Annotated in this window: 53 protein-coding genes, 1 tRNA gene and 2 pseudogenes (1 of these 56 running past the window's edge); 22 read left to right on the top strand and 34 right to left on the bottom strand. The window is 71.0% G+C overall.

The window, feature by feature from the left end; translation table 11 throughout:
• On the top strand, positions 1-1,501 hold the 3' portion of the coding sequence (locus ACIA8N_RS31225) for an ABC transporter permease (RefSeq protein ID WP_365781821.1). The gene continues 74 nt to the left of window position 1, outside the view; 1,501 of the gene's 1,575 nt are visible here — the last part of the coding sequence; its start codon lies beyond the left edge, outside the window; it ends in the stop codon at positions 1,499-1,501.
• Between the two features lie 33 nt (positions 1,502-1,534).
• On the opposite strand, the gene ACIA8N_RS31220 is transcribed toward ACIA8N_RS31225, so the two are convergent.
• The 18 genes from ACIA8N_RS31220 to ACIA8N_RS31135 all read right to left on the bottom strand — a co-directional run bounded on the left by ACIA8N_RS31220 (position 1,535) and on the right by ACIA8N_RS31135 (position 19,223).
• Positions 1,535-2,731: a cytochrome P450 gene (locus ACIA8N_RS31220; RefSeq protein ID WP_365781819.1), complete on the bottom strand. Its 1,197-nt coding sequence runs from the start codon at positions 2,729-2,731 to the stop codon at positions 1,535-1,537.
• Between the two features lie 28 nt (positions 2,732-2,759).
• On the bottom strand, positions 2,760-3,425 hold the full coding sequence (locus tag ACIA8N_RS31215; RefSeq protein ID WP_365781817.1) for a response regulator transcription factor: 666 nt from the start codon (positions 3,423-3,425) through the stop codon (positions 2,760-2,762).
• The gene (locus ACIA8N_RS31210) at positions 3,422-4,789 is read right to left on the bottom strand and encodes a histidine kinase (RefSeq protein WP_365781815.1); all 1,368 of its coding nucleotides are present in this window, start codon (positions 4,787-4,789) and stop codon (positions 3,422-3,424) included. The genes ACIA8N_RS31215 and ACIA8N_RS31210 overlap by 4 nt, the downstream gene beginning before the upstream one ends.
• A 108-nt stretch (positions 4,790-4,897) precedes the next feature.
• Positions 4,898-5,767 (bottom strand): alpha/beta hydrolase, encoded by an 870-nt coding sequence (locus ACIA8N_RS31205; protein ID WP_365781813.1) that lies wholly within the window; start codon positions 5,765-5,767, stop codon positions 4,898-4,900.
• Between the two features lie 103 nt (positions 5,768-5,870).
• Positions 5,871-7,097: a kynureninase gene (gene kynU, locus ACIA8N_RS31200; RefSeq protein WP_365782023.1), complete on the bottom strand. Its 1,227-nt coding sequence runs from the start codon at positions 7,095-7,097 to the stop codon at positions 5,871-5,873.
• 49 nt (positions 7,098-7,146) lie between these two features.
• On the bottom strand, positions 7,147-7,989 hold the full coding sequence (locus ACIA8N_RS31195; RefSeq protein ID WP_365781811.1) for a tryptophan 2,3-dioxygenase: 843 nt from the start codon (positions 7,987-7,989) through the stop codon (positions 7,147-7,149).
• 124 nt (positions 7,990-8,113) lie between these two features.
• A complete protein-coding gene (locus ACIA8N_RS31190; protein ID WP_365781809.1) occupies positions 8,114-9,010 on the bottom strand; it encodes a DUF3152 domain-containing protein in 897 nt (298 codons plus the stop codon).
• 107 nt (positions 9,011-9,117) lie between these two features.
• Positions 9,118-9,531, bottom strand: a complete 414-nt coding sequence (locus ACIA8N_RS31185; RefSeq protein WP_030209858.1) for a DUF3151 domain-containing protein — start codon at positions 9,529-9,531, stop codon at positions 9,118-9,120.
• 15 nt (positions 9,532-9,546) lie between these two features.
• The gene (locus tag ACIA8N_RS31180; protein WP_365781806.1) at positions 9,547-11,013 is read right to left on the bottom strand and encodes an MFS transporter; all 1,467 of its coding nucleotides are present in this window, start codon (positions 11,011-11,013) and stop codon (positions 9,547-9,549) included.
• Positions 11,014-11,155: 142 nt separating this feature from the next.
• Positions 11,156-12,316: a MalY/PatB family protein gene (locus ACIA8N_RS31175; RefSeq protein WP_365781804.1), complete on the bottom strand. Its 1,161-nt coding sequence runs from the start codon at positions 12,314-12,316 to the stop codon at positions 11,156-11,158.
• A gap of 85 nt (positions 12,317-12,401) precedes the next feature.
• Positions 12,402-13,424 (bottom strand): class II fructose-bisphosphate aldolase, encoded by a 1,023-nt coding sequence (gene fbaA / locus ACIA8N_RS31170; RefSeq protein ID WP_030553166.1) that lies wholly within the window; start codon positions 13,422-13,424, stop codon positions 12,402-12,404.
• A 222-nt stretch (positions 13,425-13,646) separates the two neighbouring features.
• Positions 13,647-14,186, bottom strand: a complete 540-nt coding sequence (pyrE, locus tag ACIA8N_RS31165) for an orotate phosphoribosyltransferase (RefSeq protein ID WP_030209870.1) — start codon at positions 14,184-14,186, stop codon at positions 13,647-13,649.
• A 49-nt stretch (positions 14,187-14,235) separates the two neighbouring features.
• Entirely contained in the window at positions 14,236-15,021 is a 786-nt protein-coding gene (locus ACIA8N_RS31160; protein WP_365782021.1) for an aldose 1-epimerase, read from the bottom strand.
• 84 nt (positions 15,022-15,105) lie between these two features.
• On the bottom strand, positions 15,106-16,002 hold the full coding sequence (locus ACIA8N_RS31155) for an SRPBCC family protein (RefSeq protein WP_365781801.1): 897 nt from the start codon (positions 16,000-16,002) through the stop codon (positions 15,106-15,108).
• Between the two features lie 74 nt (positions 16,003-16,076).
• Positions 16,077-17,837 (bottom strand): spermidine synthase, encoded by a 1,761-nt coding sequence (locus ACIA8N_RS31150; protein WP_399416849.1) that lies wholly within the window; start codon positions 17,835-17,837, stop codon positions 16,077-16,079.
• Between the two features lie 96 nt (positions 17,838-17,933).
• Positions 17,934-18,452, bottom strand: a complete 519-nt coding sequence (locus ACIA8N_RS31145; protein WP_365781797.1) for a DUF2617 family protein — start codon at positions 18,450-18,452, stop codon at positions 17,934-17,936.
• 296 nt (positions 18,453-18,748) lie between these two features.
• On the bottom strand, positions 18,749-18,976 hold the full coding sequence (locus ACIA8N_RS31140; protein ID WP_365781795.1) for a hypothetical protein: 228 nt from the start codon (positions 18,974-18,976) through the stop codon (positions 18,749-18,751).
• A gap of 52 nt (positions 18,977-19,028) precedes the next feature.
• Entirely contained in the window at positions 19,029-19,223 is a 195-nt protein-coding gene (locus ACIA8N_RS31135; protein ID WP_365781793.1) for a hypothetical protein, read from the bottom strand.
• Positions 19,224-19,413: 190 nt separating this feature from the next.
• Between ACIA8N_RS31135 and ACIA8N_RS31130 the strand changes: the two genes are divergently transcribed.
• Entirely contained in the window at positions 19,414-20,607 is a 1,194-nt protein-coding gene (locus ACIA8N_RS31130) for a pyridoxal phosphate-dependent aminotransferase (protein ID WP_365781791.1), read from the top strand.
• Positions 20,608-20,686: 79 nt separating this feature from the next.
• Here the strand turns inward: ACIA8N_RS31130 and ACIA8N_RS31125 are convergent, their stop codons facing one another.
• A complete protein-coding gene (locus tag ACIA8N_RS31125) occupies positions 20,687-21,220 on the bottom strand; it encodes a YbjN domain-containing protein (protein ID WP_030209899.1) in 534 nt (177 codons plus the stop codon).
• Between the two features lie 125 nt (positions 21,221-21,345).
• A complete protein-coding gene (clpB, locus tag ACIA8N_RS31120) occupies positions 21,346-23,937 on the bottom strand; it encodes an ATP-dependent chaperone ClpB (protein ID WP_365781789.1) in 2,592 nt (863 codons plus the stop codon).
• Positions 23,938-24,060: 123 nt separating this feature from the next.
• Here clpB and ACIA8N_RS31115 point away from each other — a divergent pair, with 123 nt between their 5' ends.
• Positions 24,061-24,465 (top strand): pyridoxamine 5'-phosphate oxidase family protein, encoded by a 405-nt coding sequence (locus ACIA8N_RS31115; protein WP_030553183.1) that lies wholly within the window; start codon positions 24,061-24,063, stop codon positions 24,463-24,465.
• A gap of 126 nt (positions 24,466-24,591) precedes the next feature.
• Here the strand turns inward: ACIA8N_RS31115 and ACIA8N_RS31110 are convergent, their stop codons facing one another.
• Both ACIA8N_RS31110 and ACIA8N_RS31105 read right to left on the bottom strand, forming a co-directional pair.
• The gene (locus ACIA8N_RS31110; protein ID WP_030209904.1) at positions 24,592-24,909 is read right to left on the bottom strand and encodes a hypothetical protein; all 318 of its coding nucleotides are present in this window, start codon (positions 24,907-24,909) and stop codon (positions 24,592-24,594) included.
• Positions 24,910-24,917: 8 nt separating this feature from the next.
• Positions 24,918-25,160, bottom strand: a complete 243-nt coding sequence (locus tag ACIA8N_RS31105; protein WP_365781787.1) for a hypothetical protein — start codon at positions 25,158-25,160, stop codon at positions 24,918-24,920.
• Positions 25,161-25,296: 136 nt separating this feature from the next.
• Here ACIA8N_RS31105 and ACIA8N_RS31100 point away from each other — a divergent pair, with 136 nt between their 5' ends.
• Both ACIA8N_RS31100 and ACIA8N_RS31095 read left to right on the top strand, forming a co-directional pair.
• Entirely contained in the window at positions 25,297-26,283 is a 987-nt protein-coding gene (locus tag ACIA8N_RS31100) for a helix-turn-helix transcriptional regulator (RefSeq protein WP_365781785.1), read from the top strand.
• A gap of 10 nt (positions 26,284-26,293) precedes the next feature.
• On the top strand, positions 26,294-26,767 hold the full coding sequence (locus ACIA8N_RS31095) for a hypothetical protein (RefSeq protein ID WP_365781783.1): 474 nt from the start codon (positions 26,294-26,296) through the stop codon (positions 26,765-26,767).
• Between the two features lie 69 nt (positions 26,768-26,836).
• On the opposite strand, the gene ACIA8N_RS31090 is transcribed toward ACIA8N_RS31095, so the two are convergent.
• The 4 genes from ACIA8N_RS31090 to dnaK are packed head-to-tail and all read right to left on the bottom strand — an operon-like array spanning position 26,837 to position 31,008.
• Positions 26,837-27,280 carry a heat shock protein transcriptional repressor HspR gene (locus tag ACIA8N_RS31090; RefSeq protein ID WP_015034631.1) on the bottom strand — a complete coding sequence of 148 codons (444 nt, stop codon included), beginning with the start codon at positions 27,278-27,280 and terminating at the stop codon, positions 26,837-26,839.
• Between the two features lie 3 nt (positions 27,281-27,283).
• Entirely contained in the window at positions 27,284-28,468 is a 1,185-nt protein-coding gene (gene dnaJ / locus ACIA8N_RS31085) for a molecular chaperone DnaJ (protein WP_365781781.1), read from the bottom strand.
• A 30-nt stretch (positions 28,469-28,498) separates the two neighbouring features.
• Entirely contained in the window at positions 28,499-29,170 is a 672-nt protein-coding gene (grpE, locus tag ACIA8N_RS31080) for a nucleotide exchange factor GrpE (protein ID WP_365781779.1), read from the bottom strand.
• A complete protein-coding gene (gene dnaK / locus ACIA8N_RS31075) occupies positions 29,167-31,008 on the bottom strand; it encodes a molecular chaperone DnaK (RefSeq protein ID WP_365781777.1) in 1,842 nt (613 codons plus the stop codon). The genes grpE and dnaK overlap by 4 nt, the downstream gene beginning before the upstream one ends.
• A 202-nt stretch (positions 31,009-31,210) precedes the next feature.
• Here dnaK and ACIA8N_RS31070 point away from each other — a divergent pair, with 202 nt between their 5' ends.
• The 3 genes from ACIA8N_RS31070 to ACIA8N_RS31060 all read left to right on the top strand — a co-directional run bounded on the left by ACIA8N_RS31070 (position 31,211) and on the right by ACIA8N_RS31060 (position 35,118).
• The gene (locus ACIA8N_RS31070) at positions 31,211-31,690 is read left to right on the top strand and encodes a sugar transferase (protein WP_365781775.1); all 480 of its coding nucleotides are present in this window, start codon (positions 31,211-31,213) and stop codon (positions 31,688-31,690) included.
• A 107-nt stretch (positions 31,691-31,797) separates the two neighbouring features.
• Entirely contained in the window at positions 31,798-34,056 is a 2,259-nt protein-coding gene (locus tag ACIA8N_RS31065; RefSeq protein WP_365781773.1) for a (Fe-S)-binding protein, read from the top strand.
• 174 nt (positions 34,057-34,230) lie between these two features.
• Positions 34,231-35,118 carry a Yip1 family protein gene (locus ACIA8N_RS31060; protein WP_365781771.1) on the top strand — a complete coding sequence of 296 codons (888 nt, stop codon included), beginning with the start codon at positions 34,231-34,233 and terminating at the stop codon, positions 35,116-35,118.
• A 113-nt stretch (positions 35,119-35,231) separates the two neighbouring features.
• On the opposite strand, the gene ACIA8N_RS31055 is transcribed toward ACIA8N_RS31060, so the two are convergent.
• From ACIA8N_RS31055 to dcd, 5 genes are all read right to left on the bottom strand, one after another.
• Positions 35,232-35,957: a response regulator gene (locus ACIA8N_RS31055; RefSeq protein ID WP_365781769.1), complete on the bottom strand. Its 726-nt coding sequence runs from the start codon at positions 35,955-35,957 to the stop codon at positions 35,232-35,234.
• Positions 35,954-37,297: an ATP-binding protein gene (locus tag ACIA8N_RS31050; RefSeq protein ID WP_365781767.1), complete on the bottom strand. Its 1,344-nt coding sequence runs from the start codon at positions 37,295-37,297 to the stop codon at positions 35,954-35,956. The genes ACIA8N_RS31055 and ACIA8N_RS31050 overlap by 4 nt, the downstream gene beginning before the upstream one ends.
• Positions 37,298-37,433: 136 nt before the next feature.
• Positions 37,434-38,573: a M23 family metallopeptidase gene (locus ACIA8N_RS31045; protein ID WP_365781765.1), complete on the bottom strand. Its 1,140-nt coding sequence runs from the start codon at positions 38,571-38,573 to the stop codon at positions 37,434-37,436.
• Positions 38,574-39,204: 631 nt separating this feature from the next.
• The gene (locus ACIA8N_RS31040; protein ID WP_024755952.1) at positions 39,205-39,702 is read right to left on the bottom strand and encodes a phosphoribosyltransferase; all 498 of its coding nucleotides are present in this window, start codon (positions 39,700-39,702) and stop codon (positions 39,205-39,207) included.
• Positions 39,703-39,715: 13 nt separating this feature from the next.
• Positions 39,716-40,291, bottom strand: a complete 576-nt coding sequence (gene dcd / locus ACIA8N_RS31035) for a dCTP deaminase (protein WP_030209939.1) — start codon at positions 40,289-40,291, stop codon at positions 39,716-39,718.
• 406 nt (positions 40,292-40,697) lie between these two features.
• Between dcd and ACIA8N_RS31030 the strand changes: the two genes are divergently transcribed.
• From ACIA8N_RS31030 to ACIA8N_RS31005, 6 genes and pseudogenes are all read left to right on the top strand, one after another.
• Positions 40,698-40,768: transfer RNA gene (locus ACIA8N_RS31030), tRNA-Gly, on the top strand.
• Positions 40,769-40,920: 152 nt separating this feature from the next.
• The gene (locus tag ACIA8N_RS31025) at positions 40,921-41,361 is read left to right on the top strand and encodes a hypothetical protein (RefSeq protein ID WP_365781762.1); all 441 of its coding nucleotides are present in this window, start codon (positions 40,921-40,923) and stop codon (positions 41,359-41,361) included.
• Positions 41,358-42,749, top strand: coding sequence for a hypothetical protein (locus ACIA8N_RS31020; RefSeq protein ID WP_365781761.1), 1,392 nt, complete (start codon positions 41,358-41,360; stop codon positions 42,747-42,749). Before ACIA8N_RS31025 ends, ACIA8N_RS31020 begins: the two co-directional genes overlap by 4 nt.
• Positions 42,749-43,069 (top strand): hypothetical protein, encoded by a 321-nt coding sequence (locus tag ACIA8N_RS31015; protein WP_365781759.1) that lies wholly within the window; start codon positions 42,749-42,751, stop codon positions 43,067-43,069. The genes ACIA8N_RS31020 and ACIA8N_RS31015 overlap by 1 nt, the downstream gene beginning before the upstream one ends.
• 451 nt (positions 43,070-43,520) lie before the next feature.
• A complete protein-coding gene (locus ACIA8N_RS31010; protein ID WP_365781757.1) occupies positions 43,521-43,868 on the top strand; it encodes a transcriptional regulator in 348 nt (115 codons plus the stop codon).
• Positions 43,865-44,221, top strand: a pseudogene (locus ACIA8N_RS31005) (nucleotidyl transferase AbiEii/AbiGii toxin family protein); the annotation flags it as partial. The gene ACIA8N_RS31010 and the pseudogene ACIA8N_RS31005, both read left to right, overlap by 4 nt.
• Positions 44,222-44,633: 412 nt before the next feature.
• On the opposite strand, the gene ACIA8N_RS31000 reads toward ACIA8N_RS31005, so the two are convergent.
• Positions 44,634-45,209 carry a PIN domain-containing protein gene (locus ACIA8N_RS31000; RefSeq protein WP_365781755.1) on the bottom strand — a complete coding sequence of 192 codons (576 nt, stop codon included), beginning with the start codon at positions 45,207-45,209 and terminating at the stop codon, positions 44,634-44,636.
• A 41-nt stretch (positions 45,210-45,250) separates the two neighbouring features.
• Positions 45,251-45,700, bottom strand: a complete 450-nt coding sequence (locus ACIA8N_RS30995) for a helix-turn-helix domain-containing protein (protein ID WP_365781753.1) — start codon at positions 45,698-45,700, stop codon at positions 45,251-45,253.
• Positions 45,701-46,259: 559 nt separating this feature from the next.
• On the opposite strand from ACIA8N_RS30995, the gene ACIA8N_RS30990 reads away from it, so the two are divergent.
• From ACIA8N_RS30990 to ACIA8N_RS30970, 5 genes are all read left to right on the top strand, one after another.
• The gene (locus ACIA8N_RS30990) at positions 46,260-46,481 is read left to right on the top strand and encodes a hypothetical protein (protein WP_365781751.1); all 222 of its coding nucleotides are present in this window, start codon (positions 46,260-46,262) and stop codon (positions 46,479-46,481) included.
• 493 nt (positions 46,482-46,974) lie between these two features.
• Positions 46,975-47,409: a hypothetical protein gene (locus tag ACIA8N_RS30985; protein WP_365781749.1), complete on the top strand. Its 435-nt coding sequence runs from the start codon at positions 46,975-46,977 to the stop codon at positions 47,407-47,409.
• Entirely contained in the window at positions 47,406-48,053 is a 648-nt protein-coding gene (locus tag ACIA8N_RS30980; RefSeq protein ID WP_365782019.1) for a hypothetical protein, read from the top strand. Before ACIA8N_RS30985 ends, ACIA8N_RS30980 begins: the two co-directional genes overlap by 4 nt.
• Positions 48,054-48,056: 3 nt before the next feature.
• On the top strand, positions 48,057-52,817 hold the full coding sequence (locus tag ACIA8N_RS30975) for a putative T7SS-secreted protein (protein WP_365781747.1): 4,761 nt from the start codon (positions 48,057-48,059) through the stop codon (positions 52,815-52,817).
• A gap of 2 nt (positions 52,818-52,819) precedes the next feature.
• Positions 52,820-53,341, top strand: a complete 522-nt coding sequence (locus ACIA8N_RS30970; protein ID WP_365781745.1) for a hypothetical protein — start codon at positions 52,820-52,822, stop codon at positions 53,339-53,341.
• 54 nt (positions 53,342-53,395) lie between these two features.
• Here the strand turns inward: ACIA8N_RS30970 and ACIA8N_RS30965 are convergent, their stop codons facing one another.
• On the bottom strand, positions 53,396-54,082 hold the full coding sequence (locus ACIA8N_RS30965) for a DUF4386 domain-containing protein (protein ID WP_365781743.1): 687 nt from the start codon (positions 54,080-54,082) through the stop codon (positions 53,396-53,398).
• Positions 54,083-54,199: 117 nt separating this feature from the next.
• Here ACIA8N_RS30965 and ACIA8N_RS30960 point away from each other — a divergent pair, with 117 nt between their 5' ends.
• From ACIA8N_RS30960 to ACIA8N_RS30950, 3 genes and pseudogenes are all read left to right on the top strand, one after another.
• Positions 54,200-54,883, top strand: a complete 684-nt coding sequence (locus ACIA8N_RS30960; RefSeq protein ID WP_365781741.1) for a TetR/AcrR family transcriptional regulator C-terminal domain-containing protein — start codon at positions 54,200-54,202, stop codon at positions 54,881-54,883.
• Between the two features lie 268 nt (positions 54,884-55,151).
• A pseudogene (locus tag ACIA8N_RS30955) lies at positions 55,152-55,919 on the top strand (Tat pathway signal sequence domain protein); the annotation flags it as partial.
• The gene (locus ACIA8N_RS30950; protein ID WP_365782017.1) at positions 55,902-56,375 is read left to right on the top strand and encodes a discoidin domain-containing protein; all 474 of its coding nucleotides are present in this window, start codon (positions 55,902-55,904) and stop codon (positions 56,373-56,375) included. The pseudogene ACIA8N_RS30955 and the gene ACIA8N_RS30950, both read left to right, overlap by 18 nt.
• Positions 56,376-56,465: the final 90 nt, after the last annotated feature.

Raw genomic sequence — 56,465 nt, 5'->3', positions numbered from 1 at the left:
CCTCTGGGCGCTCGCCACCGGCGGCATGGTCGCGAGCGGCGCGAACTCCTTTGAGGGCCTGTACGACACGGCCGCCGCACGGGCCGGGGTCGCCGCCTCCATGACCGCCAACAGCTCGATGCGCGCCCTGTACGGGCCCGTCTTCGACGACTCCGTCGGCGGGCTCGTCGCCTGGCGGTTCGGCACCTTCGCCGCGGTCCTCGCCGCCGTCGCCAGTCTGATCGTGGTCGTCCGGCACACCCGCGAGGAGGAGGAGACGGGCCGCCAGGAGATGCTGTCCGCCGGCGCGGTCGGCCGCCGGGCCCCCCTCACCGCCGCCCTCCTCGCGGCGCTCGCCGTCAACTCCGCCGTCGCCCTCATCGTCACGGCGGGCCTCTCCGGCCAGGGCACGGCCGGGGCGCTCGCCCTCGGCCTGGCCATCGGCGGCACCGGCATGGTCTTCGCGACGACGGCCGCGCTCGCCGCCCAGCTGACGGAGAGCGCCCGCCTCGCCAAGGGCCTGACGGCCGCCGCCCTCGGCCTCGCCTTCGCCCTGCGGGCGGCGGGCGACTCGGGAACCGCCGACGGCTCGTCGCTCCTGACCTGGCTCTCCCCGATCGGCTGGGCCGAGAACGTCCGCGCCTACGCGGGCGAACGCTGGTGGGTGCTGCTCCTGACCGCCGGGGCGATCCTGGTGCAGACGGCGGCGGCGTACGCGCTGACAGCCCGCCGGGACGTGGGCGCGAGCTTCATCGCGACGCGACCCGGCCCGGCGGAGGGACGCCTCGGGTCGGCGGGGGCACTCGCCTGGCGGCTCCAGCGCGGCACGCTGCTCGGCTGGTCGCTGGGCTTCCTGCTCGGCGGGCTCGTCTTCGGCGGGATGGTCGAGGGCGCGGCGGACCTGGTCGGCGACAACGAGCAGGCCCGCGAGATCTTCGAACGCATGGGCGGCCAGAGCGCCCTCACGGACGCCTTCCTGGCCACGATGGTCTCCCTCTTCGGCATGATCGCGGCCCTCTTCGCGGTCGGCTCGGTGTTGCGGGCGCACGGCGAGGAGACGTCCGGCCGGGCGGAACCCCTCCTCGCGAACGCCCTGGGCCGGCTCCGCTGGGCGGCCGGCCACCTGGTGATCGCCTTCGGCGGCCCGGCCCTGATCCTGCTCCTCGCCGGCCTGGGTCTGACCCTCTCGTACGGCCACGATCCCGCACCGATCCTGGGCGCGTCCCTCGCCCAGCTCCCGGCGGTATGGAGCCTCGCGGGCCTGGCGGTCCTCCTCTGGGGCGCCGCCCCGAAAGCCGCGACCGCCGCGTGGGGCGTGGCGGGCCTCTGCCTGGCCCTCGGCTGGATCGGCCCGGCCCTGGACCTCCCCCAGACGGCCCTGAACCTCTCCCCCTTCGCCCACCTCCCGAAGCTCCCGGGCCCGGAGACGACGTGGCCTCCGATCCTGCTCCTGACCGCCGTGGCGGCGACTCTGACCGCAACGGGCCTGACGGCCCTACGCCGCCGCGACCTCCTGACCTGAGGCCCGCGCCTACAGGGCGGTACTCGGTGGCTCTCAGATCTCCACCAAAAGCTCCTCGAAGCCCCTGATCACGTACCCGGGCTTTCTTGTCGGCTCGGACGTGAGCTTCAGGGTTGGCGCCTGCCGCAGCAACTCGTCGAAGACGGCGGTCAGTTCCAGGCGGGCCAGCGGGGCGCCCAGGCAGTAGTGGATTCCCGCGCCGAAGCTGATGTGGGGGTTGTCGGCGCGGGTCAGGTCGAGGGTGTCGGCGGTGGGGCCGAAGCGGGCGGGGTCGCGGTTGGCCGAGCCGAAGAGGAGGGCGACCTCGGAGCCGCGCGGGAGGGTGACGCCGTCGAGTTCGATGTCGTCGAGGACCCAGCGCTCGAACATCTGGAGCGGGGTGTCGTAACGCAGAAGTTCTTCCACAGCTGTGGACAACTTTTCGGGATCCGGCCGGACGCCCTCCTTCAGGAGGGTCCACCAGCCGGTGACCGCCGTGTTCACGGTCGCCTCGTGGCCCGCGTTCAGGAGGAGTACACAGGTGGAGATCATCTCCTGTTCGGTCAGCTCCTCGACCGCGATCAGGGACGAGATGAGATCGTCCCCCGGTTCCCTGCGCCGGCGAGCGATCAGCTCCCTCAGGTAGTCCGAGAACTCGATCGACGCCTCCACCGCCCGCCGGGCCGTCGCCTCCGACGGGTTGAGCTCGAACATCCCGCAGATCGCCGCCGACCAGGGCCGTAGCCGCCCCCGCTCCTCGTCCTCCTCCGGCACGCCGAGCATCTCCGCGATCACCGCGACCGGCAGCGGCTCCGCGACCACGGCCTGGAGATCACCGCCGCCCGCCGCCACCAGGTCGCCGACGAGGCCGGCGGCGAGCCGCCGTACCGTCGGCGCCAGGTTCTCCACCGTCCTCGGCGTGAACGCCTTCGAGACGAGCCGCCGGATCCGCGCGTGGTCGGCCGCCTCCAGATCGAGCAGCCCGTGGTCGTTCAGCGTGTGGAAGGGCTCGTACGCGGCGGCCGGCGGCGTCTGCCCGAACTCCTCGTGCGTGAAGCGGTGGGTGTAGGTACGGCCGAGCCGCCGGTCCCGCAGGAGCGCCGACACGTCCTCGTAGTGCGGGATCAGCCACTGCCGGGTCGGCGCGAACCAGTGGGCGCGGCCGGTGGCACGCAGCTCGGCGTACGCGGGGTAGGGATCGGCGACGAACTCGGGGGACCAGGGGTCGAAGGCGGCGTCAACAGCGTCCATGGGCGGACGCTACCGCCCATGGAGGCCGTCAGCCGCCGACCCGCACCAGACCCGCCTCGTACGCGAACACCGCCGCCTGCGTCCGGTCCCGCAGCGCCAGTTTCACCAGGATCCGGCTCACATGGGTCTTGATCGTGGACTCGGCGACGACGAGGTGGTCGGCGATCTCCGCGTTCGAGAGGCCCTGGGCGATGAGGACGAGGACCTCCGTCTCCCGTTCCGTCAGCTCCCCGATCCGCGCCATCGCCGGCGGGCGGGGCGAGCCCGTCGGCGCCTTCGCGAACTCGGTGATCAGCCGCCGGGTGACGGTCGGCGCGAGCAGCGCCTCGCCCGCCGCGACCACCCGCACGCCCTCCGCGAGCTGCCGGGCCGAGGCGTCCTTCAGGAGGAAGCCGGAGGCCCCGGCGCGCAGCGCCTGGTACACGTACTCGTCCAGGTCGAACGTGGTCAGGACCAGCACCTTCGCGTCCGCGTCGGCGGCGACGATCTCCCGGGTGGCGTCGATGCCGTTCAGCTCGGGCATCCGGATGTCCATGAGGACCACGTCGGGGCGGAGGGCGGCGACCTGCGCGACGGCCTCGCGGCCGTTGACGGCCTCGCCGACGACCTCGATGTCCGGCATCGCGCCGAGCAGCACGGAGAAGCCCTCGCGGACCATCATCTGGTCGTCGACGATCAGCACCTTGATGCTCATTCCGCGCTCTCCTCACGGCCGTCGGAGTCCTCACGGCCGGCGGACTCCTCGCGGCCGGCGGACTCCTCGCGGCTGACGGGGATGAACGCCGCCACCTCGTAGCCGCCGTCGTCCGTCGTCTCGGCCGTCATGTCCCCGCCCAGCATCGACACCCGCTCCCGCATGCCGGTGATGCCGTGCCCCGCGCCGGGCGAGGGCTTCACGAGACCGCGCGCCGGGCCGTTGGCGATCCGCAGCCCGAGGCCGCCGAGGACATAGCTGACCTCGACCTTCGCCGCCGCGCCCGGCGCGTGCCGCAGCACGTTCGACAGGGCCTCCTGGACGATCCGGTACGCGGACAGCTCCACGCCCTGCGGCAGCTCCCGCACGGCGCCGGTCACCGTCTTCTCGACGACGAGCCCGGCCTCGGTGACGTTGCGGACGAGCGAGTCCAGGTCGCCGAGGGTCGGCTGCGGGGCGTCGGGCGCCTCGTAGTCCTCTGCCCGTACGACGCCGAGGATGCGGCGCAGCTCGGTCAGCGCGGCGACCGCGTTCTCCCGGATGGTGCGGAACGCCTGCTCCAGCTCCGGCGGCGGGTTCTCCACCCGGTACGGGGCGGCCTCCGCCTGGATGGCGACCACCGACATGTGGTGGGCGACGACGTCGTGCAGCTCACGGGCGATGGTGGTGCGCTCCTCCAGGACGGTCCGCTTGGAGATCTCCTGGGCGGTGACCGTCTGCTGCGCGGTGACCTCGCGGGTGGCCTGGCGGCGGATCTGGATCATGGAGACGGTGAGGAGGGAGAGGGCGGAGACGAACAGCAGGGGGACCGAGTCGGAGCCGTGTCCGACGCCGAGGAACATCTCGGCGAAGAGCGCGTAGGCGGCCGTTCCGGCCCACATCCATCCCGCGGTACGGGGCCCGGTGCGGGCGGCGACCACGGTGAGGACCACCACGTGGGCGGCGAACGCGTTCTGCGGCCAGGGCCAGCCGCCCCAGTAGCCGCCGACGAACGCCAGGAAGGGCGTCGAGCACAGCGAGGCCCAGTAGGCGAAGACCGGCCTGATCAGCGTGGCGAGCACGATGACGGCCGGCACGCAGGAGAAGACGAGCCCGAACGGCCCGACGGCACCGTCGATCCGATCGGTGCCCAGCAGGAAGACGATGAAGGCGAGGAAGAAGACGATCGCGTGCGGGAGCAGCCCCGCGTAGACGCGTATCCCCTTCGGCAGCCGCCGCACCGGCCCGCTGTTCACGTCCATGCGCGGCAGCGGCCGGTAGGCGAAGGCGTCGTGGAAGAGTTCCTGGCGCAGCCCCCCGAGGGCCACCTGCACCAGGCGGAACTCGGGGCTGCGGCTCGTCTCTGAGGACTGTGTCTGGGTCACCCGACCACGGTACGGGCGGCGGGGGGACCCGGGCGTCCGGCTCTGTGCGGATCCTTCCGCGTCCCTCTTGAGTACTAGGGTGTCCGACCCTGATCCGCCGGACAGGCCCTAGAAGGCCAGCTGGGTGATCTCCTCCGCCACCACCGCGCACGCGTCCGCCGACGGGTCGATCAGGGGGAAGTGGCCGATGCCTTCCAGGAGGGTCAGGCCGGGTTCCTCGCCCGCCTTCGCCGATGCTTCGGCGTAGGCCTCGGCGACGGTGTGCGGGACGACGACGTCCTCGCGGCCCTGGACGACGGTGGTGGCGATGCCGGTCGGGAGGAGGGCGGCCGGGTCGGCGTGGGCGGCCCGGGTCGCGTACTCGCTCTCGCCGCCGAGGAGTTCGGTCACCGCTCCGCCGCACACGCCGAGTTCGACCGCCGTCGCGAAGTGGGCAATCGGGGCGAGGGCGACGACCCCGCGCAGCGCGGGCGGGGCGGGGAGCCGCCAGGGGGAGCCGGCGGGGAGGACGTGCCGGGCGGCGGCCCACAGGGCGAGGTGGCCGCCGGCCGAGTGGCCGGTGAGCACGATCCGGCCGGTGTCGGCCTGCGGCAGGTGCGCCGCGGCCAGTTCCGGTACGGCGTCGAGCGCGGCGGCCACGTCGTCGAAGGTCTCCGGCCAGCGCCCGGCGACCGGGGCCGTACCACCCTGCCGGGGGATGTCGCTGCCGCGCCGGTACTCGACGTTCGCCACGGCGAAGCCCCGGCGGGCCAGGAAGTCCACGAACGGGGTGAGGTGGAGGCGGTCGTACGGTGCCCGCCAGGCGCCGCCGTGCAGGGCGACGACGAGCGGGACCCGGGTGCGGCCGTCGCGCGGGGCGTAGAAGTCGATCACCTGGTCGGGGTGGTCGCCGTACGCGGCGGAGGCGTCGGGGGCGACGGCCGGGTGCGAGAAGGCGGACGCCTCTTCGGCGGCATCGCGCGCGGCGGGGTCCGGCATGCTGTTCCAACCTCCTGGGTGCGGGGCCGAATTGGCCTGACCTGCGGGGACGGTACCAGTACCGGGGCCCCCGCAGATCAGGCGATCATCGGACCGTACGGCCTCAGGGGAGGTCGGTCAGGACGTCCGCGAGGGTCCGCGCCGCGCGCTCCGCGTCCGCGAAGCCGACGTACAGCGGCGTGAAGCCGAACCGCAGGATGTCCGGGCGGCGCAGGTCCCCCACGACGCCGCGCCGGATCAGCTCCGCCATCACGGCCGGGGCCTCGGCGCAGCGCAGCGCGGCCTGGCTGCCGCGCTCGCCGTGTTCCTCGGGCGTCACGGACTCGACGCGGCCCTCGGGCACGTAGGCCCGTACGCACTCCAGGAAGAAGTCCGTCAGCGCGAGGGACTTGGCGCGCACGTCCTCGACGGCGACCCCGTCCCAGACGTCGAGCGCCGCTTCGAGGGCCAGCATGGAGAGGATGTCGGGTGTTCCGACCCGGCCGCGTACGGCTCCCGCGCCCGCCTCGTAGCCGGGGGTCATCGCGAACGGGTCCGTGTGCGAGTTCCAGCCCGGCAGGGGCGAGTCGAAGGCGGCCTGGTGGCGCTCGGCGACGTACAGGTAGGCGGGCGAACCGGGGCCGCCGTTCAGGTACTTGTACGTGCAGCCGACGGCCAGGTCGACGCCGTGCGCGTCCAGGCCGACGGGCAGGGCGCCCGCGCTGTGGCACAGGTCCCAGACGGCGAGCGCGCCCGCCGCGTGGAGCGCGGCGGTGAGTCCGGGCAGGTCCTGGAGCCGTCCGGTGCGGTAGTCGACGTGGTTGACGAGCGCGAGCGCCGTGCGGTCGCTCACCGCGTCCGCCATGTCGGCCGGGTCGCAGGCCACGATCTCGTGGCCCGTCATCCGGGCCGCCGACGCCGCGATGTACCCGTCCGTGGGAAAGGTCGTCGCGTCGACGAGGATCTCGTCGCGGTCGTCGCCGTTCAGGCGGGCCGCCGCGACGACCGCCTTGAAGACGTTCACGCTGGTCGAGTCGCCGACCACGATCTGGCCCGGGGCGGCGCCGACGATCGGCGCGATCCGGTCGCCGATCCGCTCGGGCGCGGTCCACCAGCCGGACTCGTCCCAGGAGCGGATGCGCAGCTCGCCCCACTGGCGGGTGATGACGTCGGCCATGCGGGCGGGGACGTGGGCGGGCAGCGCGCCGAGGGAGTTGCCGTCGAGGTAGACGGTCTCCTTGTCGAGGGCGAACTTCTCGCGGTGCCCGGCGAGGCCGTCGGCCGCGTCGAGCTCCAGGGCCCGTTCCTTGAGGCGGTCCGCGAGGCGGTCCTTGAGGCGGCCCTTGAGCATGTCCTTCAGCCGGCCGTCGCCACGGCCGGCGAGACGGTCACCGAGGCGGTCAGACATGGCTGCGCGCCGTCCACAGCTCGGGGAACACGTTCTTCTGGGCCCGCTTCTCCAGCCAGGCCACACCGGCGGAACCGCCGGTGCCGGTCTTCGCGCCCATCGCGCGCCGGGTCGCCACCAGGTGGTCGTTGCGCCATCGCCACACGAGTTCGGCGACGTCGCTGAGGGCCTCGCCGAGCCGGACGAGCTCGTTATTCTGGTCGGCGTCCGCGTAGATCCCCGCCCAGACCGCCTCGACCTCGGGAGAGGGCTCGTACCGCTGCGCCAGGTCACGGCCGAGGACGCTCTGCGGCACGGGCAGGCCACGGCGGGCGAGCAGCGCGAGGACCTCGTCGTACAGGCTGGGCTCGTGGAGCGCCTTCTCCAGCTCGGCGTGGACGCGGGGTGCGCCCCGGTGCGGGACGAGCATGGACGCGGACTTGTCGCCGAGCAGGAACTCCATCCGCCGGTACATCGCGGACTGGAAGCCGGAGCCCTCGCCGAGCGCGGACCGGTAGGCGTTGAACTGGGCGGGGGTGAGCTGGGCGAGCGGCCGCCAGGAGTGGTTGAGGGCCTCCAGCTCGCGCACGGAGCGCTTGAGCGCGTCCATGGCGACGGGGACGCGGTCCTCGCGCAGGGCGCGGCTCGCGGTCTCCCACTCGTGGACGATGACCGTGAACCACAGCTCCATGACCTGGGTGGTGACCAGGAAGACCATCTCGCCGGGGTCGTCCGAGCGGAGGTGCTGGAGGTGGGTGAGGACGTCCGCCTGGACGTAGTCCTCGTACGGCGTGGTACCCGCGAAGTCGAGGTTCGGGTCGACCGAACCGGCTCCGGCATCGGGGAAGGTGGACATTTCTGTCTCCTCGATACGAACTACCGGGTAGCGGTCTGCTCCACCGCGTCCACGTCGTTCCGTGTGGCACGGGAGCCCCGGTCCCCTCGGGAGGCACGCTTCGTCGCGCGTCGTCCCAAACGCATCATGACACGATCGGGCCGGTGATGTAGCTCCCGTCTTCGTCATACGGATAAGCGTTCGACCTGCAGCCGTTCAGGCCCTTGATCTGCTGCATCATCGCGGGGGCGAGCTTGCCCGGACCCGGGCAGCCCATGTGCGTCCGGATGCCGATCTCGTGCCCGACCTCGTGGTTGATGATCAGGTGCCGGTACTCCGCGGGCGGCCCCGCGAAGGTGGGCGAGCCGAGCATCCACCGCTTGAGGTTCACCACGACGCCGTCGACGGTCTCGCAGTTCAGTTCGCCGCGGGTGTTCAGGCCCTGCCGGGCGCAGAGCGCGTCCGCCGTGTCCGGGGTGGCGATGCGGATGACGAAGTCCGCGTTCTCCGAGACCAGCTGGAAGCGGCCCCTGTCGTGCGCCGCCCAGCTGCGCGGATGGGCCAGGATCCGCTGGATCTCGACGGCCGCCTCGCGGGCCGAGAGGTCGATGCCTTCCTCGACCTGGACCCGGTAGCGGCGCAGGACACCGCTGTCGCCGACGGGATCGCCCGAGGCCTGCGCGGTGGTGAAGGTCCCGGCGCCGGTCTGCGGCACGGTGGCGGTCTTCGGGGTGGTCACCTTCGGGGCGGCCGTGGCCTTCGGTCTCGCCGACGGCGTGGGTTTCGGCTTCGGTTTCGCCGTCGTGGGCCGGGGCGCGGGCGCGGCGGTCGTCGCCGCCGGGGGCTCGGCCGTGGGGTCCTGCGGGCTTAAGGGGGCCGCGGCCGTCGGGGCGTCCGCCGGCGGGCCGTTGAAGTGGGCCAGGGCGACACCGGTGCCGAGCGCGACCGTCATCAGGGCCAGCGTCGGCAGCACGAGCCGGGGGCCGGTCCTGCGCCTCTTCCTCGTGCGTCGTCGTCCTGCGGGTACGGCACGTTTGCCCACGACAGACTCCCCCCTCGGTCCTGCGGTCTCCCGGATCGTACCGGCCGCATCGAACACCCTTTCCCCCGCGCGAGGGGGAAAGGGTGCTCGACCGGTGGCGGGGAACGTCAGCCGAGCGTCTCGGCCGCCGTCTCCGAGGAGTCCCGCAGGAAGGTCGTGCAGCGCTCGTACTCGTCCTTCTCGCCGATCTCGCCCGCCGCGCGGGCGAGCGCGTGCAGGGCGCGGAGGAAGCCACGGTTCGGCTCGTGCTCCCACGGCACGGGGCCGTGGCCCTTCCAGCCGTTGCGGCGCAGCGCGTCGAGACCGCGGTGGTAGCCGGTGCGGGCGTAGGCGTACGACTCGACGACCGAGCCGCGCTCGTACGCGTCGTCGGCGAGCTGGGCCCAGGCGAGCGAGGACGTCGGGTACTTACCGGCGACCTCCGCCGGAGCCGTACCGTTCGCGAGCAGCTCGCGCGGACCCGGATCGTCGGGCAGGTGGGTGGGGGCCGGTCCCCCCAGGAGGTTCTCATGCATGGCCATGGGCCCCAGTCTGCCTCAGCCCGCGGGTCCCGGGCGCTCCCGCTCCCCCGGGTCGAGCGGCGGCGACGTCACCCCGCAGTGCACCCGGCACTCGGGATGGCAGTCCGCCCGCGCGCCCGGGGCCCGCAGCGTCGTCCAGGCCAGCACCGCCCCGACCACCAGGATCCCCGCGCACATCGGCATCGCCCGCCGGAACGTCTCCCCGAACTCCTCCGCCGAGCGGTACGACTCCGGCCCCATCCCGGCCAGCATCGGCAGCGCCGCCACCGCGAGCAGCCCGGCCGCCCGCGCCGCCGCGTTGTTGATGCCGCTCGCGAGACCCGCCCTGGACACGTCCACCGAGGCCAGGACGGTCGCGGTCAGCGGCGCGACCAGGGCCGTCATACCGATCCCGAGCACCAGGAGGGCGGGCAGCACGTCTTGTACGTACGAGGCGTCCTCACCCACCCGCAGCATCAGGAGCATGCCCGCGGCGCACAGCAGCGGCCCCACGGTGAGCGGGATCCGTGGGCCGATCCGCTCCCCCAGCTCCCCCGACTTCGCCGAGAGCAGCAGCATCAGGACGGTCGTCGGCAGCAGGGCCGTACCGGCGCCGAGGGCCGAGTAGCCGGACACCACCTGGAGCTGGAGGGCCGCGAGGAAGAAGAAGCCGCCGAAAGCCGCGTACACGCACAGGGTCACCAGGTTGACCGCCGTGAAGGTCCGGGAGGCGAAGATCGACGGCGGCACCATCGCCGACTCGCGGCGCCGCCGCTCCACCGCGACGAACCCGGCCCCGACCACCAGGCCCGCCACCCCCGCCCACCAGACCTCGCCGATCAGCCCGTACGTCACCAGGCCGAGCGCCGCCGCGCCCAGGACCGCGCCGAGCACGTCGAAGCGGCCCCGCGCGGTCTCGTCCCGCGACTCCGGCACGTGCCGCAGGGCGACCGGCACGCAGAGGGCGGCGAGCGGCACGTTCAGGAAGAACACCCACCGCCAGCCCGGCCCGTCGACCAGCCAGCCGCCCACGAACGGCCCGATCGCCGCGCCCACCCCGCCGAAGCCGGACCAGAGGCCGACCGCCTTCGCCCGGTCGTCCGCGTGGAAGCTCGCCTGGATCAGCGCGAGCGACCCGGGCGTGAGCAGCGCCCCGCCCACGCCCTGGAGGGCGCGGGCGGCGATCAGGACCCCGGCGTTCGGTGCGAGCCCGCACAGCAGCGAGGCGACCGCGAACCACACGACGCCGACCACGAAGACCCGGCGCCGGCCGTACCGGTCGCCGAGCGACCCGCCGAGCAGGATCAGCCCCGCCAGGGTGAGCATGTAGGCGTTGACCGTCCACTGGAGCGCGCCGAGGTCGGCGTCGAGGTCCTCGCCGATGTGCGGGAGGGCGACGTTGACGACGGTCGAGTCGAGCAGCGCCATCCCGGACCCGAGGACGGTCGTCAGCAAGATCCATCGACCGGTCCCCGAAGCCATCCGCACGTCCTGCTCACTCATGCCAGCATGGTCCCGCGAACGCCGAAGCCCCGCCCGCCGGAATGAGACGGCGGACGGGGCGGCTCCGGAGCGGATGTCACCGGCGAAGTCCGCGGTCACCCAGGTGTCGCGGGTCATCGTCATGGTCACCCGGTATCCACGGTCAGCCGCGGCGCAACCGGGCCGCCGCCCGGACCAGCGCGTCCACGCCCCGCTCGGCCTTCTCCCGCGGGCAGCCCACGTTCAGCCGGACGAACCCGGGTGTCCCGTACACCCCGCCCGGCATGATCGCGACCTTCTCCACGGACACCAGCTCCTCCTGGAGCCGCGTCTCCTCGATGCCGAGCGACCGCAGGTCGATCCAGGCCAGATAGCCGGCCTGCGGGGGCGTCCAGTCGACCTCGGGAAGGCCCTTCGCGAGGCGCTCCCGGATGACTCCCATCGTGCCCGCCACGTATGCGCGCAGCTCGTCGAGCCAGGGCGCGCCCCGCCGGTACGCGGCGATGTGCGCGGTCAGGGAGAGGACGGCGGGCGAGGCGAGGCCCTCTCCGGTCTCCATCCGCCGGATGAAGGCGGTGCGCTCGTCCGGGTCGCCGATCATCCCGTACGAGCCGGAGAGCGCCGGGAAGTTGAAGGCCTTCGTGCCCGAGGTGACCAGGGCCCACCGGCGGCCCCGGCCGGGCTCCGCGATCCGGGTCCACGGGATGTGGCGGTGTCCCTCCGTGGTCAGGTCGGCGTGTATCTCGTCGCTGACGACGGCCGCGCCGTGGCGCTCGGCCAGCCGGGCGAAGGCGGTGAGCTCCTCCTCCGTCCACACCCGTCCGGTCGGGTTGTGCGGCGAGCAGAGCAGCAGCATCCGGCTGTCCGGCCGGGCCAGCTCCCGTTCGAGGGCGTCGAGGTCCCCGAGCGGGACGCCCCGCAGCTCGCGCCCGAGCCCGGTGACGGCCTTGCGGAAGCCGTCGTACGTGGGGGTGTGCACGACGACGCCGTCGCCGGGTTCCGTCCACATCCGCAGGAGCTGGGAGAGCTGGTTGAGCACCGAGGGCGCGTACACCAGTGACTCGGCGTCGATCTCGGTGGCGTACCGGCTCGCGTACCAGTGCCGGATCGCGTCCCGGAACTCGCCGAGCCGCCAGTCGGTGTAGCCGAACACCCCGTGGTCGACGCGCTCACGCAGGGCGGCGAGCACCTCCGGCGGGGAGGCGAAGTCCATGTCGGAGATGGTGAAGGGCAGCAGATCGGGGACGCCGAAGCGGTCCGCGATCCCGTCCCACTGCACCGACCAGGTTCCGTGCCGGTCTATCTCGTGGTCGAAGTCGTACATCAGGCGCTTCCCGCCCCTTCCCTTGTCCGTGGACGCGCGAAGGGCCCGGCACCCCACGGGGTGCCGGGCCCTTCGCTCATCGTGCCTACTTCAGCTTCGTGCCGGTCGAGCGCAGCGCCGCGCACGCCTCGGTCACGCGGACGGCCATGCCGGCCTCGGCCAGCTTGCCCCAGGTGCGCGGGTCGTAGGTCGACTTGATGCCGACCTCGCCGTCGACCTTCAGGACACCGTCGTAGTTCTTGAACATGTGGTTCGCCACCGGACGCGTGAAGGCGTACTGGGTGTCGGTGTCGAGGTTCATCTTCACGACGCCGTTCTCCAGCGCGGTGGCGATCTCCTCGGCCGTGGAGCCCGAGCCGCCGTGGAAGACGAAGTCGAACGGGGAGGCCTTGCCGTACTTCTCGGCGACGCCCGCCTGGAGGTCCTTGAGCAGCTCGGGGCGGAGCACGACGTTGCCCGGCTTGTAGACGCCGTGCACGTTGCCGAAGGAGGCGGCGAGCAGGTAGCGGCCCTTCTCGCCCAGGCCGAGGGCCTCGGCGGTGCGGAGGGCGTCGTCGACGGTGGTGTACAGCTCGTCGTTGATCTCGTGGCTGACGCCGTCCTCCTCGCCGCCGGTCGGGGTGATCTCGACCTCAAGGATGATCTTGGCGGCGGCGGCCTTCGCGAGCAGTTCCTGGCCGATGGCCAGGTTGTCGGCGAGGGTCTCGGCGGAGCCGTCCCACATGTGCGACTGGAACAGCGGGTTGCGGCCGGCCTTGACGCGCTCGGCGGAGACCTCGAGCAGCGGGCGGACGTAGCCGTCCAGCTTGTCCTTCGGGCAGTGGTCGGTGTGCAGCGCGACCGTGATGTCGTACTTCGCGGCGACGATGTGCGCGAACTCGGCCAGGGCAACGGCGCCCGTGACCATGTCCTTGTTGTACTGGCCGCCCAGGAACTCGGCTCCGCCGGTCGAGATCTGGATGATGCCGTCGCTCTCGGCCTCAGCGAAGCCGCGCAGGGCGGCGTGCAGGGTCTGGGACGAAGTCACGTTGATGGCCGGGTAGGCGAACTTGCCTGCCTTCGCCCGGTCGAGCATCTCGTTGTAGACCTCGGGGGTTGCGATGGGCATTCGTCCGCTCCTTGTGATGTGCGGGGTGTGTGCGTTGCTGTCCCTGACCTGGGGGCGACGTCATCGTCGCCGCCCATCCTTCCAGACTCTTGTCCGGGCTCCCACGGGCACGGCACGACAAGGGGCGGAGTGTTTCACGTGAAACACTCCGCCCCTTGCCAAAAATGCAGGTCAGAACCGTTCCCCACGGGGTCCGGGACCTAAGTCACGACTTCGCGGCGGTTACGCCAGTTCGAGATCGGTCAGCTGGTAGCCGGTGAGGTACGTGAGCCCCGCCCCTGCGATGGCGTCGGCGGCGCCCCGGTCCACGATCGTGGCCACGGCGACGACCTCGCCACCGGCCTCACGGACTGCCTCGACCGCGGTCAGCGGCGAACCGCCGGTGGTCGAGGTGTCCTCGACCACGAGGCAGCGACGGCCCTTGACGTCCGTGCCCTCGATCCGGCGCTGCATGCCGTGGGCCTTCTGCGCCTTCCGCACCACGAAGGCGTCGAGGCGCTGTCCGCGCGCGGCGGAGGCGTGCAGCATCGAGGTCGCGACCGGGTCGGCGCCCAGGGTGAGGCCACCGACACAGTCGAAGTCCAGGTCGGCGGTGAGGTCGAGCATGACCTGCCCGACCATCGGCGCGGCCTCGCCGTCCAGCGTGATCCGGCGCAGGTCGATGTAGTAGTCGGCTTCCAGACCCGAGGAGAGGGTCACCTTGCCGTGCACCACGGCCTTGTCCTTGATCTGCTGGAGCAGCTCAGCGCGTACGTCAGTCATGGTCAGCAGCTTAGGTCCTGTCCACTGGACAGGTCCTGGCGGAGTCCGCTCACAGCCGCCGCCAGCTCCAGGTGGATTCGATCTCCAGCGGGTCGATCGGGGTGACCAGGCGCGGGTGGGTGTTGAGGCCGTTCGGCGGGCCGGACTGCGGCTCCACGCAGACGGCGTCCTCGGGCTCGTCGTAGATCACGACCCACTCGGTGCGGCCGGCGACCTTCAGCTCCAGCTCCTCCGGCCAGGTGAGGGTGACGTCGACTCCGTCGGGCATGCCGAAGCAGTCGTCCCAGGGGCCGGGCAGGGGGTCGATCCGGCGGCCGGTGGGGAGATGGTCGTCGCCGCGCTCCTCCTGCCAGGCGGCGGTGAAGTCGAGCCGCACGTCCTGGCCGCCCTTGCCGAGGTTCCGCAGGAACCAGGGGTGCCAGCCGGCCTGCGCCGGGAAGGACGCGTCGTACGTCTCCACCCCGAAGCGCAGGGTGAGGGAGTCCTCGGCCAGCTCGAAGACCTGGGTGACCTTGCCGGTGTACGGCCACGGGTCCCCGAGCTCGCAGGTGAAGACGGCCTCGGTCGCGGAGACCCGGGCGGTCTTCCAGGGGACGTCCCGGACGGTGCCGTGGATGGCGTGCGGGGCCGCGTTGACCGGCAGCTGATGGGTGGTGGCCCCGTTGCGGAAGATGCCCTTCTCGGTGCGCCCGCACCAGGGCACCATCGGGAAGCTCCCGAACCGTTCGCCCTGGCGCAGCAGCTCGATGCCGCCGATCCGCAGGCTCTCGATCCGGCAGCCGTTCTCGGGGCTGATGGTCAACTCGGCGTCGCCCGCCGTCAGTCGCGTCTGCATGCTCACGCCCCGACCTTAATCGTGCGGCCCCCCGAACGCTCCCGGCCCCACGGAGCACGCTCGGGGCGACGTTCGAGGGCACGGTCAGCGGCGGCGGCGCAGCGCCCTGCCGACGACGACGGCGGAGGCGAGCGCGAGGGCCGCGGCCGGCGCGATCCAGCGCAGGGTGGCACCGGCGCTCGACGGCTCGGGGGCGGGAACGGGGGCGTACCGGCCGCGCGGAGGGGCGTGGTCGACCTCCTCGGCGCTCCGGCCGATCATCGTCCGGCGGGCGTGGGCGGCCTCGACGGCGGGCTGCGGGGCGGGGAACGCGATGGGGATGTCGCCCAGTCCCTCGCCCAGACCGCCCGCGGTCACGCTCTCGTCCTCGTCCTCGTCCTCGTCCTGGAGGGGGTCGAGGGAGGACGGCGGGACGGGCGCGTCGAAGACCGAACCGGGACGGGGCTCCTCCACGCCGTCGTCGACCCCGTCGTCATCGGTCTCGGCGTCGGTCGTCCCCAGCTCGTCTTCGGCATCGGCCGCTGTCTCTGCCTCCGAGTCCGCCTCCGCGTCCGCCTCCGCGAGGTCGGCCAGGGCCTCCACGAACTTGTCGAGGAGCCGTGTGCCTGCCGACGCACGCGCCTCTTCCGGCGCCTCGGCGAGCCGGCCGGTCGCGGTGAGGGCGCCGGTGAAGCTCAGGCTCGTGCCCTCGGCCACCGGAGTGAGGACGACCGTGAGCGACAGCTCCGCCGAACCCTTGCCCCGTGCCTCGCTGCCCTGGCCCTCGTAGGTGATGGCACCGTCCCGCTCGACGACCTTCAGGGCGCCCCGGTAGGTGATGGTGTTGCCGCCGACCCGCACCTTGAGCCGGCCCGCGAGGGGGCCCGCCTCCGCGTCCGCGTCCTGCTGGAGGCCGGGGACGCAGCGCACCACCCGGCCAGGGTCCGTGAGCGTCGCGCGCAGGACCTCGGCCGAAACGGGAACGAACACCTCATGCTCCATGGAAGCCGAGCCTACTCAGGCCGGGGCGCGGCGTCGCCTGTTCGGCACCGGCCCGCCCCGGCCCGCCGTCCGCCTCAGCCGCCGTACCGCGGGTGCACCAGGGTCGACGGCGGCAGCTCGTCACCCCGGCCGCGTTCGGCGCGGCGCGCCGCGGTCTCCAGGGTCCCTGCGCCGAGCGAGCGCAGCCGGGGCGCGTCGGCGGCGAGGCCGAGGGCGGGCGGCCGGCCGCCCTGGACGGCGAGGAGGAATCCCCAGTCGGCGGGCCCCTGCCCCGTACCGCCGGAGCGGTCGGCGCGGTCGGGCCCCGCGGCGAAGCCCGGGGTGCGGCCGCTCGCGCTGTACGGGCGGGTCGCGAAGCCGGCCGCGCGCAGGGTGGCGTCGACGGTCCAGTAGGTGCGGGGCCGGTCGGCGACGGACCCGGCGTGCACGGCGAACCGGCCGGAGGGGGTGAGGACCCGGGCCACGAGCCCGTAGAACTCCTGTGAGTACAACTTGGTGCTGGGGGTGATCCCGGGGTCGGGCAGATCGGAGATCACCACGTCGTACCGTTCCTGCACCTGCGAAGCGGCGCCCCTGAGCCAGTGGAACGCGTCCGCGTGGACCACCCGGACGCGGGGGTCCCTGAACGCCTGTGCGTTGAGCCTGGCGAGCGCCGGGTCCGTACGGGCGAGGCCGACGACCCCGGGGTCGAGTTCGACGACGGTGACGGCGCGGGCCCCCGGGTAGCGCAGCACTTCGCGGGCGGCCATGCCGTCCCCGCCTCCGACGATCAGCACGCGCGCGTGCGGGCCGTTCATCGCGGGGTGGACGAGGGCCTCGTGGTAGCGGTACTCGTCCTGTCCCGCGACCCGGAGGCGCCCGTCGAGGAACAGGTCGGGCGGGCCCTCGACGCCTCCCGTCACCACCACCTCCTGCAGCTCGGTCTGGACGGCGACCCGCACCCGCTCCCCGTACACGGCCCGGCGCGCGGCCTGTTCGAAGTCGTCGACGAGCATCGTCGCCGTGGCGAGGACGGCGAGGACCGACACGTTGACGGCCACGAGCAGGGCCCTGGAGCGGGCCGTCAGGTCGCGGCGGAACACCCAGAGGACGAGGCCGCCGCCCGCCACGACGTTCACCGCGCCGGTGACGAGGGCGCCGGTGAGCTGGCCGAGCCAGGGCAGCAGCAGGAAGGGGAAGGCGAGACCGCCGACCAGCGCGCCGACGTAGTCGGCGGCGAACAGGTCGGCGACCGTTCCCGCGGCGTCGTCGTCCCGCTCCCCGAGCGGGGCCTGCCGGCCGGAGCGGGCGGAGCCGCCCGTACGGCCGGAACGGCCCGCACGACGGGAGCTGCCCGCGCGGGAAGCGGAACCGGAACCGGAACCGGGATCGGAACCGGAACCGGCGCCGGCAGGCCCGGCGGCCCGCTGTATGAGCGCCATGAGGAGCGGGATCTCCGCGCCGATGAGCACCCCGATGGCGAGCGAGAACGCCACGACGACGTACCGCGATTCGCCGAGCCAGGCGAAGGCCGCGTACAGCACCATCGCCGAGCAGCCGCCGATGAGCGCGAGCCCGGCCTCGACCAGGCCGAAGCCGACGGCGGCACGGCAGCGCAGCCGCTTGGCGAGGAGTGAGCCCACGCCCATGGCGAAGACCATCACGGAGAGCACGACGGAGGCCTGGGTGACCGAGTCGCCGATCAGGTAGGAGGCGAGCGCGACCAGTTCGAGTTCGTACACCAGACCACAGGCGGCGCAGACGAAGACCACGGCGAGCACCGGGAACCGCACCGTCGTGCCGTGCGGCGGCTCGGGCCGCCGCACGGGCGCCCGCCGGACCCTCTTGGGTGGCATGGTCACGGTCGGCTCGATCATGAACGTAACGCTACGTCACGCCCCGTCCACCCCTTGTCACCCACACGAGTGCACCTGAGGCTCCGGGAGGGCGTATCAGAGCGTTGCAGGCATACGTGCGCCGATACGTGTCCTGGTGACCACCAACTGCCCTTCCTGGGGGTAGGCGTGCCAGGTGCGCCAGCGCACCTGGCCCTCGTGGCGCTGCGCCAGCATCGCCGTGAAGGCGTGCGGGGAGCCGGGGAAGGTCCCCGCGAGTCCGTTGGGGTGGTCCGCGACGAGTGCGAGCAACTCCTGCGCACGGCCCGCGAAGGAGCCGTGCGAGAGCGTCTCGACGCGTGCGGCGAATTCGTACTCCCATTCGCCGACGCGCTTGGAGACGCCGAGCGGGAGCGGGGTACTGCTGCCGGGCATGCAGGCGACGGTCTCCGAGCAACTGCCGCCCTCCTCTTCCAGGAGAACCTGGTGGGAGGCGCCGAGCAGCCTCAACTGAAGGCGTGCACCTGCGAGTTCGAGGTCGAGCACGGCGAGGGCCGGGAGCGGGTCACGCCCCAGGGCCCAGGCCAGATCGGCCGCACGCGTGTCGGTGTATGAGGTTTTCAGGGTGGTGAGCATGGGTCGGCTCCGCAAACACGGTTTGACGGGTGGGCCGGGGGCGCCCCGGAGAAGGGTTCAACGGGAGTGGGGAATCGCCGGCTCGGGTCCACACACGGTCCGAGGGCTGTCTCTGTCAGGAGCGAGAGAACCACGGACGCCGGACGACTCGCAGCGTTTTTACCCAACTTGCTGTGTTTTCCAACCCCTTCGGGGACCCCACAGTTCAATTGTTCAATCAGAATCGATCGACAGGTACGCGCGAACTGCCCACGTCATGTGCTGAGCGGGCAGCCCACCCTGCCCGCTCCGCACGTTCAGCTGCTGCCGCCGCCGCAGCCGCCACCCCCGCCACCGCAGCTGGAGCTGCCGCCCCCGCAGGAGCTGCCGCCCCCGCCGTCGGCCCAGGTGCTGCTGCTGCCGCTGCCCGACCGGCCACCGCTCCACCTGGTGACCCGCCTGCTGCCGCGTCGGTTGCGGACGGTGGAGGAGATGCCGATGACGACCACGGCCGCCACCACGATGCCGATGACGATGAATTCCATCTGTACGACCCCCGTTCTTCTGTGCGAGGGGGATGCCCGGTCCGACACCCCGTCAAAGCCGACTTGAGCGAGTCCAGAGCTTCAGCTGCACGAGGACGAGGAGCTGGAACAGCTCGACGACGACGAGCAGGAGGAGGAGCTCGAACACGAGAACGTCGAGGAGGAGGTGGAGGAGTCCGAGGAGGACGAGGACGACGAGCAGGAGGTGGTGGACGAGGAGGACGACGACGTGTCCGTCCCGGCCCACCAGCTGTCGCCGCCCCGGCTCACCCGCGCCGTTCCCCTGAGCGAGTACGCGACGACCGACACCACGACCGCGATCACGAACGCGATCCCGAGGATGAAGAGTGCGATGTTCATGCCAGGGCGATCCCCGCCGCGCCCGAACGCCAAAGCGCACTTGAGCAACTCCAGAGCTTGGCTCCAGGATGGCCGTCATGACACGACCGCCGCTCAACCGCCGCCTCGCCGAGTTCGGGACGACCATCTTCGCCGAGATGTCCGCGCTCGCCGCCAGGACCGGGGCGATCAACCTCGGCCAGGGCTTCCCCGACACCGACGGCCCCGAGGAGATCCGGGAGGCCGCGGTCCGCGCGCTGCGGGACGGCCGCGGCAACCAGTACCCGCCGGGACCCGGCGTCCCCGAGCTGCGCTCGGCGATCGCCGACCACCAGCGGGAGCGGTACGGCCTGGTGTACGACCCGGACGCCGAGGTCCTCGTCACCGCGGGCGCCACCGAGGCCATCGCCGCGGCCCTGCTCGCCCTGGTCGAGCCGGGCGACGAGGTCGTCGCCCTGGAGCCGTACTACGACTCGTACGCCGCCTGCGTGGCGATGGCCGGCGGGACCAGGGTCCCCGTCACCCTGCGCCCCCACGAGGGCGTCCGCGGCGGAGCCGCTGATCGACGCTACGTCCTCGACCTGGACGAGCTGCGCGCCGCCGTCACCGACCGGACCCGCCTCATCCTCCTCAACACCCCGCACAACCCCACCGGCACCGTCCTCACCCGGGCGGAGCTGACCGCCGTCGCCGAGCTCGCGATCGAGCGGGACCTGCTGGTCGTCACCGACGAGGTGTACGAGCACCTGGTCTTCGACGGCGCCGAACACGTGCCGATCGCGAGCCTCCCCGGCATGCGGGAGCGCACGGTCACAATCGGCTCCGCCGGCAAGACCTTCTCGTTCACCGGCTGGAAGGTCGGCTGGATCACCGCGAGCCCCGAGCTGACCTCCGCCGTCCGCTCGGCCAAGCAGTTCCTCACGTACGTGTCCTCGGGGCCGTTCCAGTACGCGATCGCCGAGGCGCTCCGCCTCCCCGCCACGTACTTCGACACCCTCCGCGCCGACCTCCAGGCCAAGCGGGACCTGCTGAGCGAGGGCCTCGCGCAGGCCGGCTTCGAGGTCTACCGGCCGGCGGGCACGTACTTCGTCACCACCGACATCCGGCCGCTCGGCGACGGGGACGGCTTCGCCTTCTGCCGCTCGCTGCCGGAGCGCGCCGGTGTCGTCGCCATCCCGAACGCCGTCTTCTACGACCACCGCGAGGCCGGCGCCCCCTTCGTCCGCTTCGCCTTCTGCAAGAAGACCGAGGTCCTGGAGGAGGCCGTCTCCCGGCTCAAGCGGCTCGCCTGAGACGCCCCGGAACGACACGAGAGCCCGGCCACCCCTCGGAAGGGGGGCCGGGCTCTCGTGACGGTGCGGACGAGGCGGCTCAGGCCTCCTCGTCGCCCGCCTTCTGCTCGGGGGTCTCCAGGCCGAACTGCTCGACGACCCACTTGTCGAACTCGATGGAGGCGCGGACCCAGCTGACCGTGGAGGACACGAAGTGCTCCAGGGCGACGCCGGTGCCGATCAGCATCTGGGCCTCACCGATGAGACGGAGGGTGGCGGAGCCGTCCTCCTCCTCGTGCAGGTGCGTGTAGACCTTGGGCCACAGGGTGCGGCGGTTCCAGTCGTCGATCGCGTCGAGGACCTTGGCGCGGTCGTCGGCGGAGTGCGGGCGGTCGTAGAACGTCCGCACCGAGAAGACCTGCTGCTCGTCCTCGCCGCGGAACATGAAGTACGTGCGGAATTCCTCCCACGGCGCGGCGAGGTCACCCTCGTCGTCGATGACGTACTTCAGTTCCATCTGGTCGAGGAGCTGCTTGACGAGGTCCTGGTCGGGGACGACGGGGCCCGCCGGTCCTGCGGCCTGAGGCTGGGGCTGGCCCCCGAAATTCGGAATCGAGGACGGGTCGATGCTCACCGTGTATTTCCCTTCGTACGGATGCTCGCCATCCTCCCCCATGCCGGGCGGTACGTGGCAAGTCCCACCTCCCGCGATCCGCTGCGGGCTGACAAGAACTCGTGCACATGGGGGAGAAAAGGGGGCTACCTGGCCGGACCCACGATCAGGCCGTCCTCGAACCGGTCGACCCGGACCGTGTCTCCGTCCACGATCTCACCCGCGAGGATCTCCTTCGCGAGCCGGTCGCCGATCGCCGTCTGGATCAGACGGCGCAGCGGCCGGGCACCGTACGCGGGGTCGTTGCCCTCCTCGGCGAGCCACTCCAGGGCCGCCGGGGTGACGTCCAGGGTGAGCCGCCGCTCGGCGAGCCGCTTCGCGAGCCGGTCGATCTGGAGCCGGGCGATCCGGCTCAGCTCGGCCCGGTCGAGGGCCGAGAAGACCACCAGGTCGTCGAGCCGGTTGAGGAACTCCGGCTTGAAACTGGCCCTGACGACCTCCAGGACCTGCTGCTTCTTGACGTCCTCCGGGGTCATCGGCTCGACCAGGTACTGGCTGCCGAGGTTGGACGTCAGGATCAGGATCGTGTTGCGGAAATCCACCGTCCGGCCCTGGCCGTCGGTGAGACGGCCGTCGTCGAGGACCTGGAGCAGGATGTCGAAGACCTCCGGATGGGCCTTCTCCACCTCGTCGAGCAGCACCACGCTGTACGGGCGGCGGCGGACCGCCTCCGTGAGCTGGCCGCCCTCCTCGTAGCCGACGTAGCCGGGAGGCGCGCCGACCAGGCGGGCGACGCTGTGCTTCTCTCCGTACTCCGACATGTCGATGCGGATCATGGCCCGCTCGTCGTCGAAGAGGAAGTCCGCGAGCGCCTTCGCCAGCTCGGTCTTGCCGACACCGGTCGGGCCGAGGAAGAGGAAGGAGCCGGTGGGCCGGTCGGGGTCGGCGATGCCCGCGCGGGTCCTGCGCACGGCGTCGGAGACCGCCTGCACGGCCTCGGACTGGCCGATCAGCCGCTTGCCGAGCTCGTCCTCCATGCGGAGCAGCTTCTGCGTCTCGCCCTCCAGGAGGCGTCCTGCGGGGATGCCGGTCCAGGCGCCGACCACGTCCGCGATGTCGTCGGGGCCGACCTCCTCCTTGACCATGGTGTCCTTGCTGGACTCCTGCTGGGCCTCGGCCTCGCTCGCCTCCTCCAGCTCCCGCTCCAGGGCCGGGATCTCCCCGTACAGCAGCTTGGAGGCGGTGTCGAAGTCGCCGTCGCGCTGGGCGCGCTCGGCACGGCCGCGGGTCTCGTCGAGGCGTTCCTTCAGCTCGCCGACCCGGTTGAGGGACTGCTTCTCCTTCTCCCAGCGGGCGGTGAGGCCGCGCAGCTCCTCCTCGCGGTCGGCGAGGTCGCGGCGCAGCTTCTCCAGGCGCTGCCGGCTCGCCGGGTCCGTCTCGTTCTTGAGGGCCAGCTCCTCCATGCGGAGCCGGTCGACGGACCGCTGGAGCTCGTCGATCTCGACGGGCGAGGAGTCGATCTCCATGCGGAGCCGGGACGCGGCCTCGTCGACGAGGTCGATGGCCTTGTCGGGGAGGAAGCGGGAGGTGATGTACCGGTCGGAGAGGGTCGCGGCGGCGACCAGCGCGGAGTCGTTGATCTGCACCTTGTGGTGGGCCTCGTACCGGCCCTTGAGGCCGCGGAGGATCGCGATGGTGTCCTCGACGGTCGGCTCGGCGACCAGGACCTGCTGGAAGCGGCGCTCCAGGGCGGGGTCCTTCTCGATCCGCTCGCGGTACTCGTCGAGGGTGGTCGCGCCGACCATGCGCAGCTCGCCGCGGGCCAGCATGGGCTTGAGCATGTTGCCCGCGTCCATGGCGGAGTCGCCGCCGGCGCCCGCGCCGACGACCGTGTGCAGCTCGTCGATGAAGGTGATGATCTGGCCGTCGCTCTCCTTGATCTCGGAGAGGACGGTCTTGAGGCGCTCCTCGAACTCGCCGCGGTACTTGGCTCCGGCGACCATCGCGCCGAGGTCGAGCGAGACGAGCCGCTTGTTCTTCAGCGACTCGGGGACGTCGCCCTTGACGATCCGCTGGGCGAGGCCCTCGACGACGGCGGTCTTGCCGACGCCGGGCTCGCCGATGAGGACGGGGTTGTTCTTGGTGCGGCGGGACAGCACCTGGACGACGCGCCGGATCTCGTGGTCCCGGCCGATGACCGGGTCGAGCTTGCCCTCGCGCGCGGCGGCGGTGAAGTCCGTGCCGAACTTCTCCAGCGCCTTGTACTGACCCTCCGGGTCGGGTGTGGTCACCCGGCGTCCTCCCCTGCTCTTCTCGAAGGCGTCGAGCAGCTTCGGTGCGCTCGCGCCCTGCTTGCCGAGGATCTCACCGGCCTGGCCGCCCTTGGCCGCGATCCCGATGAGGAGGTGCTCGGTGGACAGGTAGTCGTCGCCGAGCTCCTTGGCCTGCCGGTCGGCGTCGGCGATCACCGCGAGGAAGTCGCGGGTGGGCTGCGGGGGCGCGACCGTGGACCCGGTGACGCTCGGCAGGGCGGCGAGCAGCCGCTCCGCACCCGCGCGTACGGCCGCCTGGTCGGCCTCGACGGCGGCGAGCAGGTCGGTGATGTTCTCGTTCTCCTGACCCGCGAGAAGTGCCAGGAGAAGGTGGGCGGGGGTCAGGTCGGCGTGCCCTTCGGACACGGCGCGGCTGCTCGCCGCGTTGATCGCGTCCCGGCTCCTGTTGGTCAGTTCGGCGTCCACGTGCGGTGCTCCTCCTCGGACGTCGTGGGTGGTCTTCTCCTTATGACTCTTCCAGAGTACACAAAGTTGAGTCGCTATGGCTCAAGGTGTCGGAGGGGACCCCGCCCCGGGTAGTTTCCGGGCATGGCCACAGACCCGAGGAACCCCTCCGACTCGTACCTCAGCTTCTGGCGCGAGTACCACATGTGCACCCTGACCACCCCGCGTCCGGACGGCACGCCGCACGTCGTCGCGGTCGGCGTCACGTACGACCCCGAGCAGGGGTACGCGCGCGTGATCACCAACAAGCACAGCCGGAAGGTCGCCAACGTCCTGGCGGCGGGCGCGGACGGCGCGCGGGTCGCGGTCTGCCAGGTCGACAAGGGGCGCTGGGCCACCCTGGAGGGCATCGCCCGCATCCGTACGGAGGAGGAGGTCGTCGCGGACGCCGTCGGGCGCTACGCGGACCGCTACGGGCGTACGCCGGCCCCGAACCCGGACCGGGTCGTCATCGAGATCGCCCTCACCCGGGCGATGGGCCGCGCCTGAGGCGCGTCCGGACACACACACGGAACGCGCACGGGAACGCACAGCGGCACCATCGCGTTTCAGGTCCGCGATGGCGCCGCTGTGTGGGGGAAGTGCCTGAGCGATCTACAACGACGGGGGAATCGCTCAGGCACTGCGGGGGGTGGCGGTGATGGTCTCGGGTTCGATCAGCTGGTGGTCCCGCTGGTCGAGGTTGACGAAGATCATGCCGTACCGGATGGCACAGCGGATGGGCTGTGGGGCGCCCCGGGGACGTCGGAGGCAGCGGTAGGCGCGGACGTCCTCGTCCTGCTCGCGTGCCACGACGATCGGCTCCCCGAAGAGGGATACCTTCAGCGAGTCGCCACGATGGGGGATGGCCGTGGCGAGATCGACGAAGTGCCAGCCGGAGCGATAGGCCGAGGCCATCTCCCGGCGGAACCTGGGGTCATCGGGTACGTTCATGCGCCCCTCTAGCTCCAGCCGGGATCCTGCGCGGGGGCCACGCTCCAGCCGGGATCCTCCGCGGGGGCCGTGCTCCAGCCCGGGTCGGCGAGCTGCGCGGCGGGGGCCACGCTCCAGCCCGGGTCGAGCGGAGCGGCCTGCACCTCGGCCGGCGCGGTGTGCCAACCGGGGTCCTGGGTCACGCCCACGGCCCCCACCGCTGCGGCCGCGACAAGAGCGAGTCCGGCCACCGCGCGTATGAGCTTCTTCATCATCACCGAACAACCTCACTTGAAGGCAACGTCTCTTTACCAACCCCCGCGACTAAGACGATGGCTTACTCTCTGCACCTGCACCACCAAACCCAGGCATCATGTTCCTGAGATGCAGGAGCCTGGGGGTGTACATATGCGGAAAGAAGCGGACGAGACAGGTCACCCTCATTCGCATGCCGAACTCTGCAAAGCGGGGTCCGAGCTGTACGCCTCCGCCCTGCGGACCGGACGAATAGCCCGGTCAGAGACGGTCGAGGCTCCCTGCCTCCTCGATCTGTCGCTGCTGCACCCCGACCCGGACGACGCCCGGTGGCTCCGTCCGGTTCCCCCGTCGGCGGCCCTGGCCCAGCTCCTCCAGCCGATCGAGCGGGAGATACTCGACCGCCGCCGGCGCACCGTCGCCCTCTCCGACGCGTTCGAGCCGTTCATGGCCATCGGCGCCCACGACTCCCCCACCACCCACGCCATCACCGTCCTCGAGGGCATCGACCGCATCAACTCGACCCTCGACCGGGTCGTCGCCAACTGCCGCAGCGAACTGCTCACCGTGCAGCCCGGCGGCGGACGCCCCGCGCAGGCCCTGACGGAGGCCCTCGACCGCGTCTCGCCGCTCCTCGGCCGCGGCATCAGCATGCGCACGCTCTACCAGCACACGGCCCGCCACACCGAACTGACCCTGACCTACCTGGAGCACGTCGGCCCCGAGGTCCAGGTCCGAACCCTCGAAGAGATCATCGACCGGCTGATCATCGTCGACCGCGAGGTCGCCTTCATCCCGGCCCGCAGCGACCGCCAGGTCGCCCTGGAACTGCGCCACCCGGGCCTGGTCGCCTATCTCGGCGGCGTCTTCGACCAGTTCTGGCAGCTCGCGGTGCCGATCCGCGAGGAGATCCCGTACGACATCAAGACCGACGGCATAGGCGGCGTCCAGCGGACCATCGCCCGGCTCCTCGTCGAGGGCCACGTCGACGAGGCCATCGCCCGCCGCCTCGGCATGAACGTCCGCACCTGCCGCGCCCACATCGCCAAGCTCGCCGCCGCCCTCGGCAGCGGCAGCCGGGCGCAGCTCGGCTACCTCATCGCCCAGTCGGGCATCCTTCAACAAGCCGACGAGGACTGACCTGACCACCGTGTACATCCAGATCGATCTCGACGGACCCGCGGGAACCCTCCGGGTCTCCGGCCACGGCCTGCCCACCGTGGAGCTCGTACGGGCCCCCGGGACCGCCCCCGACGCCCACACCCCCATCGGCACCCGCAAGGCCGCCCTGCTGGCCCTCAGCGCCGACGGGGAGCCCGCCACGATCCGGCCCGCGCGCGGACGGCTGCTGCGCTCCTCATACCGCGTGGACGCGCGGGTCGCCGGCGTCCGCTACCGGCTCATGCCCTGCTCCCACGTCGACAGCCGGCTCAGCCGCGACGGGCGGGTGCTCGGCACCCTGGAATCCGCCGGCGACGGCCGCGTGGACGCCGACTGGGCCCCCGGCGCGGACCTCACCCCGCTCGACCACGCCCTCGGCACCGCGCTCGCCGCCGCGTTCGGGACGGGGGCCGCGCCCTGGTGGGAGACGGTCGGCGACATCGTGGCCGAACTGATCCCGTAGCCGGGGCCGGACACGCGTGAGGCCCCCTCCACAGCCGTGGAGGGGGCCTGACGCGTGCTGCCCGCTTGCCTACTCGCCGCGCTTCGGGCGCCACACCACGAGGGCGCTCGCCTGCTGCACGTCCTGGTACGGCACGAGATCGCGCCGGTACGAGGCGTGCACCTGGGCCTCGCGCTGCCGCATCGCCGCCGCCGCGCCGTCGACCGCGGCCGACAGCTCGGCGATCCGGCTCTGCAGCGCCGCGACCTGGTTCTCCAGCTCGATGATGCGCTTGATCCCCGCCAGGTTGATGCCCTCGTCCTGCGACAGCTGCTGCACCTGACGGAGCAGCTCGATGTCACGGGCCGAGTAGCGCCTGCCCCGGCCCGCCGTACGGTCCGGGGAGACCAGACCGAGGCGGTCGTACTGCCGAAGGGTCTGCGGGTGCAGACCCGAGAGCTGGGCCGCCACCGAGATGACGTACACCGGCGACTCGTCGGTCAGTTCGTACGGATTGCGTCGGCGCCCGTCCACGGGTCACGCTCCCTTCGCGGCCTGGAACAGCTCCGCCCGGGGGTCCTCGGAGGCCGTCGCCTCGCGGTAGGTCTCCAGGGCGTCACGTGCCTTGTCGTCCAGCTCCTTCGGCACCGCGACCTCGACCGTCACGAGGAGGTCGCCGCGAGTGCCGTCCTTGCGGACCGCGCCCTTGCCCCGGGCGCGCATGGTCCGGCCGTTCGGGGTGCCCGCGGGCAGCTTGAGGGTGACCGCGGGGCCGCCGAGGGTCGGCACCTTGATCTCGCCGCCGAGCGCCGCCTCCGTGAAGGAGACCGGCACCGTCACGGTGAGGTTGTCGTCCTTGCGGCCGAAGACCGGGTGGTCGTCGACGTGCACGACGACGTACAGGTCGCCGTTCTGCCCGCCGCGCTCGCCCGGCGCTCCCTTGCCGCGCAGCCGGATCTTCTGGTTGTCGCTGACGCCTGCCGGGATGCGGACCTGCATGGTGCGGGAGGACTTGGCCCGGCCGCTGCCCTTGCAGACCTCGCAGGGGTTCTCGGCGATGAGGCCGCGGCCCTTGCAGTCCACGCACGGGTCGGTGAGCGAGAAGCCGCCGCCGCTGCCGCGCGAGACCTGCCCGGTGCCGACGCAGGTCGGGCACACGCGGGGCGTGCCGTTCTTGTCGCCGGTGCCCGAACAGGCCGTGCAGGGCTGCTGGCTGGACATCCGCAGCGGTACGGTCGCGCCCTCGATGGCCTCGGTGAAGCTGAGCGTCACCTCGGACTCGATGTCCTGGCCGCGGCGCGGCTGGGTGCGTGCGCCGCCGGCCGCCCCGCGGTTGAACAGGCCGCCGAAGACGTCCCCGATGCCGCCGCCGCCGAAGCCGCCGGCTCCACCGGGGCCGCCCTGGGCGCCGCCGAAGAGGTCGCCCAGGTCGAAGTTGAACGAGCCGCCGCCCGCCCCGCCGGGACCGGCCCTGAAGCCGCCGTTCCCGAAGAGGGCGCGAGCGTCGTCGTACTCCTTGCGCTTCTTGGGGTCCCCGAGGATGTCGTTGGCCTCGGAGATGTCCTTGAAGCGCGCCTCGGCACCGGCGTCGCCCTTGTTGGCGTCCGGGTGGTTCTCGCGGGCGAGTTTCCGGTACGCCTTCTTGATCTCGGCCTCGGTGGCGTCCTTGGGGACGCCGAGAACCTTGTAGTAGTCCTTCTCGACGAAGTCCTTCGTGCTCATCGACGTCCCTCCTTCCGGACGATCACTGCGTCACCCCTCTTCGGGGGCACCGCTCTCCTCGTCGGCCGACTTCTCTTCCTTGGCGCCGGACGCGGCACCGGGCGTGGCGCCCGGCTGCGGCTCGGCCACCGCGACCCGGGCGGGCCTGATGGTCCGCTCGCCGATCCGATACCCCGGCTGCAGGATCGCCACGCAGGTCGTCTCGGTGACGTCCGGCGCGTACGAGTGCATCAGGGCCTCGTGGATCGTCGGGTCGAAGGGCTCGCCCTCCTTGCCGAACTGCTGGAGCCCCATCTTGGCGACGACGGTCTCCAGCGATTCGGCCACCGACTTGAACCCGCCCACGAGCTCACCGTGCTCGCGGGCCCGGCCGACGTCGTCGAGCACGGGGAGGAGCTCGGACAGGAGGGTCGCGACGGCGATCTCCTTGACCGTGACCCGGTCCCGCTCCACGCGGCGGCGGTAGTTCTGGTATTCGGCCTGGAGCCGCTGGAGGTCCGCGGTGCGCTCGTCGAGCGCGGAACGGACCTGGTCCAGCTGGGCGGTGAGGCCCGCGGTACCGGCCGACTTCTGGCTGCTTGCGTCCCCGGCCGGGGCCGTCGCGTCCTCCTGGGAGGACTCGGCGGCCTCGGCGGCGTCGTCAGGGGTGGCGCCGGAGGGGACGTCGGGCTTCTCCTCGAAGCCCGGGGTCTCCTCGGTCACGCCTGACCACCCTTCTTGGGCTCGTCGTCGATGATCTCGGCGTCGACGACGTCGTCGTCCTGGGCCTGGCCCTGACCGGCGTCGCCGCCGGCGGCCTGGGCGCCCTGGGCGTCGGCGTACAGCGCCTGGCCGAGCTTCTGGGAGACGGCCGCGACCTTCTCGGTGGCCGTACGGATCTCGGCGGTGTCCTCGCCCTTGAGCTTCTCCTTCAGCTCGACGAGCGCGGCCTCGACCTCGGCCTTGACGTCACCGGGGACCTTGTCCTCGTTGTCCTTGAGGAACTTCTCCGTCTGGTAGACGAGCTGCTCGCCCTGGTTGCGGGACTCGGCGGCCTCGCGGCGGCGGTGGTCCTCGTCCGCGTACTGCTCGGCCTCCTGGCGCATCCGGTCGACCTCGTCCTTCGGCAGCGAGGAGCCGCCGGTGACGGTCATCTTCTGCTCCTTGCCCGTGCCCAGGTCCTTCGCGGTCACGTGCATGATGCCGTTCGCGTCGATGTCGAACGCGACCTCGATCTGCGGGACGCCACGCGGGGCCGGCGGGAGGCCGGTCAGCTCGAACATGCCGAGCTTCTTGTTGTACGCCGCGATCTCGCGCTCGCCCTGGTAGACCTGGATCTGCACGGACGGCTGGTTGTCCTCGGCCGTCGTGAAGATCTCGGACCGCTTGGTCGGGATCGTGGTGTTGCGCTCGATGAGCTTGGTCATGATCCCTCCCTTGGTCTCGATGCCGAGGGACAGCGGGGTCACGTCGAGGAGCAGGACGTCCTTGACCTCACCCTTGAGGACACCGGCCTGGAGCGCGGCGCCGATGGCGACGACCTCGTCCGGGTTGACGCCCTTGTTGGCGTCCTGACCGCCGGTCAGCTCCTTGACGAGCTCGGCGACGGCCGGCATACGGGTCGAACCACCGACGAGAACGACGTGGTCGATCTCGGAGAGGTTGATGCCCGCGTCCTTGATGACGTTGTGGAACGGCACCTTGCAGCGGTCGAGCAGGTCCGAGGTCAGCTGCTGGAACTGGGCGCGCGTGAGCTTCTCGTCCAGGTGCAGCGGGCCCTCGGCGGAAGCCGTGATGTAGGGCAGGTTGATCGACGTCTCGGTCGAGGACGACAGCTCGATCTTCGCCTTCTCCGCGGCCTCGCGGAGACGCTGGAGAGCCATCTTGTCCTTGGCCAGGTCGACGCCGTGGCCGTTCTGGAACTGCGTCACCAGGTAGTCGACGACGCGCTGGTCCCAGTCGTCACCACCGAGGTGGTTGTCACCGTTGGTGGCCTTCACCTCGACGACGCCGTCGCCGATCTCCAGGAGGGACACGTCGAAGGTGCCGCCACCGAGGTCGAAGACGAGGATCGTCTGGTCGTCCTTGTCGAGGCCGTACGCGAGGGCGGCCGCGGTCGGCTCGTTGACGATGCGCAGGACGTTGAGGCCCGCGATCTCACCGGCCTCCTTGGTGGCCTGGCGCTCGGAGTCGTTGAAGTACGCCGGGACGGTGATGACCGCGTCGACGACCTTCTCGCCCAGGTACGCCTCGGCGTCGCGCTTCAGCTTCTGCAGGATGAAGGCGCTCATCTGCTGCGGGTTGAAGTTCTTGCCGTCGATCTCGATCTTCCAGTCGGTGCCCATGTGGCGCTTGACCGACCGGATGGTCCTGTCGACGTTGGTGACGGCCTGGCGCTTGGCCACCTCGCCGACGAGCACCTCGCCGTTCTTCGCGAAGGCGACGACGGACGGCGTGGTCCTGGCGCCCTCGGCGTTGGTGATGACGGTGGGCTCGCCGCCTTCCAGAACGCTGACGACGGAGTTAGTCGTGCCCAGGTCGATGCCGACCGCACGTGCCATTTCGATTCCTCCAACTGACGTACTTGAGTGGAACTGACTCAAGGATGCACGAAGGGTCGGCGTGCGTCAACAGACCTGAGTGGAGGCGGCTCAACTCTTCGCCCGCTCATGCGCTCAACGGGCGCGTCGCTCCCCCACTCGTCCAGGTTCGCATGAAAGAGTCCGGACATATCACAGGATTCCCGCCGGAGGGTGTGGGCGCATGACGGCGAAGCGCGCGTTCGACATGGTGGTCGGGGTCGTCCTGCTCCTCACACTCTCGCCGCTGATCGCCGGCGCCGCCCTGTCCGTCACCCTCAGCGGCAGCGGCGCGGTGCTGCGCCGCCGCAGGGTCGCGGGGCTGAACGGGCGGCCCTTCGCGATGCTGACCTTCCGCACGAGGAGCCCGCTGGCCGCGCTGCCGCTGCTGCTGCACGTCGTCGCCGGCCAGATGTCGCTGGTCGGGCCGTGCCCGCTGACCCCGGCCCACCGCGAGTGCGCGGGCGACGGGCGCCGCCGGCTCTCCGTACGCCCCGGGCTCACCGGCCTCTGGCAGATCAGCGGACGCTCCGACCTGCCGTGGGAGGAACGCGAGCTGCTCGACCTCCACTATGTGGACCACCACTGGCTCGGCATGGATCTGGCGGTCCTGGCGCGTACGCTTCCAGCAGTACGCAGGCGTCGCGCGGCAAGGTTTGCCTGAGCGACACATATCACCGCGAGCGCCGCTACAGCGCGGGGCCGCGACCGGGTAATCTCAGCAGGAACTCAATAAGTTACCGCTTAGTAGGCCCGCCCGAGGAGCCCTTCATGCAACTCGCCGCGATCATCGTGTCGATCGCCATCACGGTGGTGGCCGTCGCGCTGTTCGGCCGCGCCACCGCGCAGATCTACCGCTTCGTGCGGCTGGGTCAGCCGGTGCCCGCCGGCACGCGCACCGGTGACCCCAAGCAGCGCACCATCACGCTGGTCAAGGAATTCCTCGGCCACACACGGATGAACCGCTGGGGCATCGTCGGCTTCGCGCACTGGTTCGTCGCGGTGGGCTTCTTCTCGCTGCTCCTGACGATCGTCAACGCCTTCGGCCAGCTCTTCCAGGCCGACTGGCTGATCCCGATCATCGGCGACTGGCTGCCGTACGAGATCTTCACCGAGTTCCTCGGTCTGATGACCGTCCTCGGCATCGTGACCCTCATCGTGATCCGCCAGCTCAACAGGCCGTCCGGAGCGGGCCGCAAGTCCCGCTTCACCGGCTCCAAGACCGGCCAGGCCTACTTCGTCGAAGCCGTCATCCTCATCGTCGGCCTCTGCATCATGACGCTGCGCGCCCTCGAAGGCGTCCAGCACCACGTGACGAGCTGGGAGCCGGGCTTCTTCGCCTCGTACCCGCTGATCGCGCTGCTCGACGGCCTGGACCTGAGCACGATCCAGCACCTCACCTACTTCGTCGCGGCGCTCAAGATCGTCACGTCCTTCACCTGGATGATCACGGTCTCGCTCAACACGAACATGGGTGTCGCCTGGCACCGCTTCCTCGGCTTCCCGAACATCTGGTTCAAGCGCAACGCCGACGGCTCCACCGCCCTCGGCGCGCTCCAGCCGATGAGCACCGGCGGCAAGGAGATCGACTGGGAGGACCCGGCCGAGGACGCCGTCTTCGGCGTCTCCCAGGTCGAGCAGTTCTCCTGGAAGGGCATCCTCGACTTCTCCACCTGCACCGAGTGCGGCCGCTGCCAGTCGCAGTGCCCCGCCTGGAACACCGGCAAGCCCCTCTCCCCCAAGCTCCTCATCATGTCGCTGCGCGACCACGCGCACGCCAAGGCGCCGTACCTGCTCGCGGGCGGCGGCAAGGACATGGAGGGCAACGAGAAGGCGACGCCGGAGCAGCTCAAGGACGTCCCCGCGTCGGCCATCGCCGAGGCCGAGCGCCCGCTGATCGGCACCGCCGAGGAGAACGGCGTCATCGACCCGGACGTCCTGTGGTCCTGCACCACCTGCGGCGCCTGCGTCGAGCAGTGCCCGGTCGACATCGAGCACATCGACCACATCGTCGACATGCGCCGCTACCAGGTGATGATCGAGTCCGCGTTCCCGTCCGAGGCGGGCACGATGCTCAAGAACCTGGAGAAGAAGGGCAACCCCTGGGGTCTCGCCAAGAAGGCGCGCGTCGAGTGGACCAAGGAGGTCGACTTCGAGGTCCCGATCGTCGGGAAGGACGTCGAGGACCTCTCGGAGTACGACTACCTGTACTGGGTCGGCTGCGCCGGCGCCCTGGAGGACCGGGCGAAGAAGACCACCAAGGCCTTCGCCGAGCTCCTGAACATCGCGGGCGTCAAGTTCGCGATCATGGGCGGCGACGAGAAGTGCACCGGTGACTCCCCCCGCCGCCTCGGCAACGAGCCGCTGTTCCAGCAGCTCGCCCAGGAGAACGTCGCGATGCTGAACATGGCGTTCGGCGAGGACGACGAGGACCCGGAGACGAAGAAGCCGAAGTCGGCGAAGCGGATCGTCTCCACCTGCCCGCACTGCTTCAACACCATCGCCAACGAGTACCCGCAGCTCGGCGGTGAGTACGAGGTCATCCACCACACCCAGCTGCTCCAGCACCTCATCGACGAGGGCAAGCTGGTCCCGGTGACCCCGGTCGACGGTCTGATCACCTACCACGACCCCTGCTACCTGGGCCGTCACAACAAGGTCTACACGCCGCCGCGCGAGATCATGTCCGCCGTCCCCGGCCTGCGCCAGCAGGAGATGCACCGCCACAAGGAGCGCGGCTTCTGCTGCGGCGCCGGTGGTGCCCGGATGTGGATGGAGGAGCGGATCGGCAAGCGCATCAACAACGAGCGCGTCGACGAGGCCCTGTCCCTCAACCCCGACATCGTCTCCACGGCCTGCCCGTTCTGCCTGGTCATGCTGACCGACTCGGTCAACGGCAAGAAGAACGAGGGCAAGGCCAAGGAGTCCGTCACGGTCGTGGACGTGGCCCAGCTGCTCCTCGAATCGGTGAAGGCCCCGGCCGAGCCGGAGCCGGAAACGGCCGCCGAGGAGTCGGAGCCGGCTGTCTGATCCCGGCATGAGAAGGGCCGCCCCGCGTGATCGCGGGGCGGCCCTTTTCCGCGTGGACACCCCCATTGGCGCCCCCATGACGCCCCCATGGCGCCCCCTAGGGGATGTCACAGCTCAGTGGCAAGCGTCGTCCCGGGGAGCGCCCGCACAGCGGAAGCGGGTACGTTCGACGACGTGGCTGGATTCAGGAACGGACGCGGCCGGGACAACCGCCCCCCGCAACAACAACCGCAGCAGGCGCCCTACGGGTACAACGCGGCCCCGCCGCCGTACCCGCAGCAGCAGTGGCCCCAGCAGGGCCAAGGCCAGGGCCAGGGCCCCGCGCCGTACGGACAGCAGGGGCACCAGCAGGGGCACCAGCAGCAGCCCTACGGAGAGCCCGAGTACTTCGGCGAGCCGTACGGCCAGCCGCAGCACCCGCACGCGGCGACGGCGAACAACCCGGGCCACACGCAGATGTTCAGCGTCGACGACCCGTACGCCCAGGCCGGCGGCTACCAGGCGCCCCCGCCCCCCACGGGCCCCCGGCTGCGCTGGCAGGCGCTCCTGAGCGGCATCGTGCTCCGCCCCGCGGACACGTTCCTGCGGATGCGGGACCACGCCGTCTGGGGCCCGGCGCTGGTCGTCACCTTCCTCTACGGGCTGCTCGCGATCTTCGGCTTCGACCAGGCGCGCGAAGAGGCGATCAACGCGACCCTGTCGACGGCGATCCCGTACGTCCTGATGACCGCCCTCGGCTTCGTCGTCGGCGGACTGATCCTGGGCGCGGTCACGCACACCCTGGCGCGCCAGCTCGGCGGCGACGGGGCCTGGCAGCCCACCGTGGGCCTCTCCATGCTGATCATGTCGATCACGGACGCGCCCCGGCTGGTCTTCGCGCTCTTCCTCGGCGGCGAGAACGGTCTCGTCCAGGTGGTCGGGTGGCTGACCTGGCTGGCGGCGGGGGCGCTGTTCACCGTGATGGTGAGCCGCTCGCACGACCTGCCGTGGCCGAAGGCGCTGGGCGCGTCGGCGATCCAGCTGGTGGCCCTGCTGAGCCTGATCAAACTGGGCACGCTGTAGGTGTAGCTGTGGGTGGGACAGGACGGCCGGGCGACCGGCCGCTGCCCCGCACGGACCGGACCGGCCGCCGCACAGGCGCCGGTCCGTTCTCGTTCTGCCCCGGCCCGGCCCGCTCAGCGGGTGCGGCCGATGCGCCACCACCTTCTGCGGTCCGCCGCGTCCGCCGGGTCGGCCGGGTCCGCCGACCCGTCGGCCCAGAACTCCATGAGGTCGCCCGGCGCGAGCCCGAGGGCGTGCTCGATCTCGCCGGGGGTCAGCCCGCGCAGGGAGTCCGAGAGCGACCTGGTCAGGTCGTACCAGTAGCCGCGCAGCGTCGACTCGCTCACGAACAGCTCCCTCGCCACCTGGGCGTAGCTCAGCCCGCGGGCGCGGCCGTACAGGATCTGGCGCTGGCGCTCGCTCAGTACGGTGATGCGGTCGCGCCGTACGAGCACTTCGAGGATTCCGACGACCGCCTGCGGCACGACGGTGCCGCCCGCGGCGACCTCGAGGAACAGCTCCTCGGTCCGGTCGCGCGGAAGCGCCTTGGAGACGACGCCGCTCGCACCCGCCGCGAGGCAGGCCGCGAGCACGAACCGGCGTTCCTCCTGGCTGTACACGCAGACGCGGTAGCCGCGGCCGGTCAGCGCACGCAGGGCGGCGATGCCCTGGCGGACGTCGGGCTGCCGTTCGAGGTTGGCCAGGTGCAGGTCGAGCACGACGAGGTCCACGGCGGGGCCGAGCCGCTCCAGCTCCTCGACCGTGGAGACGGCGGCGACGACGTCGAGACCGGGCATGAGCAGGCCGATCGACTCGCGGATCAGCGAGGCGTCGTCGACGACCGCGACGGCGGGTCTCATGAGGCGTCCGAGAAGGCGGCGCCGGAAGAGGCCGCGTCCGCAGAGGCCGGGTCCGCAGAGGCCGGGTCCGAGAAGGCGGCGAACACCGTGGCAGGCCGGGGATCCCCGGGGCCCGCTCCGGTTCCGGATACCGGGCGCGACGGGCGCGACGGGCGCGACGGGCGCGACCGTACCGTCACGGTCGTCCCCTCGCCCACGGCGGACTCGATCGCGACGCCGAGGCCCCGTCTGCGGAGTTCGCCGACGACCACCTCGCGCAGCCCGACCCCGGCGGTCACCGCCGCGGGATCGAACCCGACCCCGTCGTCGTGCACGGTCAGCGTCCAGCCCCCCTGTTCGCCTTCCCGCTCGTCGAGGTGGACGACGACCTCGTGCGCGCGGGCGTGCACGCGGACGTTCAGCAGGAGGCTCCCGAGCGCGCGCTCCAGCGCCTCCGCCTGCGCGGCGGGGATCCGCAGGCCGGCGCCGAGGTCGAGCGAGGCGACGACGCCGAGGTCGGCGAAACGGTCGCACACCCCCCTGACCACCGGGACGAGCCCGACCGAGGGGCCTTCCCCGTCGGCGGCGTGCACGTCCCTGCCCCGCAGATAGGAGCGCATCCGCCGCAGCTCCACCTCGGCCTCGCCGACGAGCCGCGCACGCGCGTCGTCGTCGCCCTGCTCGGTCAGCAGGCGCATGACGGCGACGCCGTTGTGCATCATCACCTGGGCCCGCCGTTCCTCCTCGCGCCTGGCCAGTTCGGCGGCACGCGCGCGCGAGGCGTCGGCGTCGCGCGCGATGCGGCGGGTGTAGCCGAAGAACATGCGGGCGACCAGCGCGTACACCACGTAGGTCAGGACGTTGCCGACGGCGGTCGACGTCATCTCGCTCCCGACGTCGCCGCCGAGGTAGACCACGTAGCAGACGGAGACCGCGAGCAGGCTGACCGCCCAGACGGCGAAGACGCGCACACCGCCGGCGGTGATGATCACGGACAGCGCGTACCCCGGCTGGAAGGCGGTCCAGGTCCCGAAGCGGTCCCAGGGCGCGAGCACCAGGGGAGCGAGGACGAGGAGGGTGCAGGCCAGCCCGAAGTCGAGCACGGAGACGGCGGTGCCCGGCGGCCGGCGGCGCACGAGCGTCACGACGCTCACCGCGACCGCCGCGAGGGCCGCGGCGCCCCAGCACGCGAGGTAGCCGGCCTCGTGCGGCGACCGCGCCGCCCCGAGCTGCACGGCGGGCACCATCTGCGCGACGGTCCCGAGACGGACCCCGGCGGTGAAGTACGAGAAGGCCCGCTCGACGCCGGCCCTGGTCGTGGGCAGTTCCGCGACCCGCCACAGCCCGCTGCGACTCCTCATCGTCCTCCTCGGCTCCGGGACAGCCTTCTGGCACGCAACGACGAAGATAGTTGAGCGGCATGCCTATGGGCAGGGCCTCTCGAAGAGGCCCTGCCCATAGGTGGTTCGAGGACGCGGACGTCCCGGTCGGGACGGGTCAGACGAGCTTGGCGAGCGCCGCCCAGGTGTAGTCCCCGGGGGCTCCGTCGATCGGGCCGCCGTAGCCGCCGAGCACCGCCATGCGCTGGAGCCCCTTGTACGTGTTCGTGCCGGGCGCCCCGTCGATCGGGCCGGTGTACTGGAAGCCGGTGAACAGCCTCTGCAGGCCCTTCCACGAGTTGGCGCCCAGGAGGCCGTCGGCCGGGCCGGTGTAGCCGCCGAGCCTGGCCACCCGCTGCATCGCCGCGTACGTGTTCGTCCCCGGAGCACCGTCGATGGGGCCGCCGTAGCCGAAGCGGGAGCAGACGGTCTGCACGCCCTTCCACGAGTTGACGCCCATCGCGCCGTCGATCAGGCCGCCGTAGCCGCCCTTCGCGGCCATCCGCTGGAGCGCCATGTACGTGTACGTGCCGGGCGCTCCGTCGATCGGACCGGTGTAGGCGTAGCCCGTGACGACCTGCTGCACGCCCTTCCAGGTGTTGGTGCCCGGCGCGCCGTCCAGGGCGCCGGTGTAGCCGCCCGCGCCGGCGATCTTCTGCAGCGTCAGCCCCTCCCCGCCGGCGGAGGGCGGGGGCGTAACGCCACCGGTGACGGAGAGCGGATCGACCCGGACGCCGCTGGAGTTGATGACGTGCCAGTGCAGGTGCGGGCCGGTCGAGTTGCCGGAGCCGTCGGCGCCGGCCGCCCCTCCGGAGCGCCCGACGATCGTCCCGGCGGCCACGGAAGCGCCGTTGGCGAGCAGGAACTGCGACAGGTGCATGTACTGGCTGCGGTAGCCCTCGGCGTGGTGGATGGTGACGGTGTGGCCGCCGGTGCCGTTGTAGGCGATGTTCTCGATGGTGCCGGCGCCGCAGGCGGGGAGCGACGTCCCCACGGCCATGCCGAAGTCGACGCCGTTGTGGTACGGCGGGTTCCACGCGCCCGTGATGGCGTACGCGCCGAACGGGTTGTAGAGCGCGGGGACGGCGTACGCGCTGGTGGGCAGCACGAGCCCGCCGGCGGTCAGCGCCCCACCGCCCACCACCGCGCCACGCAGCAGCGTGCGGCGACTGACGCCCGTCGGTACGTGGTGGTCGTGGTCACGGTCGTGGTCGTCCCGGCTGCCGCCACGACGGCGCCGTGCCTCGTTCTCGTTCAACGCATCTCCCTGAGCTGTCTCGGGCGGTACGAACGGGCTGTTCCGGAAGATCACGGGCCCACTCATCCCATCGGGCCGCCCCGCCCCCGACAACCCAACGAATGCGCGGAATCGGGGGTGGGCCTCGGGGCCCCGTGGGCTCGGGGGCCGTCAACTCCGCGCTTTCGTTGGGTTGTCGGCGTACCGGCCGTGGGGTGGTCTTGTCCGGTGCGTGGTTCAGCCGGCGATACAGGGATTCCAGGAGGTCAGGTGCCTGAGTGGCCCGAGTGGGTTGATGGCGAAGGACGGGGGCGGTCCGTCCGGCGGACGGCCGGCGGGCTGCTGCCGAGACGGCTCCTGGGGGTGGGCGCGCACGGCACGGCCTCGGCGGCGAGCGCGCCCGGGGTCTCCACCGCGGGTCCGGCGCCGCGAGTCCCCCGGCCGGTACGGCCATCTGGACCTCGACACGGGCGCGGCGGGTACACGGGACCGGTCGACGGCGCGGTCGACGTCAACGGCTGGCAGTGCGTGGGGACCGCAGTCCGCAGTCCGCAGTCCGCGACCACGGCTGCACGGGGCCGATCGACGAAGTGCCCGACACGCACACGTGTCGGGCACTGAGCAAGGGGGTGGTCCGAGTCGACCGACGCCTTCAGGCGTCGAGGACCTGGCCCTCGCGCTTCACGACGGGCGGCTCGACCGACCAGGGGAAGTTGATCCACTCGTCGGTCTTCTTCCACACGTACTCGCACTTCACGAGGGAGTGCGACTTCTCGTAGATGACGGCCGAACGGACCTCGGCGACGTGGTCGACGCAGAAGTCGTGGACGAGCTTGAGCGTCTTGCCGGTGTCGGCGACGTCGTCCGTGATCAGGACCTTCTTGTCGCTGAAGTCGATCGCGTCGGGCACGGGCGCCAGCATGACCGGCATCTCCAGGGTGGTCCCGACGCCGGTGTAGAACTCCACGTTCACGAGGTGGATGTTCTTGCAGTCGAGCGCGTAGGCCAGGCCGCCGGCGACGAAGACACCGCCACGGGCGATGGAGAGCACGATGTCGGGCTCGTAACCGTCGTCGGCGATGGTCTGCGCCAGCTCGCGGACGGCCGTGCCGAAACCCTCGTACGTCAGGTTCTCGCGTACTTCACTCATGCCTGCGGCCGCCTCACACCTGGGTCCGATGGAAGTTCATGAACGAACGGGAGGCCGTCGGCCCCCGCTGGCCCTGGTACCGGGAGCCGTACCGCTCGCTCCCGTACGGGAACTCGGCGGGCGAGCTCAGCCGGAACATGCACAGCTGGCCGATCTTCATGCCCGGCCACAGCTTGATCGGCAGGGTGGCGAGGTTCGACAGCTCCAGGGTCACGTGCCCGGAGAACCCGGGGTCGATGAACCCGGCGGTCGAGTGCGTGACCAGCCCGAGCCGCCCCAGAGAGCTCTTCCCCTCAAGGCGCGACGCGATGTCGTCCGGGAGGGTGATGACCTCGTAGGTGGAGGCGAGCACGAACTCGCCGGGGTGCAGGATGAACGCCTCGTCGCCCTCGGGCTCGACCTCGCGGGTCAGGTCGAGCTGCTCGACGGCGGGGTCGATGTGGGGGTGGCGGTGGTTCTCGAACACCCGGAAGAAGCGGTCAAGCCTCACGTCGATGCTCGAGGGCTGCACCATGGATTCGTCGTACGGGTCGATGCGCACCCGTCCGGCATCGATCTCGGCCCGGATGTCCTTGTCTGAGAGAAGCACGCCCCCACGATACGCAGAGGGCGCGGACCTGCCCCAATCGGCAGCCGCCCGCGCCCCGGCCCCGTACGCCTCAGCGCCGCCCGGCCTCCACCGGCACCGCGTGCCGCAGCCGCGCACACCGCGGACACCGGATGAGCCGCCCTGGCCCGATCCGCCCGGCCCCGAGCTGCTGAAGTGGGAACGAGGCGGTACTGAACACATGCCCTTCGGCACAACGGACGACGGTGCGCTCCATCGGACCCATCAAGTCCCTTCCCCTACACATGTGGTGGACGAGCAGCCACATTAGGGGATGAAGGGGACACCCTCCAGACGGCACTCCGCACACACGGAGGCGTGAACTTCGCCTCAAGTGGCACATGGGGTACAGTGTGCAACGATGCGGCAAAGGTCATCCGGCCGCTGTGCGGATGTAGTTTAATGGTAGAACATGAGCTTCCCAAGCTTATAGCGCGGGTTCGATTCCCGTCATCCGCTCTTGAACGAAGCCCCAGGTCAGAGACCTGGGGCTTCGTCGTTGTCCAGCCCTGTCGGGGCACCTTGCGCCACCACCGCACCGCGGTCCGGCCGCAACCGTTGGTAGCCTCGTCAGTCGCTCGTACAGCAGACCGACCACCGCGGGGGGACGCGTGTCGTTCGATGACGAATGGGCCCAAACGAAAGCCGGCGTGTCCTTGGACAGCCCGACCGCCATGCAGCTCAATCAGCTGCCCGCGGATCGGGCCGGTGGTACCACGGGCGGAACGCTCGACTACAACACGGACTCCATCAACGGGAACGCGAACCTGCTGATCGAGATCGCGGGACTGCTCCACGAGGGCAGGCCCGACGGTGATCTCGGAACCATGGCGCGCGTACCGCGCTCTCATGCCGAAGTCGCCGCCGAGGTCGAACGCTTCGGACGGTTCGCCAACGATCAGTTCCTGGACACGGTCGCGCTCCTCGCGGCGCTCGCCACCCGCCTCAAGACCACCGGGACCGACTTCGTCGCCGTGGACGACGCCAATACCCGTCGCTTCCTCGACAACGTCCTGAGCGATGGCCAGTACGTGGCACCGGAGGCGAGGTGACCGGCCTGAGCTACCGCAAGGACGTCGAGTTCCTCGAAGGCTGCAACCCCGCCCTCGTCGAGCGGAACGCCGACGAGTTCAAGCGCCTCCACGACATGTTGGTCGAGGTCGACACTCCGGCCGAGCGCGCGGAGAAGCGGACCCACTGGCACAGCGAAGGAAGCCAGCACTACGTGTCTCGGATCGCCGAAGCACGCAGGCTCATGCAGCACATCGCCGAGGGCTACGGGCACGCTGCCAGCGCCCTGCGAAGCTATGCGTGGGCGCTGGCGACCGCGAAGAGTCACTACGCGAACGGCAAGGCCAACGAGCGCAGCCTTGCCGCCCTCATCGGCACCAAGGGCACCGCGATCACCCGTGAGGCGCAGGACGCCGAACCCATGCGCCAGTGGGAGGACATGCGAGCCACCACGGGTGTCCTCGACTTCTTCGCGGAACTCACCATGGATGTCGACGACATCCGGGAAGAGGCGAACAGGCTCCACGATGCGGCGGGAGGTGCTTTCCACCTGGCCGGGAAGACCGAGAAGGAAGCTCGTGACCTGTGTGTGCACGGGCTGAAGCAGGCATACGAGCTCCTGCCCGAATTCCGCATGGGCTCCGTCCAGCGAGTGGACATCGTGGCGGCCATCGCATCCCTGAGGAGCGAGGTCGCGGAAGCCGGCGGCAACCCCCTCACTCACCTGCCCGGCAGCCCGCCCAAGCAGGACTACGCCGGAGGAGTCGGCACCAACCCGGTCTCACCGACGCTCCACGACATCCGCACACGGTTGTCCGCCCTACCGGGGGCGGAGGACAGCTACTGGAGTCCGCCTTCGTCGAGCCAGGACCGTAAGGACTGGATCGCCGCGAACAAGGAGATCATTCAGGCCGCCGCGGAGAACTCGGGATTGCCGGCGGACATGGTCGCCGGAATCGCCTGGCAGGAGATCGGTGGACAGCCGGGCATCCTCGACGACCTCACGGACACGATCCGCGAGCAGGCCGACGCACCCTGGGGACTGAGCCCGGTCTCCCCGGAGAACCTTCCCTGGCGCCTCGGCGGAACCCCGGACGAGACGTCCTTCGGCCCCATCGCCATCCAAGTGCGCCGCGGAGCCGAAGTACTCGGTTACGACCCCCAGAACATGTCCGAACAGCAGCGAGCAGTCGTGGAGGAGTCCCTCCAGGACCCGGGGCAGAACATCTTCATCGCGGCGGAGTACCTGGCCCAGCTCAAGGCCGAGAGCGAGTTCGCCGACGTTCCCCCCGAGCAGATGACGCCCGAGCAGCGCCAGGAACTGGCGGCACGGTACAACGGTGGACCGTACTGGCAGGGCGATGACGCCCAAGCCTACGGACGGGCCTTCACCAGGAACATCGACGAAGCCAAGGGAGCTCTCCAGTGATGTCCGATCGGCCCGACGTCGCCGGGACTGCCAGTGACGACGGTTGTCTGCGGTGGGTCATGGCGGTCCCGCTGGTGCTCCTCCACACGATCGCCACATGGTTCGTGTACATGGCCCTCACGATCCGGCCCGCAGGCAGTTGGGACGACGAAGCGCAGGCCGGAATCGAGCTGTCCTGCGTCCTCGCCATCGCCGCGAGCGGACTCGCCCTGCTGATCACTCTGCTTCCGTCGATCCGTCGCGCCATGGGCCCCTGGTGGCTCACCCCACCGCTCCTCCTGGGAGCGGTCGCAGCCGCCCGGTGGGCAGTCGGGGTGTGAGGACGGACGTCCCGCACCTCGTGCCCCAACCGTGCCCTTCAGGACGGACACCAGTGGTCGACACGGGTGTCCAAGAGCTCGTGGGATGAGCGCCACCAGAGCATGTTCCCGCAGGTCAGAAGCGGGACGATCGAGCTCGGCAACGGTGATTCCCAAGCTTATAGCGCGGGTTCGATTCCCGTCATCCGCTCCATGACAAAGCCCCAGGTCAGCGACCTGGGGCTTGTTTGTTGGTGACTGAGTCTCTGCACTCGCACGCCCTTCGGTCTTGCGAGGTGGGGCACGCAGAGGGCACGCACCCCGCATCGTCTCGCCGGAGGTCCCGCACGAGGCCTCTGACCTGCACCTACGCCGCCAATTCCACGGCTGCAGCCCGGCACAGGCTCTGAGCCGGGGGCTCCCTGGACCGGAATGACCCGACCGCCTCCCGCTCCTGCGGAATAATCGAGGCATGGCAGCCACGCCCAGCGTCCCCGAGCTCCGCCGCACCAGATTCGCCCGGCGGCTTCCTGCCGAGCTCTCGGAGCTCGCCGGCCCCGCCCGCGGGCACGTCGACCTTCCACTGCACCTCGCGTGGTCCGGCCTGTCCCGGTTCGATCTCGACCAGCCCCGACTGCGCATGAGCTGTTACCGGATCGTCCTGGCCGAGGGACAGCATGACGACCTGGTCCATTACCTGAACCGGGAACTGCTCGTCGCCATGTGGCCTGTCCTGCGCACCCTGATCAGCCGGGACATCCGCGACGTCTGGGAGAACGCCTTCAACGAACTGTCCCCCGACGCCCAGGCTGCTGCGTGAATCTCACGGAACTGCACCGGCGGCTCCTCGCGGATGTCCTCGCCGTGGGCGACGCCTACCCGCTCGTGCTCACGGGTGGCTACGCCGTCCAGGCACATGGACTGGTCAACCGGCTCAGCAAGGACCTCGATGTCGCCACCGAGAACCCGGAGCCGATGGAGAAGATCGCCGCTACCGTGCGCGCTGGGCTGGAACAACGCGGCTGGCAGGTGCGGGGGTTGGAAACCGACCCGCTGTCCGCGCGGCTGATCGTCACCGACACCGCCAGCGGCGAGGAGTGCGAGGTCGATGTCCTCAAGGAAGCACTCTGGCGTCCGCCGGTGAAGACCGAGCATGGCCTGGTGCTCTCGCTGGGGTCTTCTACAAGCTCAAGAAGGCCGACATGATCGAGCCCGTTCCCGGCAGGATCCGATCTCAATATGCGTGGCGCCTCACTGAGAAGGGTAAGGGCCTTCGCGGCGCATTTGATCGAAGGTGCCTGCACCCTCCTGATTCCGACGGCGAAGGGTCCCTTCGCCATCGGAGTACCGAGCACGCTCGGGAAATTTGTGTGGCAGCCCCCTCGGCCGTCACGATGTCAGCAGGCCCATAGCCCCGGCCCAGCGCTGCTGTGAGCAGCCAACGCTGGCCACTGGCAACGGGATCCGGCCTCGGGTGTAAACGTCGTCACGGAGATGCGGTGCTCTCTGACAGCCTGACCGTCAGGTCCATCGCAGGTACCGGCTCAGGCGCCGCGCACCACCTTCGACACCACCCGCCACTCCATCAGATCAAGCGATGCCCAAGGTGCCGCGTCAGGAGGTCGGCGAAGCCTGGCAGGCCGGCCTTCGCGAGTCGGGCAATGGCATCGGCGATCGTGACTTGCGGATTGCGCTTCTCTCCGGCAAGCCTGACCACCGTCTCCACCACCTCATGCGGCAACTCGCCATACAGCCTGCACAGGTACGAATCCGGGTCGATCACCCGCACTCCGCGCTCAGCCAAGTCGTCGGCAGGAAAGTCGGCGAGGTTCCACGTGATCAGCGCATCGGCCCCGGCAGCCACGGCCGCCGCCGCGTGGTGCCGGTCGTCGGGGTCATCGCCCGGCATGTGATCCACAAGGTGCCCATAGGCCGCCGCCGGGATCTCACAGTCGGCGAAGAAGCGTCGGACGGCCTCCGCAACCGCGGCAGCCGACTCCGCCGAACGCCTTCCCTCCCGAACGATGACCCGCTCCCACTCCGCGAGCAGTCGTTCGGACCACACGATCTCGTGGATGGAGTCCTCAGTGAGGGCCAGCATCACGTCCATCACCGAGAACGGAAACAAGACGTTGGTGTCCACAAAGACCCGCGCTGTCACGCTCCCCCTCATCTCTTTCACGGCTGCCGGCGACACCCACATCAAGAGGGCAGTTCAACGTCCTCCAAGGCGTCGGCAATCTGACGCCGCCCCTCCCTGCGGCGCTCACGCCGCTGCTGGAACGCCAGCACGTCCGCAAGGCGGACCACGCGGTGACTGCTGCCAGGCAGGTTCGTCGAGGGGATGTCGCCGGCGTCGAGCAAGCGGGCGACGAACGGCCGAGACAGACCCAGGAGTTCGGCGGTCTCAGTGGGCGACAGCTGCGCCTCGGACGCCAGGACCGTCACCGCATGCCCGCGGGCCAGCTCACCGGCCGAGGCCAGAAGAATGCGTACCAGTTCTCCAGGAAGTGCCAGTTCGCCGCCATCCGGGGTGCGGACCAGCACCTCGACCGACTCCGGCGCCATCCGGGCAGTCGCGGCGAGCGCACCCTGGTGCGAGGGATCCGGTTCGACCTTCTCAGCACGGGCAAGAACGCTGGATCGAGCCATGACCGCCGCCTCCAATCGCTGACCCAGTGAAAATGCATCTGCAATAACTGTAACCGGAGGGCTCGGTGTGGGCAACCGCGAAGGAGACACTCCCCCGCCACGCCCCGCACAGGATCGGCCTGCCCCCGACTTCCTGGCTCCACTACCCGCCGGTCTGGCGAACGGGCCGCGAGTCCCTTGTCGTGGGCCTCGATGCGGTCGATGCCGATCTCTTCGAACAGCGTGAGCGGCGGCACGCCAAGCCGACGCCCGATCGGGCATCCCGCTGATCTACACTGCCGCGCCGGGCAGCGCGCCCCTCTCCAGCGACATCACTGTTGGCGCCACACCAGGTGCCGAGACGGTCAACAAAGGTCCGGCGAAGCTTCGGACGAGGCCAGCGGCACACGTTTCTGCAGGTCAGACACCGTGATCAGATTCAAGCACCGGGTGATTCCCAAGCTCATAGCGCGGGTTCGATTCCCGTCATCCGCTCTTCTGCGAAGCCCCAGGTCAGAGACCTGGGGCTTTTGCTTCTCGGCGAGACTCTTCTCCGCTCCGCGGGCGCATACTGGCAGCAATGACAAAGCCCAGTGCACCGAAGCGATTTTTGCCCACCAGCCCCTTCAAAGCCCCGGTCGCGCTGCCTCCCAAGCAGTTCGCCGTAGGCGACCAGGTCACACACGACGTGCACGGCCTCGGCCGGGTCGTCGGCATCGAGGACGGGATCGCGACGGTCGTGGATTTCGGCTCGGCGCAAGAGCGGATCCTGAGTCCGTACGCCAAGATGAGCAAGCTGTAGGACCACCGTGCCCGGTCACGGCACACCAGATCCGTTCATGGACCCGCAATGAAGAGGACCCCTCTCATCGACCTGACCTCGCCGTTCTCCGCTCCGGAAGGGGTGTCCCCCTGCGCCGCCGCAGCATCACCGCACCCCACCACGAACCCCTTCCAGGCGCCCGACTTCGGGGAGATCGAAGCCTTCCCGTTCGACGAGGATGCGCAAGAGTCGGCCTCTGGCACGAGTGCGGCTCGACGCGAGGCGGGCTAGCTCCCACTCGTGACGACGTCGCACCCGTCGCACCGTCGTACCGACCAAGCTCCCGTCATCCGCTCTTCTGCGAAGCCCCAGGTCAGAGATCTGGGGCTTCGTCGTTGTCCGGACCTGCCGCGGCGCGGGCCGATCCCGCCGACGTCGAGGCCGACCCTCTCGCGGAACCGTTCCCCCGTTTAGGTCGTATTCCTCTCCGACAGCGGGAAGGTACGGCCCGAACCAGCGGGGAGGACAGCCGGTGAGCGACGGAGCGGCACTTGCGGAGCGGATCGCCGAGCGGCGGGCGGGACAGGGCCATCCCCTGGACATGATCGGCGAGCTGCGGCGGTCCGTGGTCCTCGTCCCGGTCGACTCCGGCGGTCTGTGGACGGCCGAGCTCGGCGGGGTCCGGTGGATCTGTGCCTTCACCGGCGAGGCGTCCCTCGCCCGGTTCGCCCGCGCCCGTTCCCTCGCCCCCGGCGCGCAGGCGGACGATGCCACCCGCCCCTGGGACTACGCGGCGCTGCGCGGCGCGCGCCTCCTCGACGAGGTCGTGCCCGCCCTGGGCGTGCCCGCCGGGGTGGCCGTCGACATCGCCGATCCGGACCGGTCGATGTTCTTCCCGCCGGTTCGCGGCATCGTCCCCGACTCCGCCGCCGTGGACGACGAGGCCGACGCCGGAGGTGACGTCTGATGGGCAGCGGGCCCGAGGACCTGAAGTTCGACCAGGAGAGCATCAAGCGGATCACCGAGGGGATCCGGGCGGCCACCGCCGAACTCCGCGACATCGGCACGGGCACCGGCGCCGTGCTCGGCAAGGGGTTCTCCGAGCTCTCGATGACCGGCATGGAGGCCGGGCACCACGGTCTGTCGGCCGACTTCGAGGACTACTGCGAGCGCTGGGAATGGGGCGTGCGGGCGCAGATCCAGGACGCCAACACCCTCGCGGCGACGCTGGGACTGGCCGCCGGACTCGTCTGGGAGGAGGACCAGTACCTGCAGGGCACCTTCAAGATCGCCGTGAACTCCGCCGTGGGCAACCCGCACGCCTCGGAGGCGGACATCGTCAAGCAGGACTGGGGCGACGTGTTCACGCCCGACTATCTCAGCCCCGACTGGAGCGCCGAATCCTTCGAACGCGCCGGTGACGACGCCGCGCAGACCTGGAAGGACACCGGACGGGTGCTCGTGACGGAGGGCCAGGGCGGGAGCCGGGCGCGGATCCTCAACGAGCTTCTCGGGGTGGACCAGGGCGACTTCGACCGTGCGGTGGACGAGACGTTCGGCCCGTCTCCCGAGCAGCGGGCCGCCCAGCAGCCGAACAACGGGGGGAACTGAGCCGTGGGCATCGGGGACTTCATCAGCGACATCACTCCGGATGCCGTCGAGGACGCGGTCGAGGACGGGGTCGAGTGGGCCGGCAACCGGGTCGAGGACGCCGGCAACTGGACCGCGGACCGGTTGGACGACGTCGGCTGGGAGTCCGGCGCGGACTGGGTACGCGAACAGTCGCGTTCGGTGGCGAACCGGATGGGCGCCGAGGTCGACGAGATGGATCTCGGGCAGACCGAGGACAAGACCAAGCTGATCTACGGCAGCCCGTCCAAGCTCCGTTCGACCGCCTCCCATCTGAAGGACCTGCAGGCCTCGTTCGACAAGGTGGGCCAGGGGCTCAAGGGCCTCGACGCGTCCGCCGTGAAGGGCGAGGCCGCGGACGCCTTCCGGGAGAAGGTGGCGGTCGAGCCGCCGAAGTGGTTCAAGGGCGCCGACGCCTTCGGCAAGGCCTCCGACGCGCTGACCGGCTTCGCCTCGACCGTGGAATGGGCCCAAGGACAGGCCCAGACGGCCATCGACAAGTGGAAGCAGGGCACCAAGGCGTCCGAGGACGCCGCGAACGCCCACCAGAAGAGCGTCGACGACTACAACAAGGCCGTCGACCGGTACAACGCCGAACCCGCCGACAAGCGGAACCCGGCCTCCCTGCCGCCCAGGCCGGGCGCCTTCAGCGACCCCGGCAAGGCCCTGATGGAGGAGGCGCAGGAGCTCCTCGCCGAGGCCCGTAAACAGCGCAACACGGCAGCCGAGACCGCCCGCACGGCGGTCCGGGCGGCGCGGGACGCGGCCCCGCCCAAACCCTCGTACGCCGAGCAGGCCAAGGACGGCCTCGACGAACTGCAGCTGATGCAGACGCACTTCGGGGGCGGCATCATCAAGGGCACGGCAGGTCTGCTCAGTTTCGTCCGAAGCGTCAACCCCACCGACCCGTACAACCTCACCCACCCCGCCGAGTACTTCACCCAGCTCAACAGCCTCGCCGCCGGGCTCGTGCAGGTCGCCAACGACCCCATGGGCGCGGGCAAGCAGATGCTCGACAACTTCATGAAGGACCCGGCGGAGGGCCTCGGCAGGCTCGTCCCCGACCTGCTGCTCACCGCCGCCACCGGCGGCGGTGGCGCGGCGGTCAAGGGCGCACGGGTCGCCGCGGAGGCGGCGGACCTCGCCAAGGACGCCAACCGTGCCCGCACACTGCTCGACGACGCTCCCCCCGGCACCCACAACCGGCCCGATGCCGAGCGCCCGGTCGGCGAGACCGACCCGGTGGACCTGGCCTCCGGCCGGATGTTCCTGCCGCAGACCGACCTGGTGCTGCCCGGCGCGCTGCCGCTGACCTTCACCCGGCGCGCCGAGTCCGGGTACACGCTGGGCCGGTTCTTCGGCCCGTCCTGGTCCTCGACGGTGGACGAGCGACTGACGGTCGACGCGCGCGGCGTCGTCCACGTCACCGACGACGGCCTCCTGCTCCCCTATCCGCACCCGGTGCCCGGCGTCCCCACCCTTCCCGAGTCGGGCACCGCGCGCCGGCTCCTGGCCCGCCACGACGACGGCGACTACACGCTCACCGATCCGGCGACCGGCCAGATCCGCCGGTACACCGCACCGGCGGGTGCCGAGCCGGGCGGGGACGGAGTGGCCTGGCTCACCGGCATCGACGACCGCAACGGGCACGCCATCACGGTGGACCGCGCCGAGGACGGCACCCCGCTCGCACTCGTCCACTCGGCGGGTCACCACGTGGCCCTCGACACCGAGGACGGCCGGGTGACCCGCCTCGCCCTGCGGCTCCCCGACGGCGCCGCTCAGGACGTCGTCCGCTACGGCTACACCGACGGCGACCTGACCGCCGTCACCAAGCCCTCCGGGGCCACCCTCGCCTTCGCCTACGACGACCGGCACCGGGTCATCACCTGGACCGACTCCAACGACAGCCGCTACGACTACGTCTACGACGAGGAGGACCGGGTCGTCGGAGAGGGCGGCGGAGCCGGTCATCTCCAGCTCACCCTCGCGTACGGCGCCCCCGACCCGGTCACGGGCCACCGCACCACCACCCTGACCACGGCCGACGGCCGCGTCGTCCGCCATCTCGTCGACGGCGCCTCCCGCGTCGTGGCCACCACCGACCCGCTCGGAAACATCACCCGCTTCACCCATGACCGGCACGGCAACGTACTCACCCGCACCGACCCGCTCGGCCGGACCACCACCTTCACCTACGACGCCGACGGCCGGCTGCTCGTCGTCGTCCGCCCCGACGGCGGCCGCGTCGCCGTCCGGCGCGACGCGCGCGGGCTCCCGGTCGACTTCACGGACGCGGACGGCACGCGCATCCGTCAGGAGTACGACGAGCGCGGCAACCTGACGGCGGTCACCGACGCCGCGGGCCACACCACGCGCTACACCTACGACGAGCAGGGCCACCCGCTGTCCCGTACGACCGGGACCGGGGCCGTCATCACGTACCGCAGCGACGCGGCCGGACTGCCACTGGCGGTGACCGACCCGCTCGGGGGCACCACCCGTTACGAACGCGACGCCTTCGGCCGGCTCGTCCGCGTCACGGACCCGCTCGGCGGCGTCACCACCCTGGAGTGGGACGCCGACGGCGGACTGGCCCGGCGCACCCATCCGGACGGCTCCGCCGAGACCTGGACGTACGACGGTGAGGGCAACTGCACCTCCCACACCGACCGGGCGGGCCTCACCAGCCGCTTCGAGTACACACACTTCGACCTCCTGGCCGCCCGTACCGGCCCGGACGGGGCCCGCCACACCTTCGAGCACGACGCCGCCCTGCGACTCACCAAGGTCACCGACCCGCGCGGCCTGACCTGGTCGTACACCTACGACCGGGCCGGCCGGACCGTCGCCGAGACCGACTTCGACGGACGGACCATCGCCTACGCCCGCGACGCGGCCGGGCAGGTGACAGCACGGACCAACGCGGCCGGCGAGACGGTGAGCTACGCGCGCGACGCGCTGGGCCAGGTCGTCCGGAAGGAGGCGTCCGGCGCCGTCACCACGTACTCCTACGACCGCGCCGGGCGCATCGTCCACGCGGCCGGGCCGGACGGCGAGCTCGTCCGGCAGTACGACCGCCGTGGCGACCTGAAAGCGGAGATCGTCGACGGCCGGCTGCTCTCCTTCGCCTACGACACGGCCGGGCGCCGCGCCCGCCGCACCACGCCCACGGGGCACGTGACCTCCTACGGGTACGACGAGGCGGGCCGCCTCACGACGCTGACCAGCGGCACCCGCCGGATCGGCTTCGCCCACGACCCGGTCGGACGTGAGGTGTGCCGGTCCATCGGCGGCGCGGCCGGCCCGGACACCTCGCTGACGCTGGCCTCCGTCTGGGACGAGGCCGGCCGGCTGAGCGAGCAGGAGCTGACCGCCGGCGCCCGCACCGTCAACCGGCGCGCCTACACCTACCGCGCCGACGGACACCTCACCGCACTGGACGACGCCCTGCGCGGCTCCTTCCGCTACGACCTCGACGCCGCGGGCCGGGTCACCACGGTGACAGGCACCGACTGGACCGAGACGTACGCCTATGACGCGGCCGGAGCCCAGACCTCCGCCTCCTGGCCCGCGGGGCACGCCGGCCACGAGGCGACCGGCTCCCGTGCCTACGAGGGCACGACCGTCACCCGCGCCGGAGCCGTGCGGTACGAGCACGACGCCGCCGGCCGGATCACCTCGCGCCGCAGGACACGGCTCTCGCGGAAGGCCGACACCTGGCGCTACACCTGGGACGCCGAGGACCGGCTCACCGCCGTCACCACCCCCGACGGGACCCGCTGGCGCTACCGGTACGACCCGCTGGGCCGCCGCACCGCGAAGCAGCGACTGGCGGAGGACGGCACGACGGTCGTCGAGGAGGTGCGGTTCACCTGGGACGGCTGGACCTTGTGCGAACAGACCGCCGCCGTCCCCGGAATCCCTCGGCCCGTCGCCCTCACCTGGGACCACCGTGGCGTACGACCGCTGTCCCAGACCGAACGCGTACTCGCGGCGGACGCCTCCCAGGAGGTGTTCGACGAGCGCTTCTTCGCCATCGCCACCGACCTCGTCGGGACCCCCACCGAACTGGTCTCCGAGTCCGGCGACGTCGCGTGGCTCACCCGCGCCACGCTGTGGGGCACCACCACCTGGTCCAGGAACGGGACCACGTACACCCCGCTGCGCTTCCCCGGGCAGTACTTCGACTCCGAGTCCGGCCTGCACTACAACCTGCACCGGCACTACGACCCCGCGACCGCGCGCTATCTGACGCAGGATCCACTCGGGCTCGAACCGGGTCCCAACCCCTCGGCCTATGTGCACAACCCGCACACCTGGGCCGACCCGCTGGGCCTCGCCCCCTACGACCCGCTGCGCGAGGGGTACACCTCGCAGCCGGGCTTCGAGAAGGACCCCTACCACCCCGACGTCGTCGAGCAGCGCATCAAGGAGAACCGCGAGCTCTACGGCATCAAGGACCCCGCCGACAAGGGCATGATCGGGGCGAACGGACCCCAGATCACCAGCAAGACGCTGTGGAACCATGGGCCGTACCGGATCGACGTGGAGAATCCCAACCCCGGCCAGCGGCCGGGACAGCTGCACTTCCAGGATCAGAGCAACAAGGGCGCGAAGTACCAGTTCGACTTCGACTCCGGGAAGTTCGAGGGTCTTCCCCGAAGCATCGAGAAGGCCGTGGGCAGCAATCCCGGCTTCATCGCCGGCATCAGGAAGGGTCTCGCCGCACTCGGCGAAGGGTAGACGTGCGCACCAACCAGTGGATGAGGAAGCTCCTCGCGGACGCGGATCTGGCCGGTCTGTCCTCGTCGGACATCCCCCCGATGTTCCAGGAGGTCGTCGAGCGGGGCTGGTCGGTGACAGGAAGCGGCGCGCGGGTGCTGACCGATCTCCGTCCCGACGCTGCGGGGTCCTACTTCGACCGCCTGACGGAGGAGACCACGATCAACGGCCGTGGGATGACGGACTACGACCTCTCCACCGAGCCCGCCGCCACGGCCGAACGAGCGAACGTGCTGCTGCGCCGATGCCTCGCGTACGCGGCCGACTGCCTGCGGGCGGCACAGGACCACTTCGGCGACGACAAGGTGCGGGCGTACGTCTCGCTGTCCCTGGGCGGTCTCGACGACGACCTCCTGACCGCCCAGGTCACGTTCTGCACACCGCTGCCGGACACCGCGCCCTACATCAGCGGCCTGGAGCAGGTACAGGATGCCGCCGTGGCGGAGCTCTCCGTGGGTGACCGTCCGGACGGAGGGACGGCCTGACGAGGCCTGCTTCCGCAGGTCGGACACCATCCTGCCGAGAATCCCGGTGCCGGATCAGCCACTTCTCCGTATGCCCTCGCGGGACGCGGCGTCCGCGCCGGGTCCGAAGCCCCTGACGATCAGCCATCCGGCCAGGCCCAGTTCCCAGGCGAACACCGGGAGCGCGGCGGCCGCCCCCGCCGCGGAGAGCTGCGTGTAGGCGCCGAACATCACCGCGATGGCCGAGGCGCAGATCAGCGGGCCGCCGACCAGCCCGAGCACGGCGATGAAGCGCGGTACGAGCCGTGCGCGGTACGCCAGGTACGCGAGCAGGACGGTGTTCAGGCCGAGGGCGATGTTGGGCCCGAGCAGGAACGTCCATTCGTGCACGGCCACCAGCGCGGCATCGGCGCCGTCCGCCGCCCCCGCGTCCCGCCGCAGGGTGACGAGCGCCAGGACGGCGACGATCCCGACGGCGATGACGGCCGCCTCAAGGAGCCGTCCGAAGGCGTACCCGAGGGCGAGCCCCTCGCCGTGCCGCCGCAGGACGGGGAACAGCGCCGCTCCGGTACCGGTCACCGCCACCACCAGCACCACCTCGCAGAGCACCCCCAGCAGCGCCTGCGTGTCGGCGCCCTGGGCGAGCCGGCCGTCCGCCGCGCCCAGCAGGGGGCGGTACAGGATCGCCCCGGCTATCGCGGCGGCCTCGGTCAGCAGGAACAGCGACCCGGTGGCCACCGCGGTTCTCCGGTCCGGACTCATCTTCTCTGTACCCCTCGCTCGATGGAGGTGTACGCCGTACACCTTTCTGCGATCGTAGGTGTACGGCGTACACTCGTCAAGGAGTGGATTGTCGAAGAGGGAAGGGGCCGAACCGGAATGACCCGGCAGGAAGCCACGCGCACGCAACGGATCCCCCTGAACAGGGACCGCGTCCTGCGCGCCGCCGTCGCGCTCGCCGACGTCACCGGCATCGACGCGCTCAGCATGCGCAGGCTCGCGCAGGAGCTGGACGTCGTACCGATGGCCCTCTACAAGCACGTGGCCAACAAGGAGGAGCTGCTCGACGGCATGGCCGACGCCGTCGTCGGCGAGATCGACCCGCCGGCCGCGGGCCCCGACTGGCAGCGCGTGGTCCGCGGGCGGATCCTCTCGGCCCGGCAGGTCCTGCTGCGCCACCCCTGGGCGGTCCGCGTCATCGAGTCGCGGACCGGCCCCACCCCGGCCGTGCTCGCGTACCTCGACTCGATGGCCGGGACCCTCCGGGACGGCGGCCTCTCCGCCGACCTCACCCACCACGTCATGCACGCGATGGGCAGCCGCCTCCTCGGCTTCAGCCAGGAACTGTTCGACACCTCGGGCCCCTCCGGCCCGCCCGACCCCGGCCTTGCGGCGCGCTACCCGCACATCGCGGAACTGGCCGCGACGGCCGCACACGACGGGGGCTCCACGGTCGGCGGCGGCTGCGACGACCAGTTCGAGTTCGAATTCGCCCTGGACCTCCTCCTGGACGGCTTCGAGAACCTTCGCCGCCAGGGCTGGACGTCAGCGCGGAAGGCCTAGCGGAGGGGGAGGGAGACCCGGCCGCGCCGCGATGCGCCGGGCGATGCGCGGGTCGTGCGAGGCACCCGGTCCTCGATTCACTCGTCGGTACGGCGACCGTTCGTCCGCGGTCGCCACCCCCATGACGGATGCCGACGGGGGAAGGTAACAGGGCCGGCGTTTATTTGATAGGAACCTTTACTGACGACCGCCTCTCGGGCAGCATGGCGTGTACCTGGCAACCTCGTTCTAGGGGTGACACATGACGTACCGCCGCACGTACCGCCGCATGCCGTCGATCCTGCTGGCCGCACTCCTTCTGGCCCTGCTCGGACCACTGCTCTCCTCCGCGCCCGCCGGAGCCGCTCCCGTCTGGACGCTCCGCTGGTCCCCCGATCCGGGTGTCGAGGGCCTGGGCGCCTTCGAGACCATCGAGGACGACCGGGCCGATTCGCATCCCGAGGCCGGACCGCACATCAAGGTCGCGAACGGCGCCTATCGATTTGACATGCACATGATTGATCGGGACACGTCCACCGACCGGCAGCGCCACGAGGTCACCGGCAACCGGACCTCATCCTCCGGCTACCTCCAGTGGAAGCTCGGCGAGACCTGGAGGGTGACGTACTCGATGTACATCCCCAGCTCGCTGATGGCCACGACGAGCTTCACCCACATCATGCAGACCAAGCAGCCCGGCCCCGGCACCTCGCCGATCACGGTCACCTCACTGCGCCGGGTGAACGGCGTGCAGACCATCGAGCACAAGGTCTTCGCCGAGGACGTCCTGGTCGGCCGGACCAACCTGGAGCCCCTCCAGAACAAGTGGATCGACATCGAGTACGAGATCAAGATCGGCGACGGCACGGCGGGCTCGGTGCGCTGGGTCGTCAGGAACGGCACCACCACGGTCGTCGACGCGACCAAGACGGGCGTCGACACCTTCCTCGCCGACCGGGTCCGGCCCAAGTGGGGCATCTACCGCTCCCTCGGCGACACCTCCGGCTCCCTGCGCGACACCTACCTCCTGCTCCGCAACATGCGCGCCTACCAGCTCACCGGCGGCACCACCCCCGCGCCGGGCACGGAGGCACTCCTCTCGCAGGGGCGGCCGGCCTCGGCCTCCTCCACGGAGGGTTCGGGCTTCGAACCCGGCCTGGCCTTCGACGGCCAGAGCGGCACGCGCTGGGCTTCCGCCGAAGGGGCCGACCCCCAATGGCTCCGCGTCGACCTCGGCACCACCGCCGCGCTGACGCGGGTCCGCCTGGACTGGGAGGCCGCGTACGCCTCCGCCTACCGGATCCAGTCGTCCACGGACGGCACCACCTGGACCGACCGCGCCACCGTCACGGGAGGCGACGGCGGCACCGACGACATCACGGTGACGGGCAACGCGCGCTACGTCCGCGTGTACGGCACCCAACGGGCCACCCCGTACGGCTACTCGCTCTACGAGCTCAAGGTCTACGGCACCACCGGCGGAACCACCAGCGTCTCCCAGACCCCGTCCTAGGGGTCGTCTTCAAAGGCGGTCTGGTGATGAGGGATCATGCTTGTCGTGGTGCGTCGTCATGAGCTTTCGGATGCCGAGTGGGCTGTGTTG

It is taken from the genome of Streptomyces sp. NPDC051822 (genome assembly GCF_044452745.1).
GTDB lineage: Bacteria > Actinomycetota > Actinomycetes > Streptomycetales > Streptomycetaceae > Streptomyces.
Note: the sequence above shows the minus strand (reverse complement) of the source record. Positions and strands in the feature narration are given on the sequence as shown.

Bases quoted from the DNA above. Each gene is read 5' to 3' on its own strand.
- ACIA8N_RS31220 (WP_365781819.1), bottom strand. From the start codon at position 2,731: ATGGACGCTGTTGACGCCGCCTTCGACCCCTGGTCCCCCGAGTTCGTC.
- ACIA8N_RS31215 (WP_365781817.1), bottom strand. From the start codon at position 3,425: ATGAGCATCAAGGTGCTGATCGTCGACGACCAGATGATGGTCCGCGAG.
- ACIA8N_RS31205 (WP_365781813.1), bottom strand. From the start codon at position 5,767: ATGCCGGACCCCGCCGCGCGCGATGCCGCCGAAGAGGCGTCCGCCTTC.
- kynU (WP_365782023.1), bottom strand. From the start codon at position 7,097: ATGCTCAAGGGCCGCCTCAAGGACCGCCTCGCGGACCGCCTCAAGGAA.
- ACIA8N_RS31195 (WP_365781811.1), bottom strand. From the start codon at position 7,989: ATGTCCACCTTCCCCGATGCCGGAGCCGGTTCGGTCGACCCGAACCTC.
- ACIA8N_RS31185 (WP_030209858.1), bottom strand. From the start codon at position 9,531: ATGGCCATGCATGAGAACCTCCTGGGGGGACCGGCCCCCACCCACCTG.
- ACIA8N_RS31180 (WP_365781806.1), bottom strand. From the start codon at position 11,013: ATGAGTGAGCAGGACGTGCGGATGGCTTCGGGGACCGGTCGATGGATC.
- ACIA8N_RS31175 (WP_365781804.1), bottom strand. From the start codon at position 12,316: ATGTACGACTTCGACCACGAGATAGACCGGCACGGAACCTGGTCGGTG.
- fbaA (WP_030553166.1), bottom strand. From the start codon at position 13,424: ATGCCCATCGCAACCCCCGAGGTCTACAACGAGATGCTCGACCGGGCG.
- pyrE (WP_030209870.1), bottom strand. From the start codon at position 14,186: ATGACTGACGTACGCGCTGAGCTGCTCCAGCAGATCAAGGACAAGGCC.
- ACIA8N_RS31160 (WP_365782021.1), bottom strand. From the start codon at position 15,021: ATGCAGACGCGACTGACGGCGGGCGACGCCGAGTTGACCATCAGCCCC.
- ACIA8N_RS31155 (WP_365781801.1), bottom strand. From the start codon at position 16,002: ATGGAGCATGAGGTGTTCGTTCCCGTTTCGGCCGAGGTCCTGCGCGCG.
- ACIA8N_RS31150 (WP_399416849.1), bottom strand. From the start codon at position 17,837: ATGCCACCCAAGAGGGTCCGGCGGGCGCCCGTGCGGCGGCCCGAGCCG.
- ACIA8N_RS31145 (WP_365781797.1), bottom strand. From the start codon at position 18,452: ATGCTCACCACCCTGAAAACCTCATACACCGACACGCGTGCGGCCGAT.
- ACIA8N_RS31140 (WP_365781795.1), bottom strand. From the start codon at position 18,976: ATGGAATTCATCGTCATCGGCATCGTGGTGGCGGCCGTGGTCGTCATC.
- ACIA8N_RS31130 (WP_365781791.1), top strand. From the start codon at position 19,414: ATGACACGACCGCCGCTCAACCGCCGCCTCGCCGAGTTCGGGACGACC.
- ACIA8N_RS31115 (WP_030553183.1), top strand. From the start codon at position 24,061: ATGGCCACAGACCCGAGGAACCCCTCCGACTCGTACCTCAGCTTCTGG.
- ACIA8N_RS31110 (WP_030209904.1), bottom strand. From the start codon at position 24,909: ATGAACGTACCCGATGACCCCAGGTTCCGCCGGGAGATGGCCTCGGCC.
- ACIA8N_RS31105 (WP_365781787.1), bottom strand. From the start codon at position 25,160: ATGAAGAAGCTCATACGCGCGGTGGCCGGACTCGCTCTTGTCGCGGCC.
- ACIA8N_RS31100 (WP_365781785.1), top strand. From the start codon at position 25,297: ATGCGGAAAGAAGCGGACGAGACAGGTCACCCTCATTCGCATGCCGAA.
- dnaJ (WP_365781781.1), bottom strand. From the start codon at position 28,468: ATGAGCACGAAGGACTTCGTCGAGAAGGACTACTACAAGGTTCTCGGC.
- dnaK (WP_365781777.1), bottom strand. From the start codon at position 31,008: ATGGCACGTGCGGTCGGCATCGACCTGGGCACGACTAACTCCGTCGTC.
- ACIA8N_RS31070 (WP_365781775.1), top strand. From the start codon at position 31,211: ATGACGGCGAAGCGCGCGTTCGACATGGTGGTCGGGGTCGTCCTGCTC.
- ACIA8N_RS31065 (WP_365781773.1), top strand. From the start codon at position 31,798: ATGCAACTCGCCGCGATCATCGTGTCGATCGCCATCACGGTGGTGGCC.
- ACIA8N_RS31055 (WP_365781769.1), bottom strand. From the start codon at position 35,957: ATGAGACCCGCCGTCGCGGTCGTCGACGACGCCTCGCTGATCCGCGAG.
- ACIA8N_RS31050 (WP_365781767.1), bottom strand. From the start codon at position 37,297: ATGAGGAGTCGCAGCGGGCTGTGGCGGGTCGCGGAACTGCCCACGACC.
- ACIA8N_RS31040 (WP_024755952.1), bottom strand. From the start codon at position 39,702: ATGAGTGAAGTACGCGAGAACCTGACGTACGAGGGTTTCGGCACGGCC.
- ACIA8N_RS31015 (WP_365781759.1), top strand. From the start codon at position 42,749: ATGTCCGATCGGCCCGACGTCGCCGGGACTGCCAGTGACGACGGTTGT.
- ACIA8N_RS31010 (WP_365781757.1), top strand. From the start codon at position 43,521: ATGGCAGCCACGCCCAGCGTCCCCGAGCTCCGCCGCACCAGATTCGCC.
- ACIA8N_RS30995 (WP_365781753.1), bottom strand. From the start codon at position 45,700: ATGGCTCGATCCAGCGTTCTTGCCCGTGCTGAGAAGGTCGAACCGGAT.
- ACIA8N_RS30990 (WP_365781751.1), top strand. From the start codon at position 46,260: ATGACAAAGCCCAGTGCACCGAAGCGATTTTTGCCCACCAGCCCCTTC.
- ACIA8N_RS30965 (WP_365781743.1), bottom strand. From the start codon at position 54,082: ATGAGTCCGGACCGGAGAACCGCGGTGGCCACCGGGTCGCTGTTCCTG.
- ACIA8N_RS30960 (WP_365781741.1), top strand. From the start codon at position 54,200: ATGACCCGGCAGGAAGCCACGCGCACGCAACGGATCCCCCTGAACAGG.
- ACIA8N_RS30950 (WP_365782017.1), top strand. From the start codon at position 55,902: ATGCGCGCCTACCAGCTCACCGGCGGCACCACCCCCGCGCCGGGCACG.